46 protein-coding genes and 1 other RNA gene (2 of these 47 cut by a window edge) are annotated in these 57,671 nt (G+C 38.8%); 23 read left to right on the top strand and 24 right to left on the bottom strand.

The window, feature by feature from the left end:
- Positions 1-1,241 carry the 5' portion of a diaminopimelate decarboxylase gene (lysA, locus tag HRT55_RS09750; protein ID WP_291620853.1) on the bottom strand. 22 nt of this gene lie to the left of the window's left edge, so the window shows 1,241 of its 1,263 coding nt (coding positions 1-1,241); its start codon is at positions 1,239-1,241; the stop codon falls past the left edge of the window.
- 323 nt (positions 1,242-1,564) lie between these two features.
- Positions 1,565-2,089 carry an NADPH-dependent FMN reductase gene (locus HRT55_RS09755; RefSeq protein ID WP_291620855.1) on the bottom strand — a complete coding sequence of 175 codons (525 nt, stop codon included), beginning with the start codon at positions 2,087-2,089 and terminating at the stop codon, positions 1,565-1,567.
- Between the two features lie 156 nt (positions 2,090-2,245).
- On the opposite strand from HRT55_RS09755, the gene HRT55_RS09760 reads away from it, so the two are divergent.
- The gene (locus HRT55_RS09760; RefSeq protein ID WP_291620857.1) at positions 2,246-3,163 is read left to right on the top strand and encodes a LysR family transcriptional regulator; all 918 of its coding nucleotides are present in this window, start codon (positions 2,246-2,248) and stop codon (positions 3,161-3,163) included.
- 43 nt (positions 3,164-3,206) lie between these two features.
- Here HRT55_RS09760 and HRT55_RS09765 read toward each other — a convergent pair whose 3' ends face one another.
- Positions 3,207-3,884 (bottom strand): DUF2982 domain-containing protein, encoded by a 678-nt coding sequence (locus HRT55_RS09765; protein ID WP_291620860.1) that lies wholly within the window; start codon positions 3,882-3,884, stop codon positions 3,207-3,209.
- Between the two features lie 60 nt (positions 3,885-3,944).
- Positions 3,945-4,382, bottom strand: a complete 438-nt coding sequence (locus HRT55_RS09770) for a DUF4124 domain-containing protein (protein WP_291620862.1) — start codon at positions 4,380-4,382, stop codon at positions 3,945-3,947.
- Positions 4,383-4,566: 184 nt separating this feature from the next.
- Here HRT55_RS09770 and HRT55_RS09775 point away from each other — a divergent pair, with 184 nt between their 5' ends.
- The gene (locus tag HRT55_RS09775) at positions 4,567-5,460 is read left to right on the top strand and encodes a M23 family metallopeptidase (protein WP_291620864.1); all 894 of its coding nucleotides are present in this window, start codon (positions 4,567-4,569) and stop codon (positions 5,458-5,460) included.
- A 51-nt stretch (positions 5,461-5,511) separates the two neighbouring features.
- Here HRT55_RS09775 and HRT55_RS09780 read toward each other — a convergent pair whose 3' ends face one another.
- The 7 genes from HRT55_RS09780 to rsmE all read right to left on the bottom strand — a co-directional run bounded on the left by HRT55_RS09780 (position 5,512) and on the right by rsmE (position 11,897).
- A complete protein-coding gene (locus HRT55_RS09780) occupies positions 5,512-6,660 on the bottom strand; it encodes an ABC transporter permease (protein WP_291620866.1) in 1,149 nt (382 codons plus the stop codon).
- Positions 6,657-7,604 carry an ABC transporter ATP-binding protein gene (locus HRT55_RS09785; RefSeq protein WP_291620868.1) on the bottom strand — a complete coding sequence of 316 codons (948 nt, stop codon included), beginning with the start codon at positions 7,602-7,604 and terminating at the stop codon, positions 6,657-6,659. The genes HRT55_RS09780 and HRT55_RS09785 overlap by 4 nt, the downstream gene beginning before the upstream one ends.
- A gap of 8 nt (positions 7,605-7,612) precedes the next feature.
- Positions 7,613-8,581: an HlyD family efflux transporter periplasmic adaptor subunit gene (locus tag HRT55_RS09790; protein ID WP_291620870.1), complete on the bottom strand. Its 969-nt coding sequence runs from the start codon at positions 8,579-8,581 to the stop codon at positions 7,613-7,615.
- Between the two features lie 97 nt (positions 8,582-8,678).
- Entirely contained in the window at positions 8,679-9,125 is a 447-nt protein-coding gene (gene ruvX, locus HRT55_RS09795) for a Holliday junction resolvase RuvX (protein WP_291620871.1), read from the bottom strand.
- A 149-nt stretch (positions 9,126-9,274) separates the two neighbouring features.
- Positions 9,275-9,922 carry a YqgE/AlgH family protein gene (locus HRT55_RS09800; protein ID WP_291621312.1) on the bottom strand — a complete coding sequence of 216 codons (648 nt, stop codon included), beginning with the start codon at positions 9,920-9,922 and terminating at the stop codon, positions 9,275-9,277.
- Between the two features lie 112 nt (positions 9,923-10,034).
- Positions 10,035-10,997 carry a glutathione synthase gene (gene gshB, locus HRT55_RS09805; protein ID WP_291620872.1) on the bottom strand — a complete coding sequence of 321 codons (963 nt, stop codon included), beginning with the start codon at positions 10,995-10,997 and terminating at the stop codon, positions 10,035-10,037.
- A 165-nt stretch (positions 10,998-11,162) separates the two neighbouring features.
- The gene (gene rsmE / locus HRT55_RS09810; RefSeq protein WP_291620873.1) at positions 11,163-11,897 is read right to left on the bottom strand and encodes a 16S rRNA (uracil(1498)-N(3))-methyltransferase; all 735 of its coding nucleotides are present in this window, start codon (positions 11,895-11,897) and stop codon (positions 11,163-11,165) included.
- Between the two features lie 164 nt (positions 11,898-12,061).
- Between rsmE and HRT55_RS09815 the strand changes: the two genes are divergently transcribed.
- Entirely contained in the window at positions 12,062-12,664 is a 603-nt protein-coding gene (locus tag HRT55_RS09815; RefSeq protein WP_291620874.1) for a hypothetical protein, read from the top strand.
- A gap of 167 nt (positions 12,665-12,831) precedes the next feature.
- On the opposite strand, the gene metK is transcribed toward HRT55_RS09815, so the two are convergent.
- Together metK and murI are read right to left on the bottom strand one after the other, a co-directional pair.
- Positions 12,832-14,019, bottom strand: coding sequence for a methionine adenosyltransferase (gene metK, locus HRT55_RS09820; RefSeq protein WP_291610490.1), 1,188 nt, complete (start codon positions 14,017-14,019; stop codon positions 12,832-12,834).
- Between the two features lie 176 nt (positions 14,020-14,195).
- Entirely contained in the window at positions 14,196-15,029 is an 834-nt protein-coding gene (gene murI / locus HRT55_RS09825; protein ID WP_291620875.1) for a glutamate racemase, read from the bottom strand.
- A gap of 202 nt (positions 15,030-15,231) precedes the next feature.
- Between murI and HRT55_RS09830 the strand changes: the two genes are divergently transcribed.
- On the top strand, positions 15,232-16,575 hold the full coding sequence (locus tag HRT55_RS09830) for an MFS transporter (protein WP_291620876.1): 1,344 nt from the start codon (positions 15,232-15,234) through the stop codon (positions 16,573-16,575).
- 52 nt (positions 16,576-16,627) lie between these two features.
- Here the strand turns inward: HRT55_RS09830 and HRT55_RS09835 are convergent, their stop codons facing one another.
- From HRT55_RS09835 to HRT55_RS09845, 3 genes are all read right to left on the bottom strand, one after another.
- Entirely contained in the window at positions 16,628-17,026 is a 399-nt protein-coding gene (locus tag HRT55_RS09835; protein WP_291620877.1) for a thiol-disulfide oxidoreductase DCC family protein, read from the bottom strand.
- A gap of 574 nt (positions 17,027-17,600) precedes the next feature.
- Positions 17,601-17,782: non-coding RNA, 6S RNA (ssrS, locus tag HRT55_RS09840), on the bottom strand.
- Positions 17,783-18,217: 435 nt separating this feature from the next.
- On the bottom strand, positions 18,218-18,526 hold the full coding sequence (locus tag HRT55_RS09845) for a cell division protein ZapA (protein WP_291610497.1): 309 nt from the start codon (positions 18,524-18,526) through the stop codon (positions 18,218-18,220).
- Between the two features lie 202 nt (positions 18,527-18,728).
- Here HRT55_RS09845 and HRT55_RS09850 point away from each other — a divergent pair, with 202 nt between their 5' ends.
- From HRT55_RS09850 to HRT55_RS09895, 10 genes are all read left to right on the top strand, one after another.
- Positions 18,729-19,331 (top strand): UPF0149 family protein, encoded by a 603-nt coding sequence (locus HRT55_RS09850; protein WP_291610499.1) that lies wholly within the window; start codon positions 18,729-18,731, stop codon positions 19,329-19,331.
- Positions 19,332-19,406: 75 nt separating this feature from the next.
- Positions 19,407-20,774 carry a Xaa-Pro aminopeptidase gene (pepP, locus tag HRT55_RS09855; protein ID WP_291620878.1) on the top strand — a complete coding sequence of 456 codons (1,368 nt, stop codon included), beginning with the start codon at positions 19,407-19,409 and terminating at the stop codon, positions 20,772-20,774.
- 106 nt (positions 20,775-20,880) lie between these two features.
- On the top strand, positions 20,881-22,221 hold the full coding sequence (gene ubiH, locus HRT55_RS09860) for a 2-octaprenyl-6-methoxyphenyl hydroxylase (protein WP_291620879.1): 1,341 nt from the start codon (positions 20,881-20,883) through the stop codon (positions 22,219-22,221).
- A 544-nt stretch (positions 22,222-22,765) separates the two neighbouring features.
- Entirely contained in the window at positions 22,766-24,088 is a 1,323-nt protein-coding gene (locus tag HRT55_RS09865; RefSeq protein ID WP_291620880.1) for a UbiH/UbiF/VisC/COQ6 family ubiquinone biosynthesis hydroxylase, read from the top strand.
- A 290-nt stretch (positions 24,089-24,378) separates the two neighbouring features.
- Positions 24,379-25,467 (top strand): glycine cleavage system aminomethyltransferase GcvT, encoded by a 1,089-nt coding sequence (gene gcvT / locus HRT55_RS09870; protein ID WP_291620881.1) that lies wholly within the window; start codon positions 24,379-24,381, stop codon positions 25,465-25,467.
- A gap of 240 nt (positions 25,468-25,707) precedes the next feature.
- Positions 25,708-26,097 carry a glycine cleavage system protein GcvH gene (gene gcvH, locus HRT55_RS09875; protein ID WP_291620882.1) on the top strand — a complete coding sequence of 130 codons (390 nt, stop codon included), beginning with the start codon at positions 25,708-25,710 and terminating at the stop codon, positions 26,095-26,097.
- A 393-nt stretch (positions 26,098-26,490) separates the two neighbouring features.
- Positions 26,491-29,385 carry an aminomethyl-transferring glycine dehydrogenase gene (gene gcvP / locus HRT55_RS09880; RefSeq protein WP_291620883.1) on the top strand — a complete coding sequence of 965 codons (2,895 nt, stop codon included), beginning with the start codon at positions 26,491-26,493 and terminating at the stop codon, positions 29,383-29,385.
- A gap of 207 nt (positions 29,386-29,592) precedes the next feature.
- Positions 29,593-30,540, top strand: coding sequence for a hypothetical protein (locus HRT55_RS09885; RefSeq protein WP_291620884.1), 948 nt, complete (start codon positions 29,593-29,595; stop codon positions 30,538-30,540).
- Positions 30,541-30,551: 11 nt separating this feature from the next.
- Positions 30,552-30,887: a DUF4325 domain-containing protein gene (locus HRT55_RS09890; protein WP_291620885.1), complete on the top strand. Its 336-nt coding sequence runs from the start codon at positions 30,552-30,554 to the stop codon at positions 30,885-30,887.
- Complete coding sequence (locus HRT55_RS09895; RefSeq protein WP_291620886.1) at positions 30,887-31,366, top strand: hypothetical protein; 480 nt, start codon at positions 30,887-30,889, stop codon at positions 31,364-31,366. The genes HRT55_RS09890 and HRT55_RS09895 overlap by 1 nt, the downstream gene beginning before the upstream one ends.
- Before the next feature lie 263 nt (positions 31,367-31,629).
- Here HRT55_RS09895 and HRT55_RS09900 read toward each other — a convergent pair whose 3' ends face one another.
- Both HRT55_RS09900 and HRT55_RS09905 read right to left on the bottom strand, forming a co-directional pair.
- The gene (locus HRT55_RS09900; RefSeq protein WP_291620887.1) at positions 31,630-32,391 is read right to left on the bottom strand and encodes an ATP-binding protein; all 762 of its coding nucleotides are present in this window, start codon (positions 32,389-32,391) and stop codon (positions 31,630-31,632) included.
- 250 nt (positions 32,392-32,641) lie between these two features.
- Positions 32,642-33,277 (bottom strand): sulfotransferase, encoded by a 636-nt coding sequence (locus tag HRT55_RS09905; RefSeq protein WP_291620888.1) that lies wholly within the window; start codon positions 33,275-33,277, stop codon positions 32,642-32,644.
- A 450-nt stretch (positions 33,278-33,727) separates the two neighbouring features.
- Here HRT55_RS09905 and HRT55_RS09910 point away from each other — a divergent pair, with 450 nt between their 5' ends.
- The 3 genes from HRT55_RS09910 (at position 33,728) to HRT55_RS09920 (ending at position 35,952) form a co-directional block, all read left to right on the top strand.
- Positions 33,728-34,147 carry a hypothetical protein gene (locus tag HRT55_RS09910; RefSeq protein WP_291620889.1) on the top strand — a complete coding sequence of 140 codons (420 nt, stop codon included), beginning with the start codon at positions 33,728-33,730 and terminating at the stop codon, positions 34,145-34,147.
- A 900-nt stretch (positions 34,148-35,047) separates the two neighbouring features.
- Positions 35,048-35,809, top strand: coding sequence for an ABC transporter substrate-binding protein (locus HRT55_RS09915; protein ID WP_291620890.1), 762 nt, complete (start codon positions 35,048-35,050; stop codon positions 35,807-35,809).
- Positions 35,806-35,952: a hypothetical protein gene (locus HRT55_RS09920; protein WP_291620891.1), complete on the top strand. Its 147-nt coding sequence runs from the start codon at positions 35,806-35,808 to the stop codon at positions 35,950-35,952. The genes HRT55_RS09915 and HRT55_RS09920 overlap by 4 nt, the downstream gene beginning before the upstream one ends.
- Positions 35,953-35,978: 26 nt before the next feature.
- On the opposite strand, the gene HRT55_RS09925 is transcribed toward HRT55_RS09920, so the two are convergent.
- The gene (locus HRT55_RS09925; RefSeq protein WP_291620892.1) at positions 35,979-39,068 is read right to left on the bottom strand and encodes an HD domain-containing phosphohydrolase; all 3,090 of its coding nucleotides are present in this window, start codon (positions 39,066-39,068) and stop codon (positions 35,979-35,981) included.
- Between the two features lie 467 nt (positions 39,069-39,535).
- Between HRT55_RS09925 and HRT55_RS09930 the strand changes: the two genes are divergently transcribed.
- Positions 39,536-40,516, top strand: a complete 981-nt coding sequence (locus HRT55_RS09930) for a transposase (protein WP_291620893.1) — start codon at positions 39,536-39,538, stop codon at positions 40,514-40,516.
- Positions 40,517-40,955: 439 nt separating this feature from the next.
- Positions 40,956-41,522 (top strand): tellurite resistance methyltransferase TehB, encoded by a 567-nt coding sequence (gene tehB / locus HRT55_RS09935; RefSeq protein WP_291620894.1) that lies wholly within the window; start codon positions 40,956-40,958, stop codon positions 41,520-41,522.
- Positions 41,523-41,715: 193 nt separating this feature from the next.
- Here the strand turns inward: tehB and HRT55_RS09940 are convergent, their stop codons facing one another.
- Positions 41,716-42,114 (bottom strand): hypothetical protein, encoded by a 399-nt coding sequence (locus HRT55_RS09940; protein WP_291620895.1) that lies wholly within the window; start codon positions 42,112-42,114, stop codon positions 41,716-41,718.
- 92 nt (positions 42,115-42,206) lie between these two features.
- The gene (locus tag HRT55_RS09945; RefSeq protein ID WP_291620896.1) at positions 42,207-44,036 is read right to left on the bottom strand and encodes a hypothetical protein; all 1,830 of its coding nucleotides are present in this window, start codon (positions 44,034-44,036) and stop codon (positions 42,207-42,209) included.
- 343 nt (positions 44,037-44,379) lie between these two features.
- On the opposite strand from HRT55_RS09945, the gene HRT55_RS09950 reads away from it, so the two are divergent.
- A complete protein-coding gene (locus tag HRT55_RS09950; protein WP_291620897.1) occupies positions 44,380-46,326 on the top strand; it encodes an MOSC N-terminal beta barrel domain-containing protein in 1,947 nt (648 codons plus the stop codon).
- A gap of 245 nt (positions 46,327-46,571) precedes the next feature.
- On the opposite strand, the gene HRT55_RS09955 is transcribed toward HRT55_RS09950, so the two are convergent.
- Positions 46,572-47,021 carry a hypothetical protein gene (locus HRT55_RS09955; protein WP_291620898.1) on the bottom strand — a complete coding sequence of 150 codons (450 nt, stop codon included), beginning with the start codon at positions 47,019-47,021 and terminating at the stop codon, positions 46,572-46,574.
- Positions 47,022-47,026: 5 nt separating this feature from the next.
- Entirely contained in the window at positions 47,027-47,500 is a 474-nt protein-coding gene (locus HRT55_RS09960; protein ID WP_291620899.1) for a hypothetical protein, read from the bottom strand.
- Between the two features lie 702 nt (positions 47,501-48,202).
- Between HRT55_RS09960 and HRT55_RS09965 the strand changes: the two genes are divergently transcribed.
- The 3 genes from HRT55_RS09965 (at position 48,203) to HRT55_RS09975 (ending at position 53,785) form a co-directional block, all read left to right on the top strand.
- Positions 48,203-51,121 carry an insulinase family protein gene (locus HRT55_RS09965; RefSeq protein ID WP_291620900.1) on the top strand — a complete coding sequence of 973 codons (2,919 nt, stop codon included), beginning with the start codon at positions 48,203-48,205 and terminating at the stop codon, positions 51,119-51,121.
- 430 nt (positions 51,122-51,551) lie between these two features.
- The gene (locus tag HRT55_RS09970; RefSeq protein ID WP_291620901.1) at positions 51,552-52,526 is read left to right on the top strand and encodes an MBL fold metallo-hydrolase; all 975 of its coding nucleotides are present in this window, start codon (positions 51,552-51,554) and stop codon (positions 52,524-52,526) included.
- Between the two features lie 179 nt (positions 52,527-52,705).
- Entirely contained in the window at positions 52,706-53,785 is a 1,080-nt protein-coding gene (locus HRT55_RS09975) for a hypothetical protein (protein WP_291620902.1), read from the top strand.
- Positions 53,786-54,346: 561 nt separating this feature from the next.
- Here HRT55_RS09975 and HRT55_RS09980 read toward each other — a convergent pair.
- A protein-coding gene (locus tag HRT55_RS09980) for a PKD domain-containing protein (RefSeq protein ID WP_291620903.1) crosses the window boundary here: on the bottom strand, positions 54,347-57,671 show its 3' portion. It continues 2,069 nt past the right edge of the window; only the last 3,325 of its 5,394 coding nucleotides appear in the window; the start codon falls outside the window, past its right edge; its stop codon occupies positions 54,347-54,349.

Raw genomic sequence — 57,671 nt, forward strand, 5'->3', positions numbered from 1 at the left:
TCTTGTTTGATAATATCTTCATAACTTGGACGCTTTCTTACTACCGCAAACTCACTGCCTTTCACCATCACTTCTGGCGCTAATAAACGGGTATTGTAACTTGATGACATTACGGCACCGTAGGCGCCGCTACTCATAATTGCGATTAAATCACCGGCATTAGATTCATGTACTTGCCTCGCTTTGGCAAAGGTATCACCCGTTTCACAAACAGGGCCAACTACATCATAGGTTTTTAACTTATTTTCACCTTTATCCACCGCAATAATTTGATGGTATGCATCATACATACTGGGTCTGATCAAATCATTCATACCCGCATCGAGCATTAAAAATTGACGTTCTTCGCCATTTTTTACAAACGCGACACTGGATACCAAAATACCGGCATTACCTAAAAGTGAACGGCCGGGCTCAAGAATTATTTTACAGTTAAGGTGGCCAAGTTGGGCTTTGACCATCTCGGCATAAGTCTGTTTGCTAGGAATAACTTCATCAAGGTAGGTAATACCTAAACCACCACCGACATCCACCACGCTAATGTCATGACCATCTGACCTAAGCTCAGTAACAAGTTCCGCAATACGTTGGTAGGCTTCTGCAAAAGGAGCCAAGCTAGTTAATTGTGAACCAATATGTACATCTACACCTTGAATTTTTATGCCAGGTAACGCTGCCGCTTGTTTATAAGCAATACGCGCTTTTGAAATAGGCACGCCAAACTTATTTTCCGCTTTTCCTGTTGAAATCTTTGCGTGGGTTTGCGCACAAACATCAGGGTTAATACGAAAAGCAATCGCCGCTGTGGTGTTAAGTGACGTGGCTACTTTCGATATTAATTCTAATTCTGGCTCAGATTCGACATTGAATTGCAGAATACCTAAAGATAAGGCGTAGTGAATTTCTTCTTGGCTTTTAGCAACACCGGAATAAACAATTTTATTTGCTGGAATGCCAGCTGCAATAGCACGGCGAATCTCACCCATCGATACTACATCCGCACCAGAGCCTAATTTAGCTAAGGTAGCAAGTACCGCTTGGTTACTGTTTGCTTTTACCGCAAAACAAACCAGAGCATCTTGAGCGCTAAAAGCATTTTTATACTCTTGGTAACTTGTCTCGATGGCTGTACTTGAATAGCAATAAAAAGGAGTTTTTACCTGCTTGGCAATATCGCTAACAGCAATATCGTCAACATACATTTCATTATTTTTGTGCGGGAAGTAGCTAACTGGTGTCATAGAATAATCATTGGGTATTGAGCAAAGATAATGTAACTCAATTTATGCTAACTGGTCGTACTATTCAAGAGGGTAAGTGTAATAAGGTTAAGGTAAAAAGTTATAGCTCATAACGTGAATTTATTGAGGCCAGTATTGCTCAAATATATTTACCGCCTCAATAGATGACGTTAATGGCTACTTGGGGGAGCTGTTATAGCTACTATCACTTGTAAGGGAGCTTAAGATATCACTTGAGTTGTTAGTTAAAGTTAAAGCTGCTTTATTTTAAAGCAGCTTAATAATTATCATGTTTAGTTTAGTTTAGTTTAGTTTAGTTTAGTTTAGCTCAGCTGGGCAAGGGCCGACTGTAATTCATCAAGTAGCGCAGGGTTGGTAATTACTTGTTTTTCGCTATCGAAATTATCAAAGAAGCTTGGGATTGATAAACTCGCTTTTACATCAGCGGCAAAAAAAGGCGCCGAGCCTGTCGCTGCTGTTAATACCGTTTTTGCGCCGCCTGGGCCTGGTGAGGTTGCCAGTAAAACCATAGGTTTATTTTGAAACAACTTCATGTCGATGCGTGAAGTCCAGTCAAATAAGTTTTTATAAGCGGCGGTATAAGAGCCGTTATGCTCAGCAAATGAAATGATAATGGCATCCGCTTGGCCTAGTTTAGCGAAAAACGCTTTAGCTGCATCGGGTTGACCTAATTCGTCTTCTCTGTCTTGACTGAATAAAGGCATTTCATAATCATTAATGTCTAAAATTTCTACCGAGGCACCAGGTACTAATGAGGCTGCGTAAGTGGCTAGTTGTTTATTGATTGATTTTGAGCTGCTGCTGGCGGCGAAGGCTAATAATTTCATAATGGTGCGTCCTTTAACTGTTTATAATGTTTAATTAAATGCTTCATTCACTGGTAAATAGGTGACTAAACACTTTGGCTTAAACTCAAGATGTAAGTAGTATATAACTATAACAGAACGTAATTAATACCCTTAAATGAGAAAGACTATTTCCATATGACTCATAATGACGACTCAAAGCTATTCGATGGCATGGTTATCTTTACCAAAGTGATAGAGTGTGGCAGTTTTTCTGGCGCAGCGATAGCAACAGGCCACTCAAACTCCTACATCAGTAAAACACTTAACAAACTTGAAACACGTGTGGGTGTTCGTTTGTTAAATCGAACTACCCGCTCTATTAGTTTAACCCCCGAAGGGCAAGTATATTATGAGCAATGTCAGCAGCTAGTCTTCGATGCTTATGATGCAGTATCGCTATTAAAACAAAGCCATATTGAGCCTAAAGGTGTGCTTAAGGTGAGTTGTCCTACTTCGTTTGCAGAAAGTCATTTACAAGGCGTGGTGTCAGAGTTTATGCATCAGTACCCGGAAGTAAACCTGGTGTTAGACTTAAATGATCGGCATGTCGACTTAGTGCAAGATGGCTTTGACTTAGTCATTAGAGCAACAGAGCAGCTGGCTGAGTCTAGTTTAGTTTGCCGAAAAATATATAGCTGTAAAGGCTATACCGTAGCATCACATGATTATCTTAAACGCTTTGGCAGACCTAAAACTATCGAGCAACTTAAGTCACACCAGTGCATTTGTTACAGTAATGCCAAGCAAGCCAATAAGTGGAGCTATAGCCAAAGCAATGGCACTGAAAGCCAAGTTGAAGTAAAGGCCAAGTTATTATGCAATAGCGCTAGTATGGAGTTGGCCATGGTACTTGCTGGCCATGGAATTTGTCGTTTACCTGAATTTGTTATGGAGCAAGCACTCAAAGAAGAGAAATTAGCGATACTGTTCAGTGACTATCTCTCACCAATTATTGATGTTTATGCTATTTATCCCAGCAGAAAACATTTATCACCTAAAGTGCGCTGCTTTATTGATTTACTCGTTGAAAAAATGCCTAAGGTTTCGCTTTAGCGATATTCTGTAACGAGGGCAGCGCTATTTCTAAATGTTTTGCTTAGTTATAGTCAACAGACGATTTCATACATTGTTTCAGTAAAGTGCAAAACTCATTAAGCTCGCGGTCCATGGCCGTTTCGGGTATAAATAAATGATAGCCCAAGGCTTGATGTAACACTGAACTGTGATGAAGGAATGCTGCTAAGGGCCCTGTGATTGATTCACCCGAAGGTAATTCAAATGCTTCGAAGCTTAATTGACTTTGCTCAAGCGTAAGATACTTCAGCTTAATAGCTAGGGCTAACAGAGGCCTTTGTTCATGGATTAGTCTATTAGCTAAACGCGGGGAAATCTGCTTGGCCAGTATCGATAGCTGTATTAAGTGAATGCCAATAAAAGGTAGTTGTATTTGCTCAAATCCTAAGGTTTCATTCATTAAAGAAATTCGCTTGATTTGTTGCCAATCAACTTGCCAGTGACCACAACTGTGCTGGTATATTATTCCTTTAGGGTTAAGGCATAAACTATATTTTGGTTGCAGATACTTAGCTAAACCCGTTATAAATATCACCAGTTCTGACAAGTAAATAAAGGTTAGCACTAACTGAAATTGTCGCCAATAACTTAGATTAAAAATTAAGGTCGTAATAAATAAAACAAGTGCCACTAGCATTAAAAAAAGCGCGTGGTGATTACTCTGCGCTTTAATCTTTATAACAGGTAACTTACTTGCCATGAGTTCACACCTCAGATATATATCACCTAGCAGGACTTAACTGAGTTAACCTTTTTTAAATTAACGACAGGTCTTTTTAATTGCCTTAGATAGTTTTTTCTTATTTGACTTGAGTTGCTCTTCATTTTGAAAGCTACGTTCACCTTCGGGTGACATCACGTAAAAACGGCCGCCTTGACTAATGAGGGCAAGTTCGCTTTTCATTTGATTACAATAGCCTATATTTTTTCTTGCCAATTTAGCCTCTTTTTGAGCTCGCTCAGCTTTTGCTTGTTTAGTTTTATTATAGTCTTGTTGCCACTGACTGTTTATGGTGACAGGGTTAGCAATATTATTATTTTCTGTGGGCGTTATTATGGTGACGTTTTCATTAGAAATAGGTTTGTCGCTAAAGTGAACTTTACCGTTTTTATCGGTCCAGGTATAAATTTCAGCGGATAAATTAAATGATAAAGTGCTGGCTGCCAATAATAAAATCGGGCCTAATAGTCTTTGCATATTGATAAAATTCCTTTTAATTACCTTTAAAGCGTCTTAAAAAATCTTTAAATAAGTATGCTTGGTAGCTAGTGATAGCAATGAGTTTGCCATCAAGATAAACCATAACATAGCTGCATGATAATATGGCAGCTTGCAGTAAATAATTTATCACTTACATAAAGTTAAACAAGGAAGGTTAATAATGAAAAGCTTATTGGTATTATTACTAATTAGTGTTTTTTTCAATGCCAGTCAAGCCGGGCAAATGTATAAATACAAAGATGCTAATGGCAACAGGGTTTTTAGTGATAAACCACCGCAAACTGAACAAAGTTTTGAAACGCTAACATACACCCAAGCCAAAAAGCCAAGCAGTAAAATTAAGCTCTATTATGTTAAGAATAGTGAGGGTTTTACCCTTCATGGCAAAAATGCTTTTTATACGGCTGTTGAAATCGGCTTTACCTCACCAATAACTAAAAAACAGTTTCGAAAAGTGATCCCCGCACGCGATAGCATCGCTTTATTTCACAGTGATAAAAAAATTGGCAATATAAATTATCGCTGGGCTTTGGGCGACCCTAGTCGTGTTGCCGATAATTCCCCATACCATGCACCTTTTTCTTCACCTAAGGGACATACCATTAGCCAAGCCTTTAATGGCAAGTTTTCCCATACCAATGACTACAATAAATATGCGGTAGATATCGCCATGGATGTTGGTACTTACTTAACGGCAGTGCGAGCAGGCACAGTGGTTTGGGTTAAAGATGATTATCATATGAGTGGCACGACAAATTATTTCTTAGATAAAGCCAATGGTATTAAAGTGCTGCATGATGACGGAACTTTTGCATCATACGCACATATATTGATGGACACGGCAATGGTAAAAGAGGGTGATAAAGTTGCTCTCGGTGACAAGTTAGCTCGCTCAGGCTCGTCAGGATTCTCCACCGGACCTCATTTGCATTTTTCTATTATTAAAAATGTGGGGCTAAAAAATATCGCCATTCCTTTTACCTTTGTTGATAATAATGGCATGGCATTTACCCCAAAAAGAGCAATGATTATGGTAGGAACCAGTAAGCACTAAGTCTAAGCACTAAAGCTTACTGTGTAGTTTATGAGCTGTCACTTAACACTTCTAATCAAGAGTCTTTTTAAAGCGTAATGCTGCAATCAAAAGCCCTATACAGGTAAAAGCAATTAACCAGAGCATATCAAAGCCCATCTCAACCACAGTTACATCACGTAATACCACGCCCCTAATTAAGCGGATGAAGTGTGTAGCGGGTAGCGCTTCAGCAATATACTGTGCGGCTTCTGGCATGCCCTCATAAGGGAACATAAAACCGGATAATAATATCGACGGCAGTAAAATAAATACCGTCATTTGCATTGATTGTAATTGGCTAGTAGCTATGGTTGATATCACTAAGCCAAGCACTAAACTGGCGCAAATAAAAAGCAAGGTAGCTAGGGCAAGTTGGGCAAAACCGCCATTAAATGGCACGTTAAATAGCCAGTAGCCCATGCCTAAAATAATGACAACTTGAATGATGCCAATAAAAATATAGGGCACTATTTTTCCTATCATCAGCTCAAGTGGGGCCAATGGCGTGGTAATAAGCATCTCCATATTACCGCGCTCTTTTTCTCTGACAATAGCGGCAGAGGTGAACATGATCATGGTCATGGTCAATATTACGGCAACAAGACCAGGTACGATATTAACCACGCTACGCTGCTCAGGGTTATACAATAAGGTCACTTCAAAGGTTGGAGTATTGCGATTAGCGGGTTTATCTAATAGCTCACTAAGTGGCATATTACGTAAGCTCTTAATGCTACTGGCGATCATGGTATCTGAGCCATCCACTAACCACTGGGCTATTGGCCGGCTAGTTTCTTGTTTGCTTGATGGTGGTAAACCAAAGCCGACACTGGGGTGTCGAACTAAGCGCTGACTAACATCTTTTGGGATAATTAATACCGCCCGCACTTCACTACTATCTATGGCCGCTTGTGCGGCTTTTACAGAATGGTAACTGTGGGTGAAAGTGATAACACCTGTGGCTGAAACTGTTTGTTGTAATACTCGGCTCAGGGCTGTTTGGCTGTGATCAACAACACCTACGGGAATATCTCGAACATTGGTATTTATAGCAAAAGCAAATAAAAGTAATTGTACTAGGGGGATCATGATGACCATGCCAAAAGTCATTTTATCACGACTAAGCTGCAGTAATTCTTTGATAACGATTGCTTGTATTCTTAATAAAGATGTCTTCATCGTGCTATAGCCTCCTTGCCAGTACAAGTAACAAAAACATCTTCAAGGCTTGCTCTAACTAGGGTGAATTTATCTTTAGTACTGAGACAAGGCTGTTGTTGTAAAAAGTCTATTGGTTGCGCAACTGATTCCTGAATTAATACTCTAAGATGGGTACCTAATTGCGCCGCTGAAATCACCTGTGGCAATTTAGTTAAATTGTCTTTGATATGACGTAAATCATTGGCTTGAACTTCAACAACTTTTGCCGGCAGATTAGTTATTAATGCTTGAGGTGAATCGTCAGCCTTCTTGATACCGTCTTCTAAAATAGCGAGTTTATGACAACGTTCAGCCTCATCCATATAATGGCTGGAGACTAAAATGGTGGTGCCTTGATCACAAAGATCAAATAGTTGCTCCCAAAATTCTCGACGATTCTGTGGATCAACAGCGGAAGTCGGTTCATCTAAAAATAGTAATTTAGGTTTATGTAGCACTGCAGCCGCAAGTGCTAAGCGCTGTTTTTGACCGCCACTCATACTGCCTGCAAGTTGTTTACTCAATTTTGTTAACTGATAAACGCTAAGCAGTTCACTTAAGCGTGCTTTTTGTTCGTTCGCCGTTAAACCATAAATTCGGCTAATAAACTGCAAGTTCTCTTTAACCGTAAGGTCATCATATAGTGAAAATTTTTGTGTCATATAACCAATTTGTAAACGCAGTTTATTGGCTTCTTGCGGTAAATTGCAGCCTAAAACACTCACTTGGCCACTGGTCGGTTTTAACAAACCCATCAGTAATCTAATCGCGGTGGTTTTACCTGAGCCATTAGGGCCAAGAAATCCATAGATAGTTTGTTTTTCAACAGTTAAGTCTAACGCCGACACTGCGGTTAATTGGCCAAAATTTCGCGTTAAGTTGCTTGCACTTATGGCAACATCACCAAGGTTTTTCGTGTCCATGCCAATACTCATGGCATTTGCACTTGTGCAGGTATACCCATAGGTAAATCTGCTGCACTATCCGGTAATTGTATTTCCGCCAAATACATCAGGTTGGCGCGTTCTTCTTGGTTCAAGGCAAAGTAGGGGGTAAAAGCAGGCTCTGATGATATCCAGCGAACTGTACCTATAATTGGCTCGCTTAAGCCATCAATGTGCACTGTTAACTTATCAGCAATTTTTATTTTTACACGGTAGGGCTCAGGCACATAGACACGAGCAAAAGGGGCCTTTCCAGCTAAGACAATAGCCACTGGACTACCTTGGGTGACACGTTCACCTAGGTTCCAAGGTAAGTTATCTAATAAACCATCACGTTTAGCGGTAATGGTTAAATCTTTGAGCTTCTTATTTTCGCTAGCTACTACCGCAATTGTCATTGCTAAAACTGCTTCTGCTATTTGCAGGTCTTCAATACGAGCACCATTAATTAGTTGTAATAGTTTCTCTTGGGTGGCATGTAATTTGGCGGTGTTTTCATCACGTGAGGCGAGGGCATTATCTAGTGTGGCTTGGCTGGCAAGTTCTTTTTCAATGAGGATTTGAGCACGTTGATAATTAGCTACACTTTTAACTAAAGCCGCTTTAGCACCAGCAACTTGCGCAGATGCTGCTGCCACTTCTTCTTCACGGGCGCCATTATGTACTTTTTCTAAATTCGCCTTCGCTTGTTGCATTTGTGCTTGAGCTTTCGCAACCAAAGCTTTTTGAATAGTATCATCGAGCTTAACTAATACAGTGCCTTTAGTGACTTGGCTACCAGCGTTAACCGGTAAAGCGGTAATAACTTCACTGACAGTGGCAGTATGAGCGATGCGTTCTCGCTCCAACGTGCCTAAGGCAAGGCCGGGTTTATTACTATCATAAGCACTGAGTGTAATAAGTGTGAAAAGTAGCAACAATAGATAGGAAAAAGTATTGAAAAACTTAGCCAACATGATGATTCATCTCCTTGAAATATAGACTGGTTTTTAGTCTAATCTCAATGAGTTAAAAGTCAATTGATTATATTTACAGGGACTATACTAAGGATTTTTAATCGTATTTCTGCTCAAAATAGCTTTCAATAATTAAGCGGGCAGACTCAGCATCAATATTATCTTTTTTGAGGTTCTTAAAGCCGCCACGGGCAAATAATTGCTCTTTGGCATCAGCGGTAGTTAAACGCTCATCTTGAAACTCCACTTTTATTCCAAAACGGCCATGCAGTCGGTTACCAAATTTCTTGGCATCTAGAGTAAGTTGCTGCTCACTACCATCCATATTAAGGGGCAAGCCAACAACAATAAAATCAGGCTGCCATTCGGTCAGGTATTTAGCTAAATTGTCCCAATGCGGGATACCATCGGTCGCTTTAACCGAGCCAAGTGGTGTGGCACTACCGGTAATTTCTTGGCCTACGGCAACGCCAATATATTTCTTACCAAAATCGAAGCCGATAACGGTACGTTGGCCAATAGGCGATTTAGTTTTACTAGACATCTTTTTCCTTGGGAGCAATGAGTCATAACTTAATGCTGCTAAGAGTACTTAAGTTAGCAGTATTAAAGATCACGGCATTAAAAGTAATTATATTTTAAGTAACCGTTTTAAAGTCACAGTATTTAAGGTCAGCGTATTGAATAGGGCAACTAAGCATGCCCTATATCTGAGGATAAATGAGCGAGATCTATACCCAGTTTTTCTGTGGATTTTTTCCAACGTTGCTCTATTGGTGTATTGAAAAGAATCTCGCTATCTGCAGGAGCGGTTAACCAAGAATTGGCTTGCAGCTCTTGTTCAAGTTGACCAGGTCCCCAACCAGCATAACCAAGCGTTACCATAAATTGCTCTGGCGCTTTTTCAGTACCCAAAGCCATCAGGATGTCCTTTGAAGTGGTGATCATTAACTCTTTGCTCAAGGTCAATGAACTATTCCAGCCAGATTGTGAACTATGCAAAACAAAGCCACGGTGTTGAGAAATAGGGCCACCGGAAAGTACTAATTGCTCTAAGTTATTGTTGCTATCCGCTAGTGCAGTACTATCACTTTTATCCGATAAGTCACTACTCTCAGCGGAATTACTGCTGTCGCTCTCAGTACCTAGGTCAGCTTTTGAATCTTCTTCTGGCTCTAGTTGCTTAAGCAAGTCCGATAAGGTGAGCTTTACCGGCAAGTTGATGATTAAGCCCATAGCTCCATCTTCATTATGTTCACAAATGTAAGTGACAGTTTTATTGAAATAGGGATCACCAAGCGTGGGCATGGCAATCAACAACTGGTTTTCTAAACTAACCATTGATTGTGATACATTTTTTGCTTGCGAACTTTCGAACTTTGCTTTTAATGCTGATTTTTGTTGTTTTGCCATGCCGTTTTAGCTCTTTATTTTTTGATGTTATCTTTTAATCTTATCTTTTAATATTATCTTCAATAGCGTCCATCAACTTACCACTAATATTTATTGGGTAAGCCGCTTCAATTTCACGAATACAAGTAGGGCTAGTAACATTAATTTCAGTAATTTTATCGCCAATAACATCTAGACCAACGAAATATAAACCACGCCTTTTCAATTCAGGGGCAATGGCATCGGCAATGGCTTTATCACTAACACTTAAAGGACGAGCTACACCACGTCCGCCGGCAGCTAAATTACCACGAGTTTCACCTTTAGCAGGTATACGCGCTAAACAATAAGGCATAGGCTCACCATTAACAATGAGGATACGTTTATCACCATCAGCAATTTCCGGCATAAACTCTTGTACCATGGCATATTGCTCACCATTGTTGGTTAAGGTTTCGATAATAACGCCAACGTTAGCATCATTCTGTTTTATACGGAATATTGAAGCGCCACCCATACCATCCAGCGGCTTAATAATGACATCTTTTTCTTTTTGGTGAAATTCGCGGATTTTAGCACTGCTACGGGTTACTAATGTTTTAGGAGTAAAGTCGCTAAACCAAGCAGTAAAAAGTTTTTCATTACAATCGCGTAAACTTTGTGGTTTATTAACAATAAGTGTACCGGCCTCTTCAGCACGTTCTAGCATGTAAGTTGCGTAAATAAATTCGGTGTCAAAGGGTGGATCTTTGCGCATTAATACCGCATCTAATTCACTAACCGCGATATCTTGAGGATCTGACAGCTCATACCAATGCTCACTATCATCAAAAACTTTTACCCTATGCGTGGTGGCATGACATTGACCTTGTTCAAGGTATAAGTCTTTCATTTCCATATAGTAAAGTTCATAGCCACGTTTTTGAGCTTCAAGCAGCATCGCCATGGATGAATCCTTAGCCACTTTCACTTGTGAAATAGGATCCATTACTATACCGAGTTTTATTACTTTATTTGTAGTCATTTTATATCCTGTTCAATGTTTATGTTAACTTTGCTGTTAGCCGTTATTGCCGCAGCCTTTGAGCTATTGCTCAAGGTAAAAATCATCGCGTTTAAAAACTTATAACCGATTAAAACATCTCGGCTATGAGGGTAGCAAAGGTTTATTAATAATAATTTTGTTAATTTATTTAAGATCGCCAAATTTACATTGTAAGGCAGTAATTGCTGTTAATGCTGCAGTTTCAGTGCGTAATACTCTTGGCCCAAGCAAAACATCATGAAAACCACTGTCATTAGCTTCGGTTATTTCTTCATCACTTAAGCCACCTTCAGGGCCTATTAGCAAGCGAATACGGGTGTTTTCCATGGGTAAACTCATGATGGAGTGTTCGGCTTTTGGATGTAAATTAATTTTTAAAGCGCTGGTTTGCTGTGCTAACCAATCAGCTAGCAACATTGGCTCAGCAACTATGGGCACGCTGGTACGGCCGCTTTGCTCACAAGCGCTTATCACTATTTTTTGCCATTGTTGGCGCTTTTTCTCCAGACGCTCAGCATTTAATTTTACTCCGCAGCGCTCGGTAAATAACGGCGTAATGCTATTCACGCCTAGTTCAACTGATTTTTGTAAGGTAAAGTCCATTCTATCACCGCGAGAAATCCCTTGGCCTAAATGGATATTCAGTGGTGATTCACTGTTATTTTTTTCTTGGGATATAACTTTAACTTGAGCTGATTTTTTACTGACATTACATAATGCTGTCGTATATTGGAAAGGCTCTGTACCATTAAATACTGTGATGGTATCGCCATCTTTTAGGCGTAAAACTCGCACCACATGACCAAAGGCGTCATCTGATAATGTTACAGTTTCGTTGACTGCAAACTGGCTTTGTTGATAGATTCTAGGGTTACGCATAAATAAGGCTTAAAGGTAAATCATTATTGTCTAACTAAAATAAGGGCGGCGCAGGTAAAAAACAATACGTAAATGTATATAATTGTGCTCATTTCTCAGTTTTATTTGACTCGTTAGAAGATAACTTGTAATTTCTTAAACAATATAAATAAAAAGGAATGATAATGAAAAAATTTATACTTACCACGCTCGCGGCGGGTGTACTTTCTTTAGGCTTTGCAAGTCAGTCAGCTATTGCTGTTGAAATTATCTCAGTAGATAAAAACTTTGCCAGCCCAATAATTTCATTAAGTGGTTACAATAAGGTATATCTTCAGGACTTAGACCTTTCTCATACTAAAATTATTTCACCACCATGGATTGATAAAGACAGCTTTCATTGGAAAGTGACAGATAGCAACAAAACGCATTTAAAAGAGCGCTTTCAAAAAGGTGTTGCTGCCGGTTTAACTGAAAATAATGGCCGCTACGAAATTGTCGGCAAAGAAGGCAAGGGCGTATTGATTGTTGATGTAGAAATTATCAGCTTTATGCCATATGCCTCACAAGAAGATACCGAAGTGACGACAAAAGGGGCCGGTGAATTTCATTTATCTGTTCAGTTACGTGATGGCAAGTCTAGAAGCTTAATTCATATTTTTGAAGGTACGGTAGCGATTGGTAGTGATTACCAACCAAATACTGCAATGGAACGTGCTAAAGATGCCAAGGTTTTATTCAAAGCTTGGGGAAAATCTTTACGTAAAAAACTAGATGCTGCTAACTAGTACCCGCTGTTAAACAGTAAAGGGTAAACAGCAAACATAAAAAAACCAGCTTATCGATAAGATACGCTGGTTTTTTATGTTCAGGATGAACGGTAGCTAGCGGAGACAGGATGTCTAAGAGCTAGCACTCTCCGTAAGTGAAGTGCGCTAGCTTAACTACTCGTTAACTATAAACCTGCAGCTTTACGTAAATCGTCTGCTTTATCAGTTTTTTCCCAGCTAAAGGCGGTGAACGTATCATCACCAACAGTCATTTCATAAGGTTCACGACCAAAGTGACCGTATGCTGCTGTTTGCTGATACATAGGGTGCAATAAATCTAACATTTTAGTAATGCCGTAAGGACGTAAGTCAAAGTGCTCACGTACTAGCTCAACTAATTTTTCTTCAGATATTTTCCCGGTACCAAAAGTATCGATTGAAATTGACGTCGGCTCAGCAACACCAATAGCATAAGATATTTGGATTTCACAGCGATCTGCAAGACCCGCAGCAACAATGTTTTTAGCAACATAGCGACCCGCATAAGCAGCACTGCGATCAACTTTTGATGGATCTTTACCTGAGAAAGCACCACCGCCGTGACGAGCCATGCCACCATAGGTATCAACAATAATCTTACGACCGGTTAAACCACAATCACCTACTGGACCACCAATAACAAAACGACCTGTTGGGTTGATATGATATTTTGTTTCAGGGGTAAGCAACTCAGCAGGCAATACGTGCTTGATAATATTTTCCATTACCGCATTAATTAAATCTTCTTGTTTAATATCAGGGTTATGCTGAGTAGAAAGTACTACTGTATCAATCGCTACTGGCTTGTTATCTTCGTAGATAAAAGTCACTTGTGATTTAGCATCTGGACGTAACCAAGGTAAAATACCTGACTTACGTGCTTCAGCTTGACGCTCAACTAAACGATGTGAATAGTATAGTGGTGCCGGCATTAATGTAGGTGTTTCGTTGGTTGCATAACCAAACATTAAACCTTGATCACCCGCACCTTGCTCTTCTGGTTTACTGCGGTCAACACCTTGAGCTATTTCAGGTGATTGCTGACCAATCAAATTCATGATGCCACAAGTTGCGCCATCAAAACCAACATCTGACGAGGTATAACCTATTTCACTGATAACATTACGAGTGATTTTCTCTAAATCAACCCAAGCGTTAGTCGTTACTTCACCAGAAATAATAGCAACACCAGTTTTCACCATAGTCTCACAGGCAACACGGGCATGTTTATCTTGGGCAATAATAGCATCTAATACCGCATCAGAAATTTGATCGGCAATTTTATCAGGATGGCCTTCAGAAACAGACTCGGAAGTAAAAAAGTGTCTAGACATAAGTTCTCAGAAAAATTTGAGTTATACAAAATAATGTGGCGATTCTACACCTGTTGAAATCAACTATCTAGCTTTTTTACGCCTAGACGGCTAAACGGCTTTAATTTTTTTGATTCTCTTGTGTTAGATTAACTTTTGTCAGTATTTTATCGGACAGTAAGCTTTTAATAAGTATCTTATTTATGCTCTAACGCACATAAAAGAAGTGGTTCTTGCCAGAGTTGACTAAATATCTGCTCTTGCTGTTTAGTAACTAGTGAGCTAAAAAATTGTGTTTGCCCTTGTTGGCTACTATTGGCAGTTAAATCCATTTCAGCCAATTTTTTGCTTAATTGCAGGGTAACAGGGGCGGCAGTTTCAATAATACTAACTTGCGGGCCAGCAATAACGCTTATTTGATGTTGAACAAAAGGGTAGTGGGTACAACCCAATACTAGGGTATCAATACCTTGGTTAACTAAAGGCTCTATATATTGCCTTAATAAGGCATTACAGGCGGGACTGTGTTGTTTGCCTTGTTCAATAAACTCGACTAGACCCGGGCAGGGCTGAATGAGTACTTGTGCACCATTATGATGTAGGTCAATCAAGTCTTTAAAGCGTTGGTTGCCACTGGTCGCTTGCGTCGCTAATATGGCAATTTTTTTGCTGATACTTTGTTTTGCTGCTGGCTTAATTGCTGGCTCGACACCAATAATAGGAATGTTTACTTGGGCTCTAAGTTGCTCAATGGCATTAACCGTGGCGGTATTACAGGCGATGACTATGGCTTTAACGCCCTTGGCAATGAGAAGTTTAGCAATGGTATTAACGCGCTGAATAATAAAATCGACCGACTTTTCGCCATAAGGCGCATGGAGGCTATCGGCAATATAAATGATATTTTCATGAGGAAGTTGCGCAGCAATACACTTAGTAATGGAAAGTCCGCCGACGCCAGAATCAAATACGCCAATCGCGGCTGAGTTGTCAGTGACTTTTTGTTTAATTTTTTGTTTACTTTCTTGCATAGTTTCGTGATTACTTTTGTACTTGGTAATGATCTTTGCTCAACACATTAAAGAGGTTGCTCTGGGCAAATTGTATTGCTTTTATCAGCCAAAAAGCAATACAATTAATTATGTAAGGTTTTTTGTTTATATAATTAATTGTATTGCTTGGTTAATCCCATGAAGCAAAGTATTTTCAACGCTTAGCTGATAAAGGAAAATTATGTCAAATGTTGTCTCAGTAAAGCGTTTTAAACAATTCCCACAATTGATGTGGATCTTGTTATTTGGCTCATTCATTACCCGCGGTAGCTATTACATGGTCTGGCCATTTTTAGCGGTAATGCTTTATGAAAAATTTGCTTTATCTGCTACCCATGTTGGTCTCATTCTCTCCAGTGCTGCAGTTATTGCTGTGTTGGTGAGTTTTGTTGGTAGCGCGCTATCTGATCGTATCGGTCGTCACCAATTAATGTACGCCAGTGGCATCTTATATATCATCTCTTTTTCCTTACTAGCACAAGTGAGTACTATTGCCGGCTATGCCTTAGTTATCACTTTATGCTCAATTGCTACTGCGTTATGGCGACCATTAACCTCGGCTTTAATTGGCGATATTATTGATGATAAAGCTACTAGAGAGCTTGCCATGCAGTCACTATACTTTGTCGTTAATGTTGGCTGTGCCGTCGGTCCGATGTTAGGTCTTTGGATGGGTTTAACAGGAGAGCAATCAAGCTTTTATATTACCGCCGTGGCATTTGCCTTTTTATTAGCGCTGTTATGGTGGGGCTTTCATCAACACCGTAAGATCGAGAAAATTGAGCCTGTTATAGCTAAAGTGACTGAGAATAATGAGGATACAGCCTCATTAGCAACTCAATCTCAATCTCAACCCTCAAGCAAAACTAAAGTTAAAGGCAAAGGACAAGCGGCTGCAGGTAATCAAATCATCAAGGTGTTGATTGCCGATAAATTATTGCAGTGCCTTATCTTTGCCAATATTCTCTGTATGTTCATTTATGCACAAATGGATAGTTCACTTATTCAATATTTAACCCGCGCTAAAGTACCTGATGTGCTTGAACTTATATCAGCGATGATTTTTACCAATGCCTTAGTTATCATTTCAACACAATTTTTATTATTAAAATTAATGGCCAACTTGTCATTAATTAGCCGAATTCAAATAGGTTTAGTGTTATTGATGTGCTCACAAATTTGGTTGGCGGTGAATCCATTAACGCTCTTTTGGGGCTGGATAGGCGCTATTGTGGTGATGAGCTTAGCTGAAACTATTCTTTTTCCGACCATGAATGTTCATATAGACAGGTTGGCGCCTGATCATCTACGTGGCGCATACTTTGGTGCTGCTTCATTTTATGAGTTTGGTTATGCTATTGCGCCCTTAGGTGGTGGTATTATTCTCGATAATCTTGGTGGTCCTTGGTTGTTCTTCATTGCCGCAGCATTAACTCTGATTGTGATGTATCTCTATAGCATCTTAGATAAAATGCCGCGACCTGATTTTGTTGAACTGGATAAGCTGAAGGAACAGGGTATTTGAGGGCATAGTCGCTTTATTACTGCTATAACAGCCTTCGTATTAATGCTGAATGTTATTTATCTTTAGTGTCTTTGGCAAAAGCTCCTCGCCTCTGTGACTTTAATCGTCTAGCTACTTTTTGGTGATAAATACGGGCTATAAAAGGTCTTATGAATGGCAGGGATATAAAATACGCCACTGGCTTTAGCAGCCATATTCGTTTCATTAAAACAATGTAGGCATCTAATTCAGATAAAACAGTGTTGTTGGCAAGTCGGATATGAAGCTCGGTCAGTGCTTTATGAGGGTCGATAGCTAAGGTTTTTAACAATTCATCTTGGTCAGTTATGTCTAGCCACTTTACCTGCTTACCACCTTGACCAGCAAGGCGCTCATAGAAACGTCTATCTCTAATGCATTGAGGACAAGCACCATCGTAAAAAACGGTAATACAGTTTTGCTCATTAGTCATAATAGGCTCACGGTTTGACTATGTTAGATACTTTTATTGTAGCATTTCGCGAAAATTTACTGATGTTTGAATGTTATGAAGAGGATAGGTTGCTTCCATCAGTTATATTAGTGCCGCAGGGAATTTAGTCTTGAATACTGTGTACTTTCCTAGAGCCGCGCGGAAATATTGTTGGTATTGGATTTTATATGGGAATTTTTAGAGGATAGTCGCTTCCAAGTTGCCGTAGCTAACTTAGTCTTGAATAGAGTGTGCTTTTCTAGAGAGGGCGCGGAAATATTGTTGATATTTGCTTTGAAAAATAAAGAAGAGGTCGCTTCCAAGGTGCCGTAGCTAACTTTAGTCCTGAACACCGTGTGCTTTTCTAGAGAGGGTGCGGAAATATCGTTGATATTGGGTTTTAACAGAGAAAAATTTTATTAGAAAAATAAAGGGGATAGTCGCTTCCATCAGTTATTTTAGTGAAGCAGGGAATTTAGTCTTGAATACTGTATACTTTCCTAGAGTCGCGTGGAAATATTGTGGATATTCTTTATTCGAAGAGAGAGATAAATATAAATCTTAAAGTAGGATAGTCGCTTCCAAGGTGCCGTAGCTAACTTTAGTCCTGAACACCGTGTGTTCAGGGCGGAAGTATCATGCTAACCGTAGGCTTCCCGATACGAGCCGGGCTTGCACAAAAGCTAATAGTCAATTTCCTAAGGTAAAACTTATCGGCTCAGGGACATAGTTCGCATACAAACACCCCAGAAGACAAATCCAGTATAGCGAAAAAGATATCATCCAATAAGCTTTTTTTTGTAATTTTTACTCGAGTGCTGAGTAATTATTCGTTATGTTTTATTTTTAGGCTTTAGGGACTGTTGAATTTTCGAGATTTCTTTTACAGCAACATGTTTGATATTTAGCCAAGGCAGAGCATGTGAAGTGTAGCTAGCTACATGAACATACGATAACGCAGTATAAATTTCAAACAAGTGCTGCCCTTTGGGTTCATTTAAAACGAACTTACTCCTTGTTGCTCGCTTTTTTAATAGAATAACTATGATACAAAGCTCGCGCCGCGATTAAGCCCGTTTTAAATTGAATAAATTTTAACCCTGAAAGATCAACAGTCCCTAACCTCTACCAAGGTGGATAAAGGTAAGAATAATTAATTGAGGAGTGTGATAAAGAGTAAGCAGTTAATGCTTAAGCGATTTTTCTATTCTTAGGAGAAATAGCTTGTTCTATAGTTGATTGCAGTAAAGCTATTTTATTTTGATTTTCTTGTTGCTCTACTTTTAATAACTGTTGCGTCTGCAATAAATCATTAGCCAAATTTAACGCGGTCATTAATAACGTTTGCTCAGGAGTGCTAATTGTTTTGCTCGTCCCCGCTTTAATTAAACGGTTACTTAATTCTTGCGCTGCAGATAATAAGGCGGTTTCTTGCCCTATTGGACAAGCTATTTTCAGCTTGCGATCAACTATGTTGATTTCTACGGTTCGTTGCGCCATTTACAAAAATTTCCAAGAGTTATTAATAATATAGCTATAAATGTACTGTTTTTAAGCTATTATTTTAATGATAACGAGGCTGAGCCGCCTATGCAAGTTTTTAGCGTGTTTTATCGGCATTTACTGTTATTTTCCTTTTCTGTCATTTTCCTCGGTGATACCATTACTCATCATAAATCCCAGTAATCATAGAAAGTAAATCATGACTGAAGCAAACTCAAATAACGATACCAATAATAACTTAATGGACTTTGCCAGTATGCAAGCCATTTTGACTAGCGAAGATGTAAGATCACATGCCAGTGAAATTCATGGTGTATTAACCGGGTTAGTTTGCGCAGGTTTTGAATTTGAAGACCAAGGCTATGTGGCCATGCTTAATGATTTATTCAATGACGGAGATGGTTTTCCAGCAGCAGTCAAAGTAGCGCTCAAACAAATGTATAGCGAATTGTGGGCCAGCATATTAGATGACACTTATAGCTTTAACTTATTGTTACCTGATGACGATGACACTATGGCCGAACGTGGCCATGCTTTAAGTGTGTGGGTACAAGGCTTCAATTTAGGTTTTGGTTTAGAGCAAAAAGATAGCCCTGTTGTTTCTGAAGAAGTTAAGGAAGTACTCACCGACTTTAGCGAAATAGCCAACTTATCTGATGAAATGGATGAAGATGAAGATACCGAGCAAGCGTATTTTGAAATCAGTGAATATGTACGGATTTCAGCGATACTGTGTTTTAGCGAGTTAGCGACCCCTCCTAATCAAGAAAGTAATGCCACAAAGAAAAAAATAATTCACTAACTTTCCGCTTAGCAAAGTAGCGTTAACAATGCATTTTCAAAAAAATACTAACAATAAATAGCCGCGAGTAATTACATGAGCACTTCACCGTTAAATAAAGCACCAATTAGCCAGTTACCTTTGAGTGACTTCACTGAACATCGTGCTGTACTGATGGCTAAAATGCCAAACAGCTCAGTCGCTTTATTTCCTGGCGCTAGTGAACTTACTCGCAGTAACGATACCGAATATGCTTTTTGCCAGAATAAAAACTTTTTGTATTTAACCGGTTTTAATGAGCCCGATGCATTGCTCGTTTTGCTTAAAGATGAGCAGGGCAAAGCAGAGTCTATTTTATTTTCATTAGCTAAAGACGCCTTACATGAAATTTGGCAAGGTCGACGCATTGGCCAAATTAAAGCGGTGCAAGACTACGGCGTTGATAAAAGCTTTGTTGTCGCTGAAATTGATAGTCTATTACCTGATTACCTTGATGGTAAAAGCCAGGTGTTTTTTGGCTTTAGTAACCATGACTTTGCTGCGCAAGTGTTTACTTGGTTAAAACAAGTAAGTGGCAACATTCGCCAAGGGGCTAAAACGCCACAGCATTTAACCGATGTCGACTCTATGGTTGCTGAGCTACGCTTAATTAAAACAGATAATGAATTGGCCTTGATGCGCCAAGCGAACCATATTTCAGGGTTAGCACATCAACGCGCTATGCAAAAATGCCATGTCGGTAAGTTTGAATATCAAATTGAAGCTGAAATTCTCCACGAATTTGCTCGCCACGGTGCTAGACACCCAGCCTATGCCAGTATTGTTGCTGGCGGTGATAACGCCAATATTCTTCATTACACCGCCAATAACGAGGTATTGAAAAACAATGAGTTGTTACTTATTGATGCTGGCGCCGAATTAGCGGGTTATGCAGCCGATATTACCCGTACTTTTCCGGTTAATGGCAAATTTACCACGGAGCAAAAAGCGATTTATCAACTGGTACTTGATGCCAAGAACCTGGCGATTAACGCCATTAAGCCGGGTATGTCTTTTGCCAAATTAAATGTATTAACCAATGCCTTTTTGACACAAGGCTTAGTTGATTTGGGCATACTTGTTGGTGATTTAACCGAGCTTATAAGTGATAAGAAAGTTAAAGAATACTTTATTCATGGTCTTGGCCATTGGTTAGGTTTAGATGTGCATGATGTTGGTGACTATCATATCAGCACCGAAAGAGAGCAATTACGCGCTTTTGAAGTGGGTATGGTGATGACCATTGAACCCGGCATCTATATTCCACTTAACGATTTAAGTGTCGCGGAAAAATGGCGTGGTATCGGTGTGCGTATTGAAGATAATATTGCCGTAACCGCAACCGGTTTTGAGAACTTTACCGTTAACTCGCCACAAACCGTTGAAGATATTGAAGACTTGATGGCAGAAATGCAAAAATCATAACTAAAACTTAGCTAAATAAAAGTTAAAATATGGCTAAATCAAGAAAAGGTTAAGCGCAGTTAAGTAAACTCAACTCAACGAAAAACTTTAAAAACAAAAAGCTAATATGAGCGCTATACAAAAAATTAAGCAAAACTTTAAGCAAAATACTAGTCAACAATTTGATGTCATTATCTCGGGCGGTGGTTTATCGGGTAGTCTAATGGCGTTAAGTTTAAGTCAATTAATTAAAGCAGATGGTAGCTCATTATCTATAGCCATAGTTGAAGCTCTGCCTTTTAAACAAACTAACCCTGCAGATGACACCGCCTTATTTGATGCCCGCGTGTTAGCCTTATCTCATGGCAGCGCTAAATACTTAAATAAGCTAGGCGCCTGGCAGTACCTCAAAGGTGATGTTTGTGCGATTACCGATATTGATATTTCTGATCGAGGTCACTTTGCCAAAGCAAGGTTAACAGCCAAAGAACAGGGTGTTAATGCCTTAGGTTATGTCATCGATATGGCACTTATTGGTAAAGCGCAATTAAAGGCTTTAAGTAAAAATACTCGCGCAAACAGCGCAGGCACAAAAAATATCCACTGGTTTAGCCCAGACTCAATAGCTGATATCACTTGGAAAGAAAGTTGTCAGGAAAATAGCCAAGACGAAACTAGCAAGAACAAACAGCAAGTCACTGTACAGCTCAACTCAGGAATAACCTTATCAGCACAACTGTTACTTGGCTGTGATGGCGTGCAGTCCCCGGTAAGAAAACTGGCTAAAATCAAGGTCAGCTGTGACGACTACCAGCAAGTTGCCTTAATTGCCAATGTATCAACCAGTCAAGCACACTACAATAAAGCATTCGAACGCTTTACTGAGTTTGGCCCTATTGCCATGTTGCCGCTCAAGTCAGTAAACTCAAGCTCATCAACGGATGGGAAGTCACGTTGTTCGCTGGTTTGGACCATGACACCAGAGCAAGCCGAAGACATTAAAAGCCTATCTGATGATGCTTTTAAAGTTGAGCTAGAGCGGGCTTTTGGTAGTTACCTTGGCGCAATCACTCATGTCGGTAAACGTGATACTTACCCGTTAGTGTTATTACAAGCCCAGCAGCAAAGCTATCATCGTATGGCGCTGGTAGGTAACGCTTCACATACTATTCACCCTATCGCCGGGCAAGGCTTTAATTTAGGTTTACGTGATGTTGAGTTTATGGCGGAACTAGTGAAAAACGCATTAGCCGCAGAGCAAGATATCGGTAATTTTGGCTTACTGCACGCTTATCAAATGAATAGAGCGAAAGATCAACGGCAAGTTATTCAATTAACTGACTCATTAGTGACCTTGTTCGCTAATGATCTACCGCCATTAGTACTTGGCCGCAATATGGCTTTACAGGCACTTAATTTTATTACGCCGCTTAAGAATGCCCTTGTTAAGAAGACTATGGGTTACTAAGTATGAGGAAATTAGTGTAGCCACATTAATTTGACAAGATATAGATAAAACACTGGATCCCCGATCAGACACTTCGGGGATGACGGCTAATAAAGTCTCACTGGTATTATTGTCATCCCCGTGGTCACTTAGTCGGGGATCCATGAGTAAGGTATAAAGCTGGATGCTCGATTAGACACTTCGAGGATGACGGCTGATAAAGTAGCACTGGTATTATCATCATCCCCGTGGTCACTTAGTCGGTGATCCATGAGTAAGGTATAAAGCTGAATTATCGATTAGATATTTCGGGTATGACGGCTAATAAAGTCTCACTGGTATTCTTGTCATCCCCGTGGTCACTTAGTCGGGGATCCATGAGTAAGGTATAAAGCTGAATTATCGATTAGATATTTCGGTGATGTCGGCTGATTAAGTATCATTGGTGTTATTGTCATCCCCGTGGTCACTTAGTCGGGGATCCATATGGCTGTAACTTTTGTCACTCTCGTGGATACTTGGTGAAAGTCGATGTGCCATTATTTGAATTTTAAAAGAGAAAAACATGCAAAAATTTGATGTGTTAATTGTTGGTGCTGGCATGGTGGGTTTAACCTTAGCATTAGCACTGCGCCAATCAAGCCAACTTAAAATTGCTCTGGTAGATAGCTCAGCAGTGGCTGAACTTGATGACAGCATAGATGTAAGAGTCAGTGCCATTAATGTTGCCAGCAAAAATATTTTTGCTAATTTAGGTATTTGGTCGGCTATTGAAAGCAGCCGAGTACAAGATTATCAGCATATGCATGTGTGGGATAAGGCTGGAGTAGGTAAGCTAGATTTTTCCGCAAAAGACAGTGCCAGTTTCCCGCCAGAAGAAAGCTTAGGTTGGATAATTGAGAACAAAGTGATTCGTCATGCTTTATGGCAACAAGCTGAGCTGGATGAAGGTATTCACTTTTTCACTGACAATAAACTCGCCAGCATCAGTCATGGCGATAGTGAAGTTTTTGCTACTTTTGTTCATGACAGTACTAATAATGACGAGCAAGGGGCTAACAGCACACCAACGCAACCTATTATTGCTAAATTGGTTGTTGGCGCTGATGGCGCTAATTCTTGGGTACGTCAACAAATGAATATGGCGATGATCTTTAAAGATTACGACCACCACGCCATTGTTGCTACGGTTGAATGTCCACAAGGTCATCAAAACACCGCTTGGCAAGTATTCCTACCGACCGGACCGTTAGCCTTTTTACCATTAAAACAAGCCAAGTCTCAAGCTTCCGGCGATTTACAAGATGAAAAGACTGACCTTTGCTCTATCGTTTATTCAACGTCACCTGATGATGCTCAACGCTTAACTGCGTTAGATGCCATTGATTTTTCCAAAGAACTAACGGCAGCCAGTGATGGTAAGTTAGGCGACATAAAACTTAAAAGTGAGCGTTTCACTTATCCATTAACCATGCGTTTAGCACAAGACTTTGTTAAAGACCGAGTAGTACTTATTGGCGATGCTGCGCATACCATTCATCCGCTTGCCGGGCAGGGCGTTAATTTAGGGCTACTGGATGCTGCCGCTTTAGCACAAACCTTAACTGCTAAACTCAATAAAGATGAAGAGCTCACCACCGAGCTGGTGAATATATCTGAGCTCAAAGCGTTTTCACGCTGGCGTAAAAGTGAAGCAACAGAAATGATTGCGGCCATGGCTGGCATTAAACAAGCTTTTGCACCGCAGCAATCTGGGATAAAACTGCTGCGCGGTATCGGCATGAACCTTATTAACAACTTTGCTCCAGCTAAAAAGCAGTTAATATCACAAGCGTTAGGTATCAAGGCAGATCTACCCGAGCTTGCCTATCAAAAAGACGCACTGTAGCGTCTACTAATCCCCCCGTATTAACTGCTGCTACATAAGCACGTATAAATAAGCAAAGAACAAATAAAAGCCAAAAAAGTTATTGGCTTTTATTTGTTCTTTGCCGCTAACATTCCACTAACCGCAATGAAAATTTCAAAATACGCCAAGACATCAAATATAATTCAGGTATTCCATAAAACATGGGTTTATATTTTTTAATTGTGAGTATTGCTGTTGAATCAACGATAGCTGGCGGTTATAATCAGTCCACTTTGATAATTCCTTTTGATAACTCTTAGGTACAGCACATGACAAATAAAACAGTATTACATGCTAAGCATTTAGCTTCTGGCGCAAAAATGGTTGATTTTTATGGTTGGGAAATGCCAATTAACTATGGCTCTCAAATTGAAGAGCACAATGCAGTAAGAACTGATGCTGGTATGTTTGATGTTTCACACATGACCATTGTTGATGTGCAAGGCACAGATGCTAAAGACTTCTTACGTCGTTTAGTGATTAACGATGTTGCTAAGTTAACCGTTCCAGGTAAAGCGTTATACACAGGTATGTTAAATGAAGCTGGCGGTGTGATTGATGATTTAATCATCTACTTCTTCTCTGACACTAACTACCGTTTAGTGGTCAACTCAGCGACACGCGAAAAAGATCTTGCTTGGATGACTAAGCAAGCTGCAGGTTTTGATATTACTATTACTGAACGTCCTGAGTTTGGCATGATTGCCGTACAAGGCCCTGAAGCTATCGCTAAAGTCGGTACTTTACTTTCTGCAGAAGAAAGTGCAGCCGTTGAAGGCATGAAGCCATTCTTTGGTGTACAAGTTGGCGACTTATTTATCGCAACTACCGGTTACACCGGTGAAAATGGTTACGAAATTATCATTCCAGAAAGTGCCGCAGAAGATTTATGGCAAAAATTACTAGACGCAGGCGTAGCGCCATGTGGTTTAGGTGCCCGTGATACTTTACGTCTTGAAGCTGGCATGAACCTTTACGGTTTAGATATGGACGAAACAGTTTCGCCAATCGCCGCTAACATGGCATGGACCATTAGCTGGGAACCTACAGACCGTGATTTTATCGGTCGTGATGTATTAACTGCACAAAAATCTGCTGGCGACCAACCTAAGCTTGTTGGTTTAGTACTGGAAGAAAAAGGTGTGCTTCGTACCGCTCAAAAAGTTATTACTGAAGCTGGCGAAGGCATCATCACTTCAGGCACATTCTCACCAACATTAGGTCACAGTGTTGCTTTAGCGCGTGTACCACGCAGCGTAAAAGTAGGTGATGTTGTTGAAGTTGAAATGCGTAAAAAATTAGTTAAAGTTACTGTTACTAAGCCTAGCTTTGTTCGTAACGGTAAAAAAGTATTCTAATCCGTCATAATTTAAATTACAGCTTTATTGTTTTCGTTATTCGTCCTGTCACTTAGTGTACTAAGCTCAAGGACTCATAACTCGACGGCTTCGCTGTAATTCCAATTATTTAGGATTTATATTATTATCTAGCAGCTATTGTGCTATATAAATTACAGAAATTTAATCTATTGATCTAATCAAGTATTTGGTCAATTTACTAATCAACTTACTAATAAAGTAAGAATAGGAAGAATAAAAATGAGCAACATTCCTTCAGAATTAAAATATGCAACATCTCACGAGTGGGTTCGTCTTGAAAGTGACGGTACTGCTACTATCGGTATTACTGAACACGCACAAGGCCTTTTAGGTGACATGGTATTTGTTGAATTACCAGATATTGATGATTCAATCAGTGTTGGTGATGACGTTGCTGTAGCAGAATCAGTAAAAGCAGCTTCAGATATCTACGCACCTGTTTCAGGTACTGTTGTTGCAATCAACGAAGAACTAGAAGATGCTCCAGAGTTACTTAACTCTGATGCTTTTGGTGGCGGTTGGTTATTTAAAGTTAAACTTGACGATGCAAGTGAGTTAGAAAACTTACTTGATGCTGAAGGTTACAAGAACTCTATCGACGAAGACTAATTTTCGATTTTAGCGTCGTTAATCAACTTTAGTCGGCATTGTCGGCGTTGCTCGCCTTGTCACTTAGCTCTTTTTGTAGCTAAAGGCTTACTAAGCTCCAACGACAAGTCACTTGACGGCTTTGTCTAAAGACTGATTATCTTAGCTAAAAGATTGAATCTTAATAATAGGCCTTAAACAGATTAGTTTGAGGCTTTCTTTTATGCTAAAAAGCATAAAAGAAAATCGTATTGTTACACCAAGCTTTAGTCACGTAATGCTCGAAGCCTCTTGTCGAGGAACCAGTATTCATTACTGTAGATTCCCGGTTAAATGAACACGGGTATGACTAACTTAGAGCTTGCTGATATTTTTTAAATTTACGTAATTTACCTACATTTAAGTGAAACTGTTATGACTTCAAAAATAATTGTTAACTCATTATCTGAGTTAGAGCAAACTCAAGATTTTATTCGTCGCCACATTGGTCCTGATGCAGCGCAAACTCAAGCTATGTTAAATGACATCGGCGCTGAATCGGTTGATGCCTTAATTGATGAAATCGTGCCGAGTGATATTCGCCTTGCTGATTTGCCAAACATCGAAGAAAGTAAAACAGAAGTTCAAGCATTGGCTGATTTAAAAGCCGTTGCTAGCTTAAATAAAGTAAACGACACTTATATTGGTTTAGGTTACTACGGTACCTTAACGCCAAACGTCATTTTACGTAACGTGTTAGAAAATCCAGGTTGGTATACAGCGTATACGCCGTATCAACCAGAAATTGCTCAAGGTCGTTTAGAGTCATTATTAAACTACCAACAAATGTGTATAGACCTTACTGGTTTAGACCTAGCTTCTGCTTCATTATTAGATGAAGGCACAGCAGCTGCTGAAGCCATGGCATTAGCCAAACGTGTTTCTAAAAACAAAAAATCAAACTTATTCTTTATCTCAGAAGATGTTTTCCCACAAACCATCGACGTTGTTAAACAACGTGCTGAAATGTTTGGTTTTGACATTATCGTTGCCCCAGCTAATGAAGCTGCAGAGCACGACATCTTTGGCGCACTTATCCAGTACCCAGGCGCTTCAGGTGAAGTAACTGATATTAGCGAGCTAATTGCTAAAATTCATGAGAAAAAAGGCATTGTTGCAGTAGCTGCCGACCTTATGAGCTTAGTCATGTTGAAGTCGCCAGGTGAGTTAGGCGCTGATGCCGTTATTGGTTCAAGCCAACGTTTTGGTGTTCCAATGGGTTACGGTGGTCCACACGCGGCATTCTTCACCACAAGCGACAAGTACAAACGTTCGCTACCAGGTCGTATTATTGGTGTATCTAAAGATACTCGTGATAACCCGGCTTTACGTATGGCAATGCAAACGCGTGAACAACATATTCGCCGTGAAAAAGCCAACTCAAACATTTGTACTGCACAAGTATTATTAGCCAACATGGCAGCGTTCTACGCGGTTTACCACGGTCCTCAAGGTTTAAAAACTATTGCTAACCGTATTCACCGTTTAACTGACATTTTATGTTTAGGTACAGCGACTAAAGGTTTAACAGCAGTTCACGCGAACTACTTCGATACTTTAACGTTTAACGTAAGCAACAAAGCAGAAATCATCGCACGTGCTGCCGCGGCAGACTTAAACCTACGTACTGATATTGATGGCCAAGTTGCTGTTTCTCTAGATGAAACAACTACGCGTAAAAATGTAGCGACATTATTTGATGTGTTATTAGGCGCAGGTCACGGTCTAAACGTAAGCGACTTAGATGATAAAATTGTTGAATGTGGTCACTCTTCAATTCCAGCATCACTAGTACGTGAGTCAGAAATTTTATCTCACCCAGTATTTAACTCGTACCACAGCGAAACAGAAATGCTTCGTTATATTAAAAGATTAGAGAATAAAGATTTAGCATTGAACCACTCAATGATTTCTCTTGGCTCTTGTACGATGAAGTTAAATGCAACCGCGCAGATGATCCCAGTATCATGGCCTGAATTTGCTAACATGCATCCATTTGCTCCAGCTGACCAAGTTGTTGGTTACAAGAAAATGATCGACCAACTAGGTGACTGGTTAGTTGAGTTAACCGGTTACGACAACATTTCAATGCAGCCAAACTCAGGTGCTCAAGGTGAGTACGCAGGTTTAATCGCAATTGTTAAATACCACGAAAGTCGTGGTGATTCACATCGTAACATCTGTTTAATTCCTTCATCAGCACACGGTACTAACCCAGCGTCAGCGCAAATGGTTGGTATGAAAGTTGTGGTAGTTGATTGTGATAAAGAAGGCAACGTTGATATGGCCGACTTAACAGCAAAAGCTGAAGAGTTAGCAGATAACCTTTCTTGTATCATGATCACGTACCCGTCGACTCATGGTATTTACGAAACAACGATTGCTGAAATCTGTAACATCATTCATGACAACGGCGGTCAAGTTTATCTTGATGGCGCGAACATGAACGCACAAGTAGGCTTAACGTCACCGGGTTCAATCGGCGCTGATGTTTCACACCTTAACTTACACAAAACTTTCGCTATTCCACACGGCGGCGGTGGTCCAGGTATGGGTCCTATCGGTGTTAAGTCACACCTTGCACCGTTCCTTCCTGATCACGCACTAGTGACAGTGAATGACGAAACTAAAGGTAACGGCGCGGTATCAGCGGCACCATTTGGTAGTGCGGGTATCTTATGTATCACTTACTTATACATTGCTATGTTAGGTAAAAAAGGTGTTACTGACGCGACTAAATACGCGATTACTAACGCTAACTACTTAGCGACTAAACTTAGCCAACATTATCCAATTTTATACACTGGACCTAATGGCCGCGTAGCACACGAATGTATTATCGATTTACGTCCAATTAAAGCGGACTGCGGTATTACTGAAGTAGATATGGCTAAACGATTAATGGATTACGGTTTCCATGCACCAACTATGTCGTTCCCAGTAGCGGGCACGTTCATGATTGAGCCAACGGAATCAGAGTCTAAAGTTGAACTTGACCGTTTCATCGAAGCAATGGTTTGTATTCGTGATGAAGTACGTAAAGTTGAGTCAGGTGAGTGGACATTAGAGAATAACCCTCTACACAATGCTCCGCATACTTTGGCTGATATTACTGATACATGGGATCGTGCTTATACGATTCAAGAAGCAGTATTCCCAGTACCAGCAGCAGCGAAAGATAAATTCTGGCCAACGGTTAACAGAATTGATGATGTATACGGAGACAGAAACTTAATATGTTCATGTCCTCCAGTTGAGAGTTATAAATAGTAATTTTTATGATTAGTCATCCCCGAGGTTTTTATCGGGGATCCAGTATTTGACTGATAAAATAAAAAGGCGAACCAGAAATGGTTCGCCTTTTTTGTTTAATAAGTACCAGTTAATTAAAGATTGAAAAAGTTTAAAGTATTCTAGTTTTATGATCTGTTTTTAGTATACAATTTCTTTATTGTAATCATGGAGTAGAAACATACATTGAACAAGAAATTAGAAGACTACTACTCTAGATTAGACCAAAGAATTAAGCCTAAAAGCCATAAAGGGGTAGTTCATTTTACTGTTCTTGAACCTCTTTGCGTATATGATAAAGAGTACAGAGATTACACTTTAAATCTTATGAGAAATATTAGTGGCCGAACTTTAGGTGACTTTACCCCAATCCATATAGACTTAACTAACTGCCCTAAAATAACAGCTTCTGCTTCAGTTATGCTCTTTGCTGAAATAAGTAGAGCTCGTATAGCAACCGAAAACGACAAAATTGTAACGATTTCACTTCCCCAGGACCCAGAACTTCAAGAATTATTGCATAGTATAGGGTGGGTCAAAGCAGTAAATGCAGGTTGTAGGGAGCAAAATGCCTTATTTGATAATAATGAGATATTTCAAACTGTAAGTGACCCAGGAAAAGCAATGGCATCTCTTTTGCTTAGTTTAAGAAATAGCGGCATAACTCTGACTTCTATAGAGGCAAAGATATTTACTAAGGGTGTCAATGAGGCTATGCTTAACGTGTTACACCATGCCTATTCTCACGAAGATTTACCTCTTGGAGGTATTGGTCGACGTTGGTGGCAATGCTGTTACACAGTAGTTAAAAATAATGAACCTGAAAAAATGGTTTATATTATATTTGATCTTGGTCAAGGAATTTTGAATTCACTGCCTAAAGATGATATAAATGAAAGTATTCAAGCACATATTCTAAGGGCAATGTCTAAAGGGGTTACTTGTACTGGTGAAAAGGATAGAGGTAAAGGATCTCAAAACATGAAAGATGCGATGAGTATAAGAGAAAACTCAATTCTGTTTATTGCTAGTAATAATGTAGTGTATTGCAAGAAGACCACCGAGATACCTGAATCTGAAGAGTGTACAATTCCGTTTTTAGGGACATTAGTTGAATGGCAAATTTATATATGAATGAGTGTCATATGAAATACAATATTGATTTAGCTGAAGATTTTTCTCCTTTTCCATTTGGGCGTTACACGCCGTTAGATGGGGAATACACAGGAGAAGTATTCAGAGAAAAAATACTTAAAGATAAACTAGTTAAAATGGTTTCAGGGGATAAGCTTGTAGTGAATCTTAATGGAATAGATATAGGTATAGGATCATCTTTTCTAACTGAAAGCTTTGGTGGAGCAGTTAAAAAAGGATATATTGATAAAAAGTTGTTTTTGGAGTCATTGACTATTATTTGTGACGATGGACTTTATGATACTGAAATAAGAGATTATATCAAAGAAGCACAAGTAGAAAGTTAATGAGCATAGTGACTACTATAGTTAGTGCTGTACTTTCTTTTTGCATAGCGGCTTACGGTTGGGGATTCCTTAATAAACGGGCTAATAAGTCTGCAAAGCGCAGTGAAACATTTTCACTAATATCCATTGTTACTTCTATTTTAGATGATTTTGACTCAATGGCTGAAACTCAGTTTAAAGAGTATATCAATGATGCCGCTTTAGTTGGGCCAATACGGTTATCGAAACAAAGATACAATGCTCAAAAGCAACAGATGCATGAAGCCAAATTTCTTACCCGTTATGGAATTTTTAGAGCTAGGCTACTTCATTTAGAAGGTCGAAACGTAGTAATTCCAGCTGCAAACCTCCTAGAGTTAAAAAAAGCAATGACACTTACAGCTATTAACTCATCAATCAATTATCAAAAGGCTTTAATAGCAACACAGAAAATTCATCAGGAGTTATATTTAGCTTTTGAAAGAGAACATTGTGATTAGAATCATGGGTTCAGGGTAATCAAGTGAACTTATCAGGCCAGCCATAATAACTTGGTGATTTACATACTGCAATTTATCAAGCCACCCATAATAACTTGCTCTTATCACACAAGTGTTTTAAAAAGGACAGCAATAGGAATTGATGACACGTTATCGGAAAATCATTAAAAGTTTTCGCTCTGGCAGTTACAGATATGACGACTAACTTTGAAGCAGAACTTGTTAGCTTCAAAGCAAGCATTAAGGAAGAAAAATGGCCATCCTCATAAACCTTGTCTATCACAGAGTAATTTGGCATAGCGTTCCATCGGAATGTTCATTTTTTCTTGCAACCATTTACCTTTAGTCATGAGTTCTTCTCTTTTTATCAAAGGGATGTCATTTTTGAATGCGAGTACGATCGTATTTCCACTTTCAACTTCAAAACTGAGTAGTCTGTTTTCAAATTCTAACTCGAGTAATTCATCTAACTCTTCTCGTGATTTAAGTGCCGTGTGCCAGATATTGAGCACGAGGACACCTTGCTTGTTGAGTGAATTTTTACAATCACGCAAGTAGGATGATTGTATTTGTTTCGGTTCCATGCCTTGTGAATTATATAGATCTGAAAAGATAATATCGCTTTTGATGTCAGTGTTTTTAATGTAGTTCACCGCATCGTCTATATGTATGACGAGGCGTTCCGTGTCGGGTAAGTAAAAATATTCTTTTGCGGTCTTCGCCACTGCTTCACGGTATTCAATCGCGTGTATATTCAACTCAGAGAAACTACTGAGCAGGTTCTTTGCCATTGAGCCTGCACCTAGCCCCATGATGGTGGCTGTTTTTAACCTAGGGATAAAAAACAAACCCGCCATCATGGACTGAGTGTAGCTGAGATCTAATCCATGAATATTATTTAGTTTCATGGAACTTTGATAGATTTTCCCATCAAAGCTGAGGATCCGACTGGTCCTTGTTTGGTAAACATAAACTGGGCCGTGCTCATCTGCTGTTGATGATATACAGGTCCCTTTGATATCCATAGTATTTTTAATACCTTCTAAATTCGTGTATATAACTGGCAGGACACTATAACGGAAAAGAGGGCAAGCGGAAAATTGTTATGGTCAATTCATTAAGCAGAAAACTTAATCTGCCACCCATAATAACTTTTAAGCTTATTTCGAGTGGTATTTAGCATGTTTTATTACTATATTCATGACATTGATAGGCAGTTATCAGACAATCAAGTAGGCGTTTTTCTAGGTATTTGTCTAACTTCTGAGTAGCGGATTACTTGTTAGCCGCGTAATAAAAATCAAAGTATTTTCTATGATCTACGCCAGCTAAGTTAGAGCTGATTTTATTCGGGTGTTTATAGTCTTTCCAGTTAGCTACATTGCGACCGACATTAAGTTTAGGGAAATCTATATTTCCCTCCTCTTCCATTTTTAAAAACTGTTTCATTTTCAGTAAACTACCTTGCTCACTTATATCTATCGTCAATAAGTTATCTCTCCCTTCAAAATACGAATAAACCATTTGCTGATGACGCTCATAGCAATCGCTTAATTCATGATAGTTTAAAGGCAACTCGACAGAGAATGTATCATGAAAACTGCGTTTTAAAATGGGATTAAATCGCCCCGTTTTCGGTTCTAAATGAGGCGCCATCTTTTCAAGTAACATGGTAATCGAAGGGAGCCATTTATCCATGCCTCTTGTTAAGTAGATAAATTTAGCCTTGGGAAATAAACCATCTAACTGTTGATAATCGCTAAAACAGGGGGAATCAGATATCGCATCCGCCACTTCAAACGTACGCTTGGTAAACGCGGTATGAGCTACAGCTAAGCCTAGTTCTAATAGTGCAACACTAATACTGGTAGTGCCCGTTCTAGGCAAGCCAATAATAAATATTTTAGACATCTGATACTACTCGTATTTAAAAAGTCGCCATTATAATCGCATGTACTAAATAGGTAGAGCTAAATATCAAAGAATAGGTAATACACAAGCATTATGCCGATAAGTTAAGCATAAAAGAGCTGTAAATCCCATCTCAGCAATTCAATCTCCAATTAGCAAAGGTAGACCTCGACCCGAGACACGATGTCGAGGGTTGCCGTTGTTCAGGGAAGACTTATACCACGAGCTTAGCAGCAGGAGTCGTGGTGTACGCTAGTTGAAATTGAAAGTTGAATGTTTTGCTGAATGGGCGCTCTGGGGATTGAGAATGGGGCGGAGCGGTCATTCACCTTTTCGTGTGGTCGCCACCGCGACGCAAAGTAATGTTAAACTTTTTGATAATATTTAAGTTCTTTAGTTTTATGCCGATACTGAGAAATAGTAAATAATATCATTAGGGATAGAACAGAAATGGAATTACGTACAGAACAACTGCAAGCTTCTATTGCGCCAGCATATCAGGAAAAAATATCAGCTTCAGAGCAGGCATCTATGAAGGTTTCCGCTGAAATAAATACATCCTCCTCAGAGCACTTAAAAACGGATCAAGTCACCATTTCAGAAGAAGGGCATGAAAAAAGTACTAATGATAAAAATCAAGCAGCAATGAGAAAATTATCAGGGCAAGAAGAAGTTAGTAATACTAATGGTAAAGAACAAAAGACGGTAGATGAAAAAATTGCTGAGTTGCAAGAAAAAATCGCCGAATTAATCGCAGAAATAGCTCAAGAGCGCAGAAGCGGTGATGAAGAAAGGACCAAGAGCATGGAAGCCGAATTAGCTATGTTAAATGCGCAGCTACTACAATTAATTGAGCAAAAAATGGGATAGACTCTGTAACAAAATCTGTTACAGGCTCGGTTTAAATATAATAAATGGGGTCAGAGTGAATTTAAATGATTTGTCGTGGTGGCGACGACACCCAAAATAGAAGGGGACTAAACGCACTGCACCTAAGAGAAGCCCTTTGGAATCCCCCCGGCGTTGCTAACAAACGTATTCTTCAATTCACTCAAGTGTTATCGAGGCTATTTCAAGTAAAGGGGCTGAAGTCACATCATGACAACGTGCTCAGGAGAATATGCATCCTGCATTCTCTAATAAGTCACATCCATGTGACGTCTGTATTGTCTAATAAGCAGCATCCATGCAGCGCCATGATGAACATACGTGAACACTTTCATTCATTTCAGCGTTTGTTCAAGCAGACTTGGTGCTTGTTGATACCGTGTCACTTGATCTCACCAAAAGTTATATTGCTCGTTTGATAAATGAGAATAACCAAGATCTCCTACTCTCATCTCAGCAATTCAATCACCAACTAGTAAAGGTAGACCTCGACCCGAGACACGACGTAGAGGGCTGCCGTTGTTCATGGAAGACGTATACCACGAGCTTAGCAGCAGGAATCGTGGTGTACGCTAGTTGAAATTGAAGTTGAATGTTCTGCTGAGTAGGGCGCCGCAGGAGTTCCAAGGGGAGGCGCGGCGGTACATCGCCCCTTTTCGTGTGGTCGTCACCGCGACGTCAAACAGGAAAGTTAACTCCAAGCTAAAGTTAAATTCACTACTCGGAAATAAATAAAATATACTTTAATAAATATGTCTGAATTGGTCTATATGGAAGACAAATTACTCGTATCAAACTACTCTTAACAGAACGTTATTGTTATGAGTTTGTAGCCGATTGCATCAAGCTGTTATACAAAATACCAGGCTTTAAGGAAGATGAATGGGATACATCAATTGTTTTGTTATTACTTTTGCTTTCTTTAGTCATGCACTCAGTGCTCAGCACATAACTATTGTTACTGAAAACTTGCCACCCTTTCAAATAGTGCAAAAAAACAAAGAAATTACAGGCCTAGCAACTGAGATAGTAAAGGAGATCTTTGCTAGAGCAAATATTAGCCACAGCATTGTAATCAGTGACTGGTCAATCGCCTACAAACATGCCGCAGAACTAAAGGATATATGCATTTATTCTGTGGTACGTCTACCATTTCGCGAGTCTCTATTTCAATGGGTGGGTCAAATTAGTAGCGCTAGCACTTCTTTTTATTCATTGCGTGAAAAAAACATTGTCTTACATAAATTTGATGATGCACTCCAGTATAGGGTTGCGGTAAATGAAAACTATGCCTCACACTACTACTTGCTGAACAAAGGTTTTAAAAAAGACAAAAATTTATATGTATTGAAAAACTACAACGCCTTGCTAAAAATGCTTGAGGTAAGGAAAGGCAGCATTGACTTAGTTTTGCTTAATGACGAAATTCTGATCAACAAACTTGATTCGCCTAGTAAAATGAAAAAATACCGTAAGCATTCTGTGATCCATGACTTTAGATTCGATTTTTTTCTGGCTTGCAGTTTAAAAACTTCGTCAGTTGTTGTTAAAAAACTGTCAACATCATTGCAAAAGATGAAAGCGGACAATAGTTTGAAAAAATTAACTCAGAAATGGCAGACACGTTTAGTCAGTGGTCAATGAATAAATGGCAACAGATAAAATCAAAATTATTTGTCGCTGTGTTCGCCGTGCTTATCTTTGCGGTGATGTCTAACCATTACCATTTTGTGGTATATGTTGATGAGAGTGAGGCTAAAAATAAAAAGGGGGCTTATAGCAATTAGCATCAATACAAATCCTGCTACTTTATCTATTTTTTGTTTTTGTCTATGTATGTATCAATATCGATGGCATCGATCTGTTCTGGCTGTAAAAACTTTTTTGCATATTCCAAATAAACACCAGACTCTAGAAATAATGTGAAAATATCAGGGTCAATATGTTGTTCTTTAACCATAACCATCATAATTTTTAGTGATTCGCTTAACGTTTTGGCATTTTTATAAGGTCGGTCTGATGCCGTTAATGCTTCAAAAATATCAGCCACAGCCATAATCCTCGCTGGTATTGACATCTGGTCTTTGGTTAATTTTTTCGGATAACCGGTACCGATTAAGGTTTCGTGGTGGCCTCCTGCGTACTCAGGCACCCTTTTTAACTCATCGGGTAGCGGCAGCTTATTTAGCATTTTAATGGTCACAATCATATGAGCATTAATTTTAAATCTTTCTTCCGCGGTTAAGGTACCCTTCTTAATCCGTAAATTATAAAGCTCACCCAAGTTATATAAGTATTTAGGGATTTCCACTTTAAAACCTTGTTCTTCATATTCTTTAGTTCTATCGATTGTTCTTTTTATTAGATGCTGTTTCTTGTCACTTAATAGTGTTTCTTGATGCGGGGCCTGTTTAATGTCCGGGTACCTCACCCTTTCATCATTTGATAGACCTAATGAATCATCAAAATACCTGAGCCATGGCCGAGCGCCGATACGTTCTAACTGTGCGATATCGTCGTCATGCATAAACTCGCCACCGATATTACACTTGGCTATAAATGCAAACTGTTCAAACAATTCATCCTGTTGTGTTTGTAACTGTTGGTTAACTAGCGTTTGATCCTGACCCTGGATAATTTTTTGATAGGCGGTTATTTGTAAATCCCGATGTATAATTTCAAATCGAGCTCTTATCTCATGTATTCTGTTATAGATCGTTTCTAATTTTACCGCTTTATCGACCACATATTCAGGAGTTGTCACTTTTCCGCAGTCGTGTAACCAGGCGGCTATTTCTAACTCTCGTTGTTCTTCTTTAGTTTTTAAATCAAAATCTTTAAAGGCATAATTTTGTGATTTTTTTGCGGCTTCGGTGAGCATCAAAGTTAATATCGGCACCCGATGGCAATGGTTTCCGGTATAGACAGACTTTTCATCAATCGCTTCTGCAATCAATTGCATAAAGGCGTTTAGCAGTGCATCTTGCTCCCTTTGGTGATCGTTCATCTTATTGGACATTTTTAACATCGAAACACTTAACAGGTTAAGCTCTTCAATTGAGGTGTCTATTTGCTGTACCTGATCATAATCTCGATTCTTAATGATATTACTTTGATTTTCTAAGGCTAGAATTGGTTTGACGATTAGGGTTGAAACATACCAAACTATCGGCAGCAACAATAAAAGCAAGATGACGCTGGTAATGAAAGATTCCTGTATCTCGACCATATAAGGCGCCATTGCATCGTTCTCTTTGGTCATTACCGCTAAGAAATTACCAGTGTCCATGATGGCTGTAAATAGAAAGTAATCAGTGCCATCTATTACTATAGTGCTTACGGTATTCAAATCTTGTTTGGCAATCGTTAATATCTCAACACTAGGTATTACATTGGAATGACTAAGATACAAATTGTGCTCACCTTGTGGAAACCATTTATTTTCCAGGAAATCGACTTCTCTGGTCGTTAGGCTAGCGTAGGCTTGGTCCAAGATTTCAATTAATATTTTTTGCTTACTAATATAGTGTAATCCGGCCATAGAATTATCAGAAATATTTTGATTAGTTAACGCTGTTGCTTGTAAATTAGTTAGCTGATGGTTGCTTGAAATATGCTGATAGACCTTGTCTAGTTCAATGTTAGCTGCAACCTCGCCAGCGGCAACCATTTCGAGGGCGGCGGTCGGGGTGCTCGTCTCGATGATTTTTATTGCTGGATAATTTCTTTTGATATAGTCATGAGAATAAAAATACCCTATCGCGTTGGAGACACTTTGATTATTCTTTTCAATCTCTGCCAATGTGCTATAAAGTGAATCTTTTCTTACGATTAATTTCGGCGTGATTTTGAGATAAAAATCGTTAGAAAAATAGTTATCCTCAGTGCGGTACTTTTTTGACAAAATCGCGGGTAACACATCGATGGTGCCATTGTCGTATAATGTCACCAACTCCGACCAGGAGTAACCGTTGATAAAGCGTATGTTCATCTCTGATTTTTGTGCCAGCAATCTGATTAAATCAACCGAATAGCCTTTGGGAACACCACTGATGGCGTAATCAAAAGGTGCCCAGTCTAGTTCGTTGCCAATGACGATACTTTCTAAGCGATCTAAATATGCTCTTTGCTTTTTTGTTAAGGCAATCTTGCTTTCAACCAGCACAGGATCTTTATTCTCATTGAGTTTAGATATTAACTCTTTATCCTGATTGAAAATAAATGAGCTTATGTTGCTACCTAGTCTTTGATCTTTTAAGTTGTCAGAAATAGTCGATATTGCATAGTCTAAAGAGAGTACCGAGCCAGTATTCTTGACTTCCTTGACATAAGATATTCCTTGGGTAGATAAGTTTGCAAAGGCAAAGGGCGGTGTTTTCATCACCTTTTTATGCTTTAGTGCTGTGATGTACCAGTTTCTTACTCGAGGATCAAAGTTGGTCTTTATTTCAGCGGTTTTGATGATATTTAGGTTTTCATCTAAAAAATATTGATATTTGGTAATATCGCTACCTTGTCTATAGGTTCTTTCTTCGAGAAATTTGGCGTTTGGTGCCGGGTCTAAATCCGTTAAGGTTCGATGAATTTTTAAATTAATTAGCAGATAAAAATTACCATATTTGTCGCCCATATCTATTGCGTATAAGTCTTTATTGGCTTCTAACAGATCGATATAACTTTCTAAGTAAAGATGCTTGTTACCAAGTTCAGGCAAAAGATCAATATTGGCGGCATGGCTCAGTGGAATTAAAATACTTTCATTTATTTGATCAAAAGACAAACTTCTCTCAGCGATTTTTTTTGCGTATAGAGAGAAGCTTTCTTGGGTCGCTTTTAACGCGAGTTTTTTTGCTGAGAAATATTTTTCAATGGCGATGACCGAGGTAAAAATCGTAATGATCATAAAGAACAATAAAAGTATGGTTGGTCTAATTTTTATTAAAAAATTTGGTATCGCCATCATAGTATATTGTTCTTATTATATGTTTATTCTTAATACTATAGACATAGATGGATACCTAACTCAACATGGATAGTGTTTTTTTTAGCCTACGTAATACTGATTTGGTTTAATGGAATAGGACACTTTGATAAAGGATAATAATCAAGGAGTCAGACCCTGAGCTATCCCCACAAATCACCTTAATAAATCACCTTAATAAATAAAAATAACCATGACACTCACAACAAACTTAATCTGCCACCCATAATAACTTGTACATATTTCCATCAATAAACTAGGCTTAATTTACTTTCATTAAGTCTGGTGATTATTATGCCTACAAACTTAATCTGCCACCCATAATAACTTGTACATATTTTCATCAATAAACTAGGCTTAATTTACTTTCATTAAGTCTGGTGATTATTATGCCTAAGCCTCGCTCGCAACAGATCAGTTTGTTAGATACACCGTATTATCATATTTGCAGTCGCACGGTGAGAAAAGCGTTTTTGTGCGGTGTTGATAAAGAGTCAGGCATTAGTTATGAGCACAGACGTATCTGGATTGAAAAACGGATTTTTCAATTAGCTCAAGTCTTTGCTATTGATATTTGTGCGCATGCCGTGATGCATAACCACTTACATATAGTTTTGCATGTTGATAGTGAACGCGTGAAATTCTGGTCAACGGCTGAAGTACTTGAACGTTGGCATCAATTATTTAAAGGCACATTACTCACACAAAAATATCAAAATAAACAGTCGCTTGATAAATTCCAACTTGCCATGGTTGAGACTACTGCGAATGTTTACAAACAACGTTTGATGGATATCAGTTGGTTTATGCGCTCGTTAAATGAGCCTATCGCCCGACAAGCCAATCGAGAAGATAAATGCACCGGCCACTTTTGGGAAGGGCGCTTCAAATCACAAGCGTTGCTTGATGAGGGTGCTATATTGTCGTGTATGGCGTATGTTGATTTAAACCCCGTGCGTGCAGGTATTACTGCCACGCCCGAGAAATCTGACTTTACTAGTATTAAACTACGTATAAAATCAGCGATAAAAGGTGAGCAACCCAAAGCTTTACTACCATTCACAGGTAATGAACACCAACAAAAAAATAAAGGTATTCGATTTAGTTTACAAGACTACTTAACCCTAGTGGATGAGACCGGACGTATTATTCGTACTGATAAAAGAGGCGCGATTAGCCAGAAATCTGAACGTATTTTAGCAAGGTTACACATTAATGAAGAAAGCTGGTTAAAGCTGACCACAGACTTTGAATATATTTTCACAGGCGCGGTAGGTACAGCCAAGCACTTAAGTGAATTTACCGAACATGTTGGCTTGCAGCGAACCCATGGTATCATTAATGCTCAAGCCTGCTTGAATAGCGCGTAACCACCAATACAATCACGAATAAACTGACTTTATTTGTTATTTTTAAATGTCGGCTTTAACTCGCCTAAATTTTATATTTTGACTGTTTCTAGTGTGTTAAGTGTACGGTTGATAACTATCCCTTAATAATTCCCCGCTTTTAGCTGTGAAAAATTTCATACCTAGTCTGTTTTTTATATCTGTGTTTATAGTTATTTATTATGGCTGGCAGATTGAAATTGTGGCTGGCAGAGTGAAATTCGCAGAGTGAAATTGTAAACCTAAGCAGTTTAGTGAATTGAAAAATGTAGAAATAAAGGGATCAATGACAAATAACGGATCTCGATAGCCAATGTTATTGATTAAGGTCAAATAACATCCATAAAATACGTCTATTCATATTCAATAAAGCAAGATCAGTAGTAAGATAATAGCCCTCATTTTAAAATAAGTTGTTACCATGAAAGTTGATCTTAATAGCCGTTACGGCTTAAATCCCGCGCATAGTGAAGTGGTCGAGGCGTGCAAAATTATTGAGCCGTGCGATACGTTAGATATGGGGTGTTCGAATGGGCGTAATGCTGTGTATCTCGGTCAACTCGGGTTTAACGTTACCGCTATAGATACTAATGCAGGGGCTATTGATATGCTAAAAAGCATTAGTATTGAAGAGAAGATGAATAATATTAATACTCAAGTGTACGACATTAACAATGCGAACCTTGATAAGGACTATGGCTTTATTTCCTGTACCGTAACCTTAATGTTTATCGACCCATCTCGTGTTGATTCAATTATTGCTGATATGCATAAGCGTACTCTGGTTGGCGGTTATAACCTAATTGTATGTGCCATGAGTACAGAAAAACACCCATGCCCGGTTCCCTTCCCATTTACCCTAAAAGCGGGACAATTGCGTGAGGCTTATGAGGGCTGGGAGCTGATAAAGTACAATGAAGATGTAGGAACTATGCACAATGGCGCGGAATTACAATTTGCGACCATGTTGGCGCGAAAACCTGGCTAAAATAGGTAAAGCAGCCATTGTTACAGTCTATTCTATAGGTAAATCGATATAATAAATGGGGTGATACACTTTCTATAATTTGTCGCGGTGGCGACGACACTCAGAAGAAAGTGTGAGACTGCCTCCACTTTTTCTTCCTCCTTTGGAATCCCTCGGCGCTGCTAACAAACTTATCGGCATTGGTATTACTAAGTTAATTAAGGGCTGCGACATCTTGTCGAAAGCTCAATTTTCGCGATATCCTGTTTTCATTTATTAAAGTAATATTTTTAGCCATAAGTTGCATCGACCTTTTATTAAATGTTACTTCAGGTGAATTGAATTTTTGCTGATTAATAATGCCAGAAACCCCGGTTAAAACCAGTTTACCTTGCGACCAAAATGCTTCTTTAAACTTTAGGTTACTATCTTTTAAGTAAAGTGTACCTTGTTGAAATTGTGTGATTTTATATGACTTAAATCGAAAGAATAAAAAATACGTTTTACTCTTAATTTGGGAGTAATCCTCAATAAAGCGTTTTGCGGTGATTTTAAAATACACCTTAGCAATATTACCGCTATTTAGATAAAATTTATGCTTAGTATCCGTCATCACTGAATTTACCTCAGTAGCCAAGGCTACTGAGGTAAATGTTAGTACCACTATGGCAAAAAATTTAGTGAAATTGCCCAAAATAAAATGGATTAATCTTCTAAGCAATTTTGTGCTACGCCAGTCTCATCTGTATACGTACATTCTAACAGGATTCGTTCAGGATCAGCCGTTGCTTTTGGCTCAATAGATATATTTACATTGGCATAAATCGCATAAATAACCGTATAAATTTTTGCTCCGTCGCTATAAATCAAAGTAGTGTTATCAAAATCGACACTTTCATCACCATCGGTATAATCGCCCAACGAACACATCGGTTCATCCATGTATTTTGAAAAGGCTTCTGAATAGGTATAGTCGCCACAATCAATGTTAACACTGATATCAAAATCATTACGGTCGATAGCAGTAGCTGTTGAATACATCGCCTGCAGATCAAGTTTACCTTCAATATCGTCAGCAAATAAACCTAAAGAAACGGGTGAAGTAGTACCATCTTCTGCCTTTAAATTGTTTAAAAAGCTATCAATTTTATTTATATTCTCTTGTTGCGTAGCAGCGTCGTCAGTACTTTCAGCTAGGTAAATGTCTTTGCCAATTTCTATTACCTTGATTAAACTTGTTTTAGCTAAGGTTAAATATTTTTCATCTGCGTGTAAGCTAGCAAGCTCAGTATCTAATATTAGCGTTTCCGGATGAATACCGGCAGTGGTGAATTCAGACTCCGCGGTAATAGCAGTAGCTTTATATAACGAATCACCTACAGTAACTGAATAATAAGGAACGTTTATAACCTCAATTTGTTGCTCAATTGTTTGTGATAAATAATATGCATCACTACCATAATTATAAGCACTGAAATAACTTAATACACTTGCTGTGCCGAGTGCAGAAATTTGTATTTGCTTTGCCATTGTAGATGTTAAGCTAAAATTTTCACCATAATTAGCGACATAATTTTGATCAGTAAAGCTTTCAGCTAAAGCATCACTTGCGGCTACTAGGCGTGTGCTCATTTCAAAAAACAGACCCGAAATATCTTCTGTTGAGCCGGTAGCCTCTTTTAACATTACCTCTGAGGCGTTCAATGAAGCATCAATGATTTTCGGTAAAAACTCAGTATAATCATTTGAACTATCGGTAATATCTATGCGTGCTTGTACACGAGGGTCGTTTAAAATTTCAAAAATTGAAATAATCGCTTTTAACGATTTAATATCATTATTATTACTATCGTCCTCGGCATCTAAAATTGCATGTACGCCAGCTAAGAAATTTTGTATATCAAGTTGCTCAAAATCTCCTACAGCATGGATTTCATTGATAACTTGATCAATAGCTTTGCTATGATAGCCCTTGGAATCACCTAGACTTTCCTCTATGTGTTTTTGTGCAGCTTCAAGCGTAACTGCTTCAAGTCCGGTGATGTCAAAAATAGCTTGGTAAAAAGTCTCTTCATTAGAAGTTAAAAGTGATGCTGTTAACCCGCTAGCATCAAACGCAGTAATATCAATACCATTTTCCGGATCGCCATCAGCGTCAATAGTTTGTAATAAAGAGGCTATTTTTATTGCTTGTTCGTCGTCTTCGGCAATATCAAAAGGGGTAACTATAGGAGCTTCTATGCTCATGTTAGCAATTGAGCCTAATGAAAAATCACCAATCTTAAACGTACACGTGTCGCCCAATTGATAATTAAACTTTCCTTCTACATCGGTAACACCCGTAGTGTCCCCACACTCATAATTAATGCCGGCAACGGCACTATCAATAAAAGTACCTTGATAAGTCTCCGTTACAACATCGGCTAAATCGTCTTCAATAATATCTTCTGATGAGGAGTCAGATCCTCCACAAGCTGATAAAAATGAAATGGCAGCGGCAACCGCCGCTAATTTGAATAGTTTTTTATATGACATGATATTTCCTTATATTTAAAATCCAAGTTGGTCAAGCTAACACATTATAGTCGGAATATAGAACCGAGGCACAAAACAAAAAACAAAAAACAAAAACAGCAAGAAATAACAAGAATAACAATGACATTCACTGATGATTTCTAAATGTACACGACGTTACTATGGTTAAATAATCATCTGGTTTAGAGTGTTTCATTATGGCAACTGCAAGAAAGAGACAGTAGATAAGTGAGTGTCATTTATAACTATTTATAACTATTTATAACTCCTAGCTGAGCTAGTTTAATCGACAGCAATCAGTTACCCTCGTTGTTAAAAAACATCACTTGTAAAAGGTCGTAGAATGTCGAACGCTTATGTCAGTAATTTAGCTATTTATCCCCTGAAATCTTCCGCGGCTATCCGTTGTGAAACGGTGAAAGTGCTTGGCACTGGTTTACAGGGAGACAGACGTTTTATGCTGACTAAATTAGACGGTACCTTTATTACCGGTCGAACACACCCAAAAATCACCTCGATCAGCTCTTATTACCGCGGAGAAGATTTAGTTTTACAGCATCCAAGCTGTGAAGAGCTGTTATTGCAGCCACAACACTTTTCCAGCAGTTATTTTCCTACCTCTGTTTGGGGCACATCATTTATGGGGCAGGGTTGCGGGTTGTCAGCCGATCAATGGATCAGTGAATTACTTGGAGAGCCACTGCGGATTCTATATTTTGGCGAGAAATCAAAGCGTAAGGTAAATAAGCATGAAGTGCACGAAGTGGGCTTCGCCGATGGTTATCCGCTGTTACTGGTCAATGATAACTCGCTGCAGCACTTAAATCAGCGTCTACCGGCACCGATTAGCATGGCAAACTTCAGACCTAATATCACCATTGCAGGATTGCCTGCCTGGCAGGAAGATGAGTGGGCGAAAATCCGCATAGGAGAGGTATTGTTTGAGCTACCAAAACCCTGCAGCCGCTGTGTATTCACCACTGTTGATCCTCATACCCAACAGCCGGATAAAAATCTTGAGCCCTTAAAGACTTTGACCAGTTATCGTCAGGAGCAAGATGGTACTAATGTGATGTTTGGTGAAAACATGTTGGCGCTCAATAGCGGCACTATAAAAATAGGTGACAAAGTTGAAGTTATTAAAACTAAAGCGAGACCTGTGTACCAGGATAATTGGCAACCTGCTCAAGCCAGATTGGCCAAACAGTTAACTATATCTGCCGATGCTAATAGCAGTCAGACCCTGCCTGGTACCGATGCGGCAAGTACAATCCACAATAAAGAATTATTACGCTGTGTACAGATTATTGATGAAACAGCAGACGTTAAAACCTTCAAGTTTATCGCTGATCCTATTGTTCGCTTTGGCTATTTACCCGGCCAATTCATCACCTTGCACGCCGAAATAGACAAGCAACTGGAAAACAGATGTTACACACTATCGTCAAGTCCCTCTCGACCAGATCTGATTTCAATTACCGTGAAAAGGGTCGAGGGGGGCTTGTTCTCAAATTGGTTGCATGACTCTTTTGCCGTAGGTTCAAGCATAGAATGTACTAAAGCCAGCGGTGTTTTCTACCTGCAAAGTTCCAGCCGTACTAAGTTGTTGTTATTGTCCGCAGGCTCAGGAATTACGCCTATGTTGTCGATTGCTCGTTACATTACCGATCTGAGTTTGAACATAGATATTCAATTTCATCACAGTGCCCGTACTGATGAAGATCTGATCTGTTTCGAGGAGTTGCAACTGTTGGCAATTCAGCATGCTAATTTACATTTATCTTGTAACTTTACCCGTCAGAGCGATGCCGCTAACTGTGACATCGTGCACTTTTCTGGTCGATTATCGACCGATATGTTAAACCAGTTCAGCAGCGATCTACTGGAGCGAGAAGTGTTTGTCTGTGGTCCGGATGAATTTATGACAAACGCCAAAATTCTGCTGACTCAATTAGACCTACCTGGCTCTCAGTATCATCAGGAAAGTTTTGTTATTGATGTCGCGCCCCCTGAGCACGATGCTTCTAACCGTACTTATAAAGTTAATTTCTTGCAGTCGGGTATCGAAGTACAAATATCAGGCGACCAGACGATTCTCGAAGCGGCAGAAGAGGCGGGTATCACTCCTGATTACAGTTGTTTAGCGGGCATTTGTGGCAGCTGCAATAGCAAGCTGGTCAATGGTGAGGTGCATGCTCCCAATGCCATGGCGATTGATACCGAAGATGGCAGTGGTGATTTTCTTCCCTGCTGTAGTTATGCTCGTTCAGATCTGGAGGTTAATCTGTAATTAAAAGTAAGGTAAAATCAAGGGGGCAGAACCCTTGATTATTTATCTCAAACAGTCATTAAGTAAACTTTACAGTGAAGTAATTGAATAAATTGGCTCTGTGTAAATTTAAGTGTTTTGTCGCGGTGGCGACGGCACCCAAGGGGCGATACACGCCAAACCCCCCTTGGATGTTGTCACCACCGCGACGCCATTCTGTGATATAAATATCAAACGATTTAGATAATCATTCAAGAATAATAAAACTACTTCACAATGACATGCGCAGAAAAGTTGAATGTATTATCAGGTTCAGTTTCTAAATTATCTGCAAAGTAAATCTGATACTTACCAGACTCCTTAAATACTGTTTTCGTGATTTTTAGACCGTTTTCCCAAATAGTACCTTTAGTGCTTTTTATTGGGAGCTCTAATACTTTTATTAATGAAAACTCTTCTTCAGACATCATTAAAACATTTGCTTCGGCACTTTGAATGATAAACCATTGATCATTAGAATCGACTATGGCTAAGTTTTTAGGTCTTAATTTCGGCAAATTTATTGTTATGACGTCATTTTTTGTTAGCTCTGTTGAGCTAATGAAAAAGTGTTCAACCGTATGATGCTTTTCAGCTGTAACGGCCTTAATTTCTCCACATCCGATAGAAAGGAGTGCCAAGCAAAATAATATGAATGTGCTAACTATAATTTTCATAATGACTAGAACTGCAGGTGAAAATGAGGAGGTGTAACTTCAAGGATCACTTTAGTTGCGACACCTAATGCAGCAGTTTTAAATTTTATTTTCTCATTGGGGGTCATGTCCCTACTTCTAACATCAATAGCACCTTTTCTAAGATGTTTAGAAATATATACTTTTTTAAGTATTTGAGAATCAATTGTCGACTTAATAGACTGGATTACCTGGGGTTTTAATTTTTTAGCGGTTACTGCATCATCATAGCTTTTTTTGATCTCTTGAGCCGCGACTCTATTCTTATAAACTGCCAACTTATCACCGCCTACAAGCTTACCGTACATAGCTTCTGCTTGGCTTTTTGATGTTCTTTTCCCACTTGTTATAACAATACCTTTTTGAGTGGAGCTATAATATTTATCTGCAATTTTTTTTACTTTTAATTTAATATTTGCTTCTAATATCACACCAGTCTTGGTTGTATAATGCTCTTTCATTGCTAGTCCTTTAGGTTGATTCTTTTGTACTTTGTATTCTTCAGGATATCTTAAGCCAAAGTAGCTGAAAATAAAATGTTAATAACTCATGGGGATAAAATTTACATTTATTTAAATAAAGTTAGTGTCGTAATAAAGAAGTCAATTTAAATAAGTGTTTTAAAACGTCGATACAAGAAAGAAATACACGTGTACAAAATAATAGCCATTATAATAATTGGGTCAGAGTTAATTAAATAATATTGTCGCGGTGGCGAGGACACCAAGAAGAAAGAGTGAGACTGCTTCAACTCTTCCTCTCTCTCTTTGGAATCCTTCGGCGCTGCTACATCAAACGTAATCCTACACTCAGCACAATATCTTCGACGTAACAGCAATGAAGGTACATCAGGACAATATGTTCAGGAGAATATGCATCCTGAATTCTCTAATAAGTCACATCCATGTGACGTCTGCATTGTCTAATTAGTTGCATCCATGCAGCGTCAAGTCGGCAATAATACTCACGCTAAATCGGCATACACTATGAAAAAATGGCGTTTATATTCGCTATTTTAGTTGCCTTTATACCTAGGTCATAATTGAGTTAATATTATGTTACATATTGTGACTTTAATACGTTCACTAACCCAATTTTTATGTGTATATTACTGCAAACTTATGATTAATAATGATCTTCAAGTGTGTATCACAAGGATAATAATGAGAAAGAACAACGTTACTTTAATCGCAACTTTAGTTGCAGCAGCATTAGGTGTTAGTACACTTAGCGGTTGCAATACCACAGAGTCTACTGCTAACACTCAATCGGTATTAGCTAACTCGCTATTAGCCAACCAAACGGTAGTTAAAAGTCAAAATGATCAACGTCTTTACCGTTATGTAGAGCTCGATAATGGCTTAAAAGTAATACTCGTTTCTGACAGTAGCGCTGATAAATCTGCTGCATCAATGGATGTACATATAGGTCACATGGCTGATCCTGAAGATCGTGAAGGTCTTGCCCATTTCTTAGAACATATGTTGTTTTTAGGTACTGATAAATACCCTAAAGTGGGTGAATACAATGAATATTTAAAAGCGAATGGCGGTTGGTCAAACGCAGGAACAGGCCAAGAGCATACCAATTATTTTTTCCAAGTAAATCAAGACTCCTTAGAAGATGCCACCGACCGTTTTGCGCAATTTTTTATCTCGCCTAGTTTAGATAAGCAATACGTAGACCGAGAAAAAAATGCGGTTCACTCTGAATACAGCATGAAGATTAAAGATGATGCTCGCCGTATCAGAGAAGTATTAAAAGACACGCGCAACCCAGCACATCCATCAAGTCAATTCTCGGTAGGTAATTTAGATACCTTAGCTGATCGCGAAAATGATTTACTTATTGATGACTTAAAAGCACTTTATAAAGAGAATTATACTGCCAGTCGTATGTCACTTTCGTTAGTGGGTCGTGAAGATCTCGATACATTAGAAAAATGGGCGCGTGAAAAATTTTCAGCCATTCCAAATAATGGTTCAAAATCTACTCCGGTAACGATGAAGCCTTATTTAGCGGAGCAGTTAGGCGTACAAATTAATATCGAACCAATGAAAGATACCCGAAAATTAACCTTGGCATTTCCTGTTACTAAATCAACTCAGTACTTTGAAGAAAAGCCACTTCAAATTATCGCATCCTTACTCGGTCAAGAGGGCAAAGGTAGCTTATATAGCCATCTGAAAAACCAGGGGTTAATAGAATCTTTAGGTACAGGCGCTTATGGTCCTGATGATTTTGAACGTGCTTCCATAAGTATGACACTGACACCTAAAGGTCTAGCCAATTATAAACAAGTTACTGAAGCGGTATTTTCTTATTTAGCACTGTTATCAAATGAGAAATACAACCAAACGTACTTTAAAGAACAAGCCGCTATTTCAAAAAATAGCTTTGATTTTTTAGAAAAACAGGATGCAGCAGATACGGCTAGTAGCCTTTCGCGACAGTTACAGTACTTTTCACCAAAAAATATTTTAAATGAAGGGTATTTGTATAATGAATATTCTCATCAATTAGTTACTGAATATTTGGCGCAGTTAACACCTGAGAATATGCGCTTAGTATTAGTTGCTAAAGGTTTAACAACGGATAAAGTTCAGCCTGAATATAATACTCCTTATTCAATGACTAAAATCAGTGCAGAAGACATTAGTCGTTATCAATCACCTAAAACGATTGATGCCTTTTCGTTACCAGCGCCTAACCCGTTTATTGCTACTAACCTAACAATGAAAAAAATAGAGTCAGATGTAAACAACCCAGTGGTTGTTTTTGAAAAATCAGGTTTTACATTGTGGCACAAGCAAGACACTGAATTTAGAGTGCCTAAAGCCTCTGTTAACGTACAGATATATTCTGACCAAGCAGGAAAAGATACTTTATCTCGTGCTCAAAACTATCTTTACAGTGCGTTATTAAAAGACAGTTTAAATGAGTTTGGTTATCCGGCTAAAGAAGCTGGATTACACTATAACGTTTGGTCTACTAGTGCAGGAATGGGCTTTGGCGTAAATGGCTATGATGAAAAACAAGCCATGCTGTTAAGTACTATTAATAAACGTGTTCGACATTTGGATATTAATGACGCGGCTTTTAATTTACACAAAGCTCGCTTAGTACGACAATGGAATAATGCTAAATTTGATCGCCCATACAGCCAAGCACGTTCAGCGTTAAGACAAATACAGCGTACTAAAACCTATTCAGCTAAAGCATTAGCCAGTGCACTTTCAACGGTAACACCAAAACAACTCGCGCAATATATTAACGATTTCCATAAGGCGATTGAAGTTGAAGTATTGGTACACGGTAATATGCTAAAAGCAGAGTCTGTTCAATTGGGCAAAACGCTTTATGCGCTTAATATGACAAACTCTACAGCTAAAGAACGCGCTAATAAAGTTGTTAAGTTAAACAATACTAGTCATGAATTGATTCAAGAATTAGTAGTAGACCATAACGATTCAACCATCGTTGAAAGCTACATTAGTAATGATGATTCATTTGCTAATCGCGCTAAATATGGTTTATTTGGTAGCATGATTAGCGCTCCTTTCTTTAAATCTCTGCGTACCGATCAGCAACTTGGCTATATTGTCAGTGGTCGAAATACCAAGTTACAAAATCTACCGGGTTTGTCCTTTTTAGTTCAGTCACCTAAAGCGGGTCCGGTTGAATTAAAACGCCGTATCGATCAATTCATGACTGATTTCAAAGGTACATTAAATGAGATGACCGCTGAAAAATTTGATGAATACAAACAAGGGCTGATTAAAGATTTACAAGCCAAAGATAAAAACTTAAATGAGCGCACACGACATTACTGGTCAGAAATTAATGACAAGATGTTTGATTTTAATAGCAAAGAAAAAATTGTTGCTGAAGTTGAAAAATTATCGCATAGCGATATGGAAGCGTTTTTCTCTTCAGTAATTGAAAAAGTTCAACCTATTATTGTGCGAAGCTTTGGTACTGCCCATCAAGGTGATGATGATTACAAGCAAGCTTTAAAAGACAAGAGCATTTGTCGCACTGAACCGTGTTTTACTAATGAACTTAATAAGGTGGTGAGATAATTGTTATTGTCTCATTAAGTGAATGTTGAAATGTTTAATACATCCTTTAATACATTGCTTAATAAGTTGAATAATAAGTAAACCTACTTGTTTACTTGATCAAAAAGGCCTCATTGTATGAGGCCTTTTTTTGTTCTTAACCGTATCCTTAAATATGCCGTAACTGTGTTTACAATCTAAGTTCAATTGGATTCTGCATAATAAAGGTGTCAAGTACACCAAACAGATTCGAACACGTTGATATAAAACCGAACATAACCCCCTAAACTATTTATTCATTAAGAATCTAATTCGTTGATAATATTATATAAATAAAAACAATTAACTTTGGCATAAAACTTTCAATATAAGGGTAAGCATCGTAATTAAATAGTGCAATTATTCAGGTATTAAACCGCTTGAATACCGCTATACATCGACAAGGACACTTATGAAAAACACTTTATTATTTACCCTATTGTTAACTGTTTTTACCACCGTAGTAGAGGCGAGTGAACAAAAAAACACCACTAATGTGGCTTCAGAAAACTTACTTTCTTCACTAACACAAAAGCAATGGATTCATGGCTCACAGGACTGTAATACTATTACAGACCCTGCCATTGAGGTGTTTCAATATAATGATTCAAGTTATATTTTACGCCAGAGTAAGTGTCTGACTTTTGAGGCCCCTTTTATTTATGTATTGGTGGGGGATGAAAAAATACTGGTTATTGATACCGGAGCAACAGATGATGTTGAAGAGCTTTCTGTGTATAAAACTGTGTTGGCTTTGCAAAAGAAACATAACGAAAAAGAGCAGGGTGTTGAGCGTGAGATACTAGTAATACACACTCATAGTCATAGTGATCACTATGGCGGTGATGCCCAGTTTATCGACCAAGAAAAGGTCACCCTGGTGCCAGCAAGTGCTGATGGTATTAACGACTTTTTTGCCTTTGAGGACTGGCCAAATAAGCCGACTACACTCGAGCTTGGTGGTCGTAGCATTACTATTATTCCAACCCCAGGTCATCAAGAAGAAGCAGTTTCAATTTACGATGAGCAAACCAAGTGGTTACTTACCGGTGATACATTTTACCCCGGTTATGTTTACATTAAAGACTGGCACGATTACAAAGCTAGTATCAGCCGTTTAACCGCATTTACTAATGAAAATACTGTTAGCGCCATCTTAGGCTCACATATTGAAATGAAAAGCAGTGCTGGTGAATATTATGAAATAGGAACGACATACCAACCGCAAGAAGCTTCTTTAGTTTTAACAACAGCAGATTTAGTTGCGTTGAATACAGCAATGAGTGAATTAGATGAGCCAGATAAAGTTGCTTTAGAAGGATTGATTGTTGAGCCACTGGGCTTTCTCCCAAAACTTATCGGTAGCATTGTTGGCCTATTTTTTTGATAAGTAAATGATTAGACCACCTAGATAACTTGTGCTAACTTTTAATTATCATGGTGTCATAGTTGATTAGTTAAGATTGAACTACGAAATCATTAGTACAAAGTGATTGTCTGTTTTATAAACGAATGTTATAAAAATAGCAGCAATAAAAAAATACTAATTAACAATAGGTTTTGATAATGGATTATCGTGAGTCGATCGTGAGTTTAGGCATAACGGACAAATTACTTTGTCCTTGTTGCGGTAGCCAACAACATCGTGTCAATTCAGTGATCACTTATAGTTTTTATTTTTTTGAGTACTTGCCTATTTTTCCGGTCAAGCGAGATACACGAGTCGAATGTTTACAATGTCAAAACCGTGCAGAGGTTACTAATAACACCTCGGACCGAAAGCTAATTTTTTCTGATTTCAGTTTGGCATTTTTCAACAAGCTACGCTTGCTTAGTACTTTTACTGGCAGCATTATTATCATCCTACTGCTGAGTTATTACTTTTCGGAAGAACAAAAAAAACACCGTCAGAGCCAAGCGTATATCGAAGCACCTAAAATTAACGATTTTTATTATTTAGACTATCGAGAAACTTCAGGAGATCGACGTCCACAGCACAAATATCGACTTGCGAAAATTGTAGATATTACGGGGGGCACAGTATCTCTTACTTATGGTAATTACTTTTATTCACTAAAACATTCTTTGAGCAATGGTGTGAGCTTTGGCCACAGTACAAATGTTCATTATTTCGAAAAACAACGGCATAATTTTTCTTATGCGGAATTAGATAGCTTGTTTGAACAAGGTTTTATCTATCGAGTAGTGCGGCCAGAGCTTTTTTCGATCGGTAGAAATAGAGCGGTTTATATGATTGATGGCATCGCTGTGACTAACACTACAGTTGATAAAGAAGAATGGCACTATATCCCTGGCAAGCGCGAAAATACCCAAGGGGTGGCTTTCCTTAAAGCAAGTTATATTCAAGATGGCATTGAGCAAGCTTTTAACTTATTGAAACAATCGGCAGAATTAGGCTATGCACCAGGACAAACCAACTTGGCTGAACTCTACTTAACTTTCACCGACATTGAAGGAAGTGGTGATGTTGAAAAGGCGGCTCAATGGCTATTTCAGGCCGCTTTGCAAGGTTATCAGCCAGCAATAGAAAAGTATCGGGTGATCTGTCAATTAGAAGAAGCCTGTCATATTGAAGACTTTTATCAAGCGTTAAATGAAGCCGGCACTAATTATCAGATTCATTAAAGTAATTAACTAGGACACCCACTGTTAATTACTTAGTTCGTCTAAAATAAATGGTGTTAGAGTAAATTTCAATGATTTGTCGCGGTGGCGACGACACCCAAAAGAGAAGGGGGGCTAAACGCGTTATACCTAAAATAAGCCCTCTGGAATCCCTCGGCGCTGCGGCATCAAAGGTAATCCTACATTCAGCACAATATCTTCGACGTAACAGTAATGAAGGCACATCAGGACAATATGCTCCTGATGGCGAAGACTGCCGATTTTCATGGACGAATATCGGCAGGTATTGACTGTAAACACAAAGTTGATGATTTATGCTTTCACTGAGTAGGGCATCGCAGGGGTTCCAAGGTACGTCACCCCTTGGTGTGTTCGCCACTGTTCTGCCAAGCAGAGAATCAAACTCCAAGTTTAGGTTGGAAGCACCAAACATAACAGAGCGCTGATGTTAGCCCCCTTTGGTTGTGCTCTGAAATGGTTGTGTAAACACTTAAACGTGTACTTAAATTTAGATAAAAAAAGGCGGCATCGGCCGCCTTAGTTTATGGGCTATTGGTAACCTTAGAGTGACAATTTATTGAGGATTACACTGATCCCGCTATTTGAAATAATGTAGAGCTGTTCATTATAGAAAAATAATGACGACGGATTGGTTAAAGAGCTATCCGTAGACTCTAGGGTAAAACTTTCTGTTTCATATTTTTTAACCATGCCATCACTTTCAATGGTATACATTTTATTATTTGTGGCATCAAAAGTGACTTTTTTGATTAAATTCCCTACTGTAGATATGTTATTGACGAAGGTCATATCTGAGGAATAGAATAAGTCACCGCCTCGGGTTATTAAGTACTCGCCATCAGGATTTAGCCATATATTGCCGTTCATTCTATAGTCACCATGATAAGGAGAGTCTCCTAATGAGGTGATTGCTGTACCGCTGATATCAAACTTTTCAATATCAGAAGGAGATGAATCGGTATCCGCCGCATAAACGTAGTTTTCATTTGGGTGAATTGCTAACTTTGATGCTTGCCTAATCCCCCAGCTGCCCAACTTTTCACCGGTACTGGCTTGGTAGACAAAGATATCTGTCCACTGACCTGAGCCCGACGTTACAATGAGTTTATCTTGACTGGTTGCCACAAGATCATAAGGGTCAGTATTAATTTTATAGGTTTTGGTGATCGCTTTTTGTGTAGCATCAAGCAAGCTAATATAACCTTCTTGATCTTCCTCCCAATAATACGAACTATGTTCTTGCACTAAATGGGCAATGAATAACGTTTTAGAAGTAGCGTTAAAGAAAATACTTTCAGGTGCAAAATCAAATTCAAAATATCGTTCAGTTTTACCTGTTGCTAAGTTGAATTGATAAAGCCTTTTAGCACCTTTATCGCTAAAGTAGACTAAGCCATTTTCTGCATCCACCGCTAAATCAGTTATCGAAAAATCTAGGGTAAAGGCTTCACTGTTTGTTACTTCAACGCCAAAGTCAGTCCCTTGTGTTACGGTAAGTTGTTGAACACTTTTATGTATTAGTCCGCCACTATCTTTTACCTGTAGTACAGCCGTATAAGTACCAGCAACGGTATATTTTTTCTCTGCTGATGTAGAGCTTGAGTAGCTGGTGTCCCATTCGCCGTCATTTTCAAAATCCCACTTAAATTGTAATTGAGATAGTAGGTCTTCTGCATCTAGGCTATCACTCGCTTCAAAGGTGATAGTATCGCTGGTATCCGGCATTTCTGGTGTTGAAGTAAACTCAGCTATCGGCGCAGTATTAGAGCCACACGTTAGGCATGGATGAGTGTAACGAATCATAAGCTCGTTGCTCGTTGCGACAAGCAGCTCATTATTATACATTGAAAGCCATTGCGCAGAAGAGCTTGCAGCGATAGTGCCTACTTTTTCAAATGAGGTCATATTGTAATAATGAATATCGCCCTCGGTGGTCAAAATAAAGAGTAGCTTTTGCGCCTGGTCAATAATGATGTCACGAAAATATCCGATATTTTCACCGAGATTAACAACAAGACTCATGTCGTGTGCTAAATAAACCTTGCCAGATAATGAGATGATGTATTTACCATCTGGGCTTAACCATAAGGCCGATTTACTATTACCATACTCAGATTCCAAAGTATTGGAAAGGTAACTTATCGTAGAGCTACTAATACTATATTTATAGATGTATGAGTAATTATCTTGTTGAGTAAATAAATATTGCTCATCCTCGGATAAAGTTAAAGTTGTTTCCCTGCTTATATTTGGGTTAACCAGCTGAGTGCCAGTGTTTGTATCATAAACAATAAAATCACCTTGATATGTCCCAGATGAAATAAGTAGCTTTCCATCGGAAGTTGCCACTATGTCATATGGAGAAGTATTAATTTCCAAGGTATCTATTCTTGTTTTGTTGTCAACATTGAACACGGCAACAAAACCGCGTGCAGACTCTTGCCATTGATATTCGTTGTGCTCTTTTTCTAACAGAGTGACATAAAGTCGCCCTGTGTCTTTTTGCAGATAGAGGCGGTCAGGTGCATAGATAAAATTGAAATATTTAAGTGTTTCACCGGTGACTAAATCAAGAATATAGAGTTTTTTATCATTTTTATCTATGATGAATTGCAGGCCAAGTGTTTGATCGCTGACTAGATCTGATATGGTGTAATCTAGCTGATAGGCTATGCTGTCAGTAACATCTATACCGTCATCTATACCTTGCGCGACATGGAATGTATGTTCGCTGATATGTGAACCACCTAGCGAGTCTTTAACTTGCAATCGAATGGTTTTTTCACCGGACAATATATATTTTGTTTCAGCACTGATTTCTGACGAATAACTGGTATCCCATTGGTTATCGTTATTAAAATCCCATCTAAATTGCAAAGCGTCTAATGAATCTTCGATATCTGTTGAAGCACTGGCATCTGTTATAAAAGTATCTGTGGTATCGCCATCTAATGGACTAACTTCAAATGATGACACTGGCACTATGTTATCGCCGCAAGTAGGACAAGGATGATCCCAAGTTAATAACTGGATGTTTTCGCCAAAGGCATAAAGTATATTGTCAAAAAGAGCTAATTTATTGACCTCTTTAGCATTTTGCAGTTGCGCGATTTTTTCGTAACTTAAGGTATTAAAATAGGCAATTGTTTCATTACTTGTTAAAGCAAATAACAGATTGTTTTCTTGGTCAAAAATAACGTCCTCGAACGTCTCTCCGTTGTCACTTAGACTGGCAACGTAGGTCATATCGCTGGCTTTAAATAAGTCGCCACCGCGAGTAACTATATAATTGCCATCAGGTGTTAGCCACACGTTGCCATAGAAACGATGGTCACCATGATAGGGCGAATCTGAAAGTGATTGAATGCCTTCTACGCTGATATCGTATTTTTCAACATCAGAAGGTGATAAGTCAGTATTTGCTGCAAATAGCCACTCTTCGTCAGGGTGCAATGAAATTTTTGATTGCTGTCGAATGCCAGTAGATCCCAAAACCTCACCATTTTCAGCATTGTAGGCATAGATATTTGTCCATTGGCCGGAGCCTGAACTGATAATTAATTTATTGCTTTTGGTGACAACAATATCGTATGGGTCGGTATTAATTTCGAAGGTATTGATAATGCTTTGTTTTTCAGTATCAAGTGTTGAGATATAACCGCTTTGATTTTCCTCTTGTAAATAAGAGTTATGCTCTTGTGAAAGTAAAGCTATGTATAAAAGGTTAGTATCTTTTTGCAAATAAAGACTTTCAGGCATGTAGTCAAATTCAAAGTATTTCTCTGCTTCACCTGTGGCCAAATTAACAACATATAAACGTTTTGCTTGTTTATCTGTTATGTAGCTGTAGCCATTTAGTTTGTCT

Source organism: Colwellia sp. (assembly GCF_013214175.1).
Taxonomy (GTDB): domain Bacteria; phylum Pseudomonadota; class Gammaproteobacteria; order Enterobacterales; family Alteromonadaceae; genus Colwellia.

Bases quoted from the DNA above. Each gene is read 5' to 3' on its own strand.
- HRT55_RS09755 (WP_291620855.1), bottom strand. From the start codon at position 2,089: ATGAAATTATTAGCCTTCGCCGCCAGCAGCAGCTCAAAATCAATCAAT.
- HRT55_RS09760 (WP_291620857.1), top strand. From the start codon at position 2,246: ATGACTCATAATGACGACTCAAAGCTATTCGATGGCATGGTTATCTTT.
- HRT55_RS09765 (WP_291620860.1), bottom strand. From the start codon at position 3,884: ATGGCAAGTAAGTTACCTGTTATAAAGATTAAAGCGCAGAGTAATCAC.
- HRT55_RS09770 (WP_291620862.1), bottom strand. From the start codon at position 4,382: ATGCAAAGACTATTAGGCCCGATTTTATTATTGGCAGCCAGCACTTTA.
- HRT55_RS09775 (WP_291620864.1), top strand. From the start codon at position 4,567: ATGAAAAGCTTATTGGTATTATTACTAATTAGTGTTTTTTTCAATGCC.
- HRT55_RS09780 (WP_291620866.1), bottom strand. From the start codon at position 6,660: ATGAAGACATCTTTATTAAGAATACAAGCAATCGTTATCAAAGAATTA.
- HRT55_RS09785 (WP_291620868.1), bottom strand. From the start codon at position 7,604: ATGGACACGAAAAACCTTGGTGATGTTGCCATAAGTGCAAGCAACTTA.
- HRT55_RS09790 (WP_291620870.1), bottom strand. From the start codon at position 8,581: ATGTTGGCTAAGTTTTTCAATACTTTTTCCTATCTATTGTTGCTACTT.
- ruvX (WP_291620871.1), bottom strand. From the start codon at position 9,125: ATGTCTAGTAAAACTAAATCGCCTATTGGCCAACGTACCGTTATCGGC.
- HRT55_RS09800 (WP_291621312.1), bottom strand. From the start codon at position 9,922: ATGGTTAGTTTAGAAAACCAGTTGTTGATTGCCATGCCCACGCTTGGT.
- gshB (WP_291620872.1), bottom strand. From the start codon at position 10,997: ATGACTACAAATAAAGTAATAAAACTCGGTATAGTAATGGATCCTATT.
- rsmE (WP_291620873.1), bottom strand. From the start codon at position 11,897: ATGCGTAACCCTAGAATCTATCAACAAAGCCAGTTTGCAGTCAACGAA.
- HRT55_RS09815 (WP_291620874.1), top strand. From the start codon at position 12,062: ATGAAAAAATTTATACTTACCACGCTCGCGGCGGGTGTACTTTCTTTA.
- metK (WP_291610490.1), bottom strand. From the start codon at position 14,019: ATGTCTAGACACTTTTTTACTTCCGAGTCTGTTTCTGAAGGCCATCCT.
- murI (WP_291620875.1), bottom strand. From the start codon at position 15,029: ATGCAAGAAAGTAAACAAAAAATTAAACAAAAAGTCACTGACAACTCA.
- HRT55_RS09830 (WP_291620876.1), top strand. From the start codon at position 15,232: ATGTCAAATGTTGTCTCAGTAAAGCGTTTTAAACAATTCCCACAATTG.
- HRT55_RS09835 (WP_291620877.1), bottom strand. From the start codon at position 17,026: ATGACTAATGAGCAAAACTGTATTACCGTTTTTTACGATGGTGCTTGT.
- HRT55_RS09845 (WP_291610497.1), bottom strand. From the start codon at position 18,526: ATGGCGCAACGAACCGTAGAAATCAACATAGTTGATCGCAAGCTGAAA.
- HRT55_RS09850 (WP_291610499.1), top strand. From the start codon at position 18,729: ATGACTGAAGCAAACTCAAATAACGATACCAATAATAACTTAATGGAC.
- pepP (WP_291620878.1), top strand. From the start codon at position 19,407: ATGAGCACTTCACCGTTAAATAAAGCACCAATTAGCCAGTTACCTTTG.
- ubiH (WP_291620879.1), top strand. From the start codon at position 20,881: ATGAGCGCTATACAAAAAATTAAGCAAAACTTTAAGCAAAATACTAGT.
- HRT55_RS09865 (WP_291620880.1), top strand. From the start codon at position 22,766: ATGCAAAAATTTGATGTGTTAATTGTTGGTGCTGGCATGGTGGGTTTA.
- gcvT (WP_291620881.1), top strand. From the start codon at position 24,379: ATGACAAATAAAACAGTATTACATGCTAAGCATTTAGCTTCTGGCGCA.
- gcvH (WP_291620882.1), top strand. From the start codon at position 25,708: ATGAGCAACATTCCTTCAGAATTAAAATATGCAACATCTCACGAGTGG.
- gcvP (WP_291620883.1), top strand. From the start codon at position 26,491: ATGACTTCAAAAATAATTGTTAACTCATTATCTGAGTTAGAGCAAACT.
- HRT55_RS09890 (WP_291620885.1), top strand. From the start codon at position 30,552: ATGAAATACAATATTGATTTAGCTGAAGATTTTTCTCCTTTTCCATTT.
- HRT55_RS09895 (WP_291620886.1), top strand. From the start codon at position 30,887: ATGAGCATAGTGACTACTATAGTTAGTGCTGTACTTTCTTTTTGCATA.
- HRT55_RS09900 (WP_291620887.1), bottom strand. From the start codon at position 32,391: ATGGATATCAAAGGGACCTGTATATCATCAACAGCAGATGAGCACGGC.
- HRT55_RS09905 (WP_291620888.1), bottom strand. From the start codon at position 33,277: ATGTCTAAAATATTTATTATTGGCTTGCCTAGAACGGGCACTACCAGT.
- HRT55_RS09910 (WP_291620889.1), top strand. From the start codon at position 33,728: ATGGAATTACGTACAGAACAACTGCAAGCTTCTATTGCGCCAGCATAT.
- HRT55_RS09915 (WP_291620890.1), top strand. From the start codon at position 35,048: ATGGGATACATCAATTGTTTTGTTATTACTTTTGCTTTCTTTAGTCAT.
- HRT55_RS09920 (WP_291620891.1), top strand. From the start codon at position 35,806: ATGAATAAATGGCAACAGATAAAATCAAAATTATTTGTCGCTGTGTTC.
- HRT55_RS09925 (WP_291620892.1), bottom strand. From the start codon at position 39,068: ATGATCATTACGATTTTTACCTCGGTCATCGCCATTGAAAAATATTTC.
- HRT55_RS09930 (WP_291620893.1), top strand. From the start codon at position 39,536: ATGCCTAAGCCTCGCTCGCAACAGATCAGTTTGTTAGATACACCGTAT.
- tehB (WP_291620894.1), top strand. From the start codon at position 40,956: ATGAAAGTTGATCTTAATAGCCGTTACGGCTTAAATCCCGCGCATAGT.
- HRT55_RS09940 (WP_291620895.1), bottom strand. From the start codon at position 42,114: ATGACGGATACTAAGCATAAATTTTATCTAAATAGCGGTAATATTGCT.
- HRT55_RS09945 (WP_291620896.1), bottom strand. From the start codon at position 44,036: ATGTCATATAAAAAACTATTCAAATTAGCGGCGGTTGCCGCTGCCATT.
- HRT55_RS09950 (WP_291620897.1), top strand. From the start codon at position 44,380: ATGTCGAACGCTTATGTCAGTAATTTAGCTATTTATCCCCTGAAATCT.
- HRT55_RS09955 (WP_291620898.1), bottom strand. From the start codon at position 47,021: ATGAAAATTATAGTTAGCACATTCATATTATTTTGCTTGGCACTCCTT.
- HRT55_RS09960 (WP_291620899.1), bottom strand. From the start codon at position 47,500: ATGAAAGAGCATTATACAACCAAGACTGGTGTGATATTAGAAGCAAAT.
- HRT55_RS09965 (WP_291620900.1), top strand. From the start codon at position 48,203: ATGAGAAAGAACAACGTTACTTTAATCGCAACTTTAGTTGCAGCAGCA.
- HRT55_RS09970 (WP_291620901.1), top strand. From the start codon at position 51,552: ATGAAAAACACTTTATTATTTACCCTATTGTTAACTGTTTTTACCACC.
- HRT55_RS09975 (WP_291620902.1), top strand. From the start codon at position 52,706: ATGGATTATCGTGAGTCGATCGTGAGTTTAGGCATAACGGACAAATTA.